Source organism: Mycobacterium neumannii (assembly GCF_048452905.1).
Taxonomy (GTDB): domain Bacteria; phylum Actinomycetota; class Actinomycetes; order Mycobacteriales; family Mycobacteriaceae; genus Mycobacterium; species Mycobacterium neumannii_B.
In genome coordinates this window covers 388,324-434,021 of the sequence record NZ_JBCGVF010000008.1, presented here as the reverse complement: position 1 = coordinate 434,021, position 45,698 = coordinate 388,324, and the positions used below count along the sequence as shown (strand labels likewise).

Annotated in this window: 44 protein-coding genes and 1 riboswitch (1 of these 45 running past the window's edge); of the genes, 27 read left to right on the top strand and 17 right to left on the bottom strand. The window is 68.0% G+C overall.

Annotation, left to right across the window (positions count from 1 at the left end):
• The first annotated feature begins 223 nt into the window (after positions 1–223).
• The 12 genes from AAHH99_RS24875 to gcvP all read left to right on the top strand — a co-directional run bounded on the left by AAHH99_RS24875 (position 224) and on the right by gcvP (position 12,725).
• On the top strand, positions 224–1,084 hold the full coding sequence (locus tag AAHH99_RS24875; RefSeq protein ID WP_418771098.1) for a GNAT family N-acetyltransferase: 861 nt from the start codon (positions 224–226) through the stop codon (positions 1,082–1,084).
• A 93-nt stretch (positions 1,085–1,177) separates the two neighbouring features.
• The gene (gene secA2, locus AAHH99_RS24870; RefSeq protein ID WP_418771097.1) at positions 1,178–3,502 is read left to right on the top strand and encodes an accessory Sec system translocase SecA2; all 2,325 of its coding nucleotides are present in this window, start codon (positions 1,178–1,180) and stop codon (positions 3,500–3,502) included.
• Between the two features lie 9 nt (positions 3,503–3,511).
• Positions 3,512–4,138 (top strand): CDP-alcohol phosphatidyltransferase family protein, encoded by a 627-nt coding sequence (locus tag AAHH99_RS24865; protein ID WP_418771096.1) that lies wholly within the window; start codon positions 3,512–3,514, stop codon positions 4,136–4,138.
• Positions 4,135–5,052, top strand: a complete 918-nt coding sequence (locus tag AAHH99_RS24860; RefSeq protein ID WP_418771095.1) for a DUF881 domain-containing protein — start codon at positions 4,135–4,137, stop codon at positions 5,050–5,052. Before AAHH99_RS24865 ends, AAHH99_RS24860 begins: the two co-directional genes overlap by 4 nt.
• Positions 5,053–5,073: 21 nt before the next feature.
• Positions 5,074–5,406: a small basic family protein gene (locus tag AAHH99_RS24855; protein ID WP_064401724.1), complete on the top strand. Its 333-nt coding sequence runs from the start codon at positions 5,074–5,076 to the stop codon at positions 5,404–5,406.
• A 15-nt stretch (positions 5,407–5,421) separates the two neighbouring features.
• Positions 5,422–6,273 carry a DUF881 domain-containing protein gene (locus AAHH99_RS24850; protein ID WP_418771094.1) on the top strand — a complete coding sequence of 284 codons (852 nt, stop codon included), beginning with the start codon at positions 5,422–5,424 and terminating at the stop codon, positions 6,271–6,273.
• 47 nt (positions 6,274–6,320) lie between these two features.
• Positions 6,321–6,716, top strand: coding sequence for a glycine cleavage system protein GcvH (gcvH, locus tag AAHH99_RS24845; protein WP_064393703.1), 396 nt, complete (start codon positions 6,321–6,323; stop codon positions 6,714–6,716).
• A gap of 132 nt (positions 6,717–6,848) precedes the next feature.
• Positions 6,849–7,328: a glycogen accumulation regulator GarA gene (gene garA / locus AAHH99_RS24840; protein ID WP_418771093.1), complete on the top strand. Its 480-nt coding sequence runs from the start codon at positions 6,849–6,851 to the stop codon at positions 7,326–7,328.
• 31 nt (positions 7,329–7,359) lie between these two features.
• Positions 7,360–8,109 (top strand): MerR family transcriptional regulator, encoded by a 750-nt coding sequence (locus AAHH99_RS24835; protein WP_418771092.1) that lies wholly within the window; start codon positions 7,360–7,362, stop codon positions 8,107–8,109.
• A gap of 60 nt (positions 8,110–8,169) precedes the next feature.
• A complete protein-coding gene (locus AAHH99_RS24830; protein ID WP_059098552.1) occupies positions 8,170–8,664 on the top strand; it encodes a bifunctional nuclease family protein in 495 nt (164 codons plus the stop codon).
• Between the two features lie 229 nt (positions 8,665–8,893).
• Entirely contained in the window at positions 8,894–9,529 is a 636-nt protein-coding gene (locus AAHH99_RS24825) for a MerR family transcriptional regulator (protein ID WP_064393706.1), read from the top strand.
• Positions 9,530–9,595: 66 nt separating this feature from the next.
• Positions 9,596–9,695, top strand: a riboswitch (glycine riboswitch).
• A gap of 183 nt (positions 9,696–9,878) precedes the next feature.
• On the top strand, positions 9,879–12,725 hold the full coding sequence (gene gcvP / locus AAHH99_RS24820; RefSeq protein WP_418771091.1) for an aminomethyl-transferring glycine dehydrogenase: 2,847 nt from the start codon (positions 9,879–9,881) through the stop codon (positions 12,723–12,725).
• Between the two features lie 114 nt (positions 12,726–12,839).
• On the opposite strand, the gene AAHH99_RS24815 is transcribed toward gcvP, so the two are convergent.
• The 9 genes from AAHH99_RS24815 to AAHH99_RS24775 all read right to left on the bottom strand — a co-directional run bounded on the left by AAHH99_RS24815 (position 12,840) and on the right by AAHH99_RS24775 (position 25,083).
• Positions 12,840–14,891, bottom strand: coding sequence for a substrate-binding domain-containing protein (locus AAHH99_RS24815; RefSeq protein WP_418771090.1), 2,052 nt, complete (start codon positions 14,889–14,891; stop codon positions 12,840–12,842).
• A gap of 37 nt (positions 14,892–14,928) precedes the next feature.
• Positions 14,929–17,136 carry a malate synthase G gene (locus AAHH99_RS24810; RefSeq protein ID WP_418771089.1) on the bottom strand — a complete coding sequence of 736 codons (2,208 nt, stop codon included), beginning with the start codon at positions 17,134–17,136 and terminating at the stop codon, positions 14,929–14,931.
• Between the two features lie 65 nt (positions 17,137–17,201).
• Positions 17,202–18,095 carry a 3-methyladenine DNA glycosylase gene (locus AAHH99_RS24805; protein WP_418771088.1) on the bottom strand — a complete coding sequence of 298 codons (894 nt, stop codon included), beginning with the start codon at positions 18,093–18,095 and terminating at the stop codon, positions 17,202–17,204.
• On the bottom strand, positions 18,088–19,140 hold the full coding sequence (locus AAHH99_RS24800; RefSeq protein ID WP_418771087.1) for a hemolysin family protein: 1,053 nt from the start codon (positions 19,138–19,140) through the stop codon (positions 18,088–18,090). The genes AAHH99_RS24805 and AAHH99_RS24800 overlap by 8 nt, the downstream gene beginning before the upstream one ends.
• Entirely contained in the window at positions 19,133–20,503 is a 1,371-nt protein-coding gene (locus AAHH99_RS24795) for a hemolysin family protein (protein ID WP_418771086.1), read from the bottom strand. The genes AAHH99_RS24800 and AAHH99_RS24795 overlap by 8 nt, the downstream gene beginning before the upstream one ends.
• A 196-nt stretch (positions 20,504–20,699) precedes the next feature.
• Positions 20,700–22,136, bottom strand: coding sequence for a GuaB1 family IMP dehydrogenase-related protein (locus AAHH99_RS24790; protein ID WP_418771085.1), 1,437 nt, complete (start codon positions 22,134–22,136; stop codon positions 20,700–20,702).
• Between the two features lie 52 nt (positions 22,137–22,188).
• Positions 22,189–23,655, bottom strand: coding sequence for an NADP-dependent phosphogluconate dehydrogenase (gene gndA / locus AAHH99_RS24785; RefSeq protein ID WP_418771084.1), 1,467 nt, complete (start codon positions 23,653–23,655; stop codon positions 22,189–22,191).
• Between the two features lie 55 nt (positions 23,656–23,710).
• Positions 23,711–24,652 (bottom strand): M56 family metallopeptidase, encoded by a 942-nt coding sequence (locus AAHH99_RS24780; protein WP_418771083.1) that lies wholly within the window; start codon positions 24,650–24,652, stop codon positions 23,711–23,713.
• Positions 24,653–24,666: 14 nt separating this feature from the next.
• Complete coding sequence (locus tag AAHH99_RS24775; RefSeq protein ID WP_418771082.1) at positions 24,667–25,083, bottom strand: BlaI/MecI/CopY family transcriptional regulator; 417 nt, start codon at positions 25,081–25,083, stop codon at positions 24,667–24,669.
• A gap of 219 nt (positions 25,084–25,302) precedes the next feature.
• On the opposite strand from AAHH99_RS24775, the gene AAHH99_RS24770 reads away from it, so the two are divergent.
• The gene (locus tag AAHH99_RS24770; protein WP_418771081.1) at positions 25,303–26,079 is read left to right on the top strand and encodes an iron reductase; all 777 of its coding nucleotides are present in this window, start codon (positions 25,303–25,305) and stop codon (positions 26,077–26,079) included.
• Between the two features lie 154 nt (positions 26,080–26,233).
• On the opposite strand, the gene AAHH99_RS24765 is transcribed toward AAHH99_RS24770, so the two are convergent.
• Positions 26,234–26,626, bottom strand: coding sequence for a rhodanese-like domain-containing protein (locus AAHH99_RS24765; protein ID WP_418771080.1), 393 nt, complete (start codon positions 26,624–26,626; stop codon positions 26,234–26,236).
• Between the two features lie 63 nt (positions 26,627–26,689).
• Here AAHH99_RS24765 and AAHH99_RS24760 point away from each other — a divergent pair, with 63 nt between their 5' ends.
• From AAHH99_RS24760 to AAHH99_RS24730, 7 genes are read left to right on the top strand one after another with little or no spacing between them, the layout of a single operon-like run.
• On the top strand, positions 26,690–27,094 hold the full coding sequence (locus tag AAHH99_RS24760) for a PaaI family thioesterase (RefSeq protein WP_418771079.1): 405 nt from the start codon (positions 26,690–26,692) through the stop codon (positions 27,092–27,094).
• 50 nt (positions 27,095–27,144) lie between these two features.
• Positions 27,145–27,447: an urease subunit gamma gene (locus tag AAHH99_RS24755; RefSeq protein WP_418771078.1), complete on the top strand. Its 303-nt coding sequence runs from the start codon at positions 27,145–27,147 to the stop codon at positions 27,445–27,447.
• Positions 27,448–27,455: 8 nt separating this feature from the next.
• Positions 27,456–27,770 (top strand): urease subunit beta, encoded by a 315-nt coding sequence (locus tag AAHH99_RS24750; protein WP_418771130.1) that lies wholly within the window; start codon positions 27,456–27,458, stop codon positions 27,768–27,770.
• Positions 27,771–27,798: 28 nt separating this feature from the next.
• A complete protein-coding gene (locus AAHH99_RS24745) occupies positions 27,799–29,532 on the top strand; it encodes an urease subunit alpha (RefSeq protein ID WP_418771077.1) in 1,734 nt (577 codons plus the stop codon).
• A 4-nt stretch (positions 29,533–29,536) separates the two neighbouring features.
• Positions 29,537–30,172, top strand: a complete 636-nt coding sequence (locus AAHH99_RS24740) for an urease accessory protein UreF (RefSeq protein ID WP_418771076.1) — start codon at positions 29,537–29,539, stop codon at positions 30,170–30,172.
• A 21-nt stretch (positions 30,173–30,193) separates the two neighbouring features.
• Positions 30,194–30,868 carry an urease accessory protein UreG gene (gene ureG / locus AAHH99_RS24735; RefSeq protein ID WP_418771075.1) on the top strand — a complete coding sequence of 225 codons (675 nt, stop codon included), beginning with the start codon at positions 30,194–30,196 and terminating at the stop codon, positions 30,866–30,868.
• A complete protein-coding gene (locus AAHH99_RS24730) occupies positions 30,868–31,494 on the top strand; it encodes an urease accessory protein UreD (RefSeq protein ID WP_418771074.1) in 627 nt (208 codons plus the stop codon). Before ureG ends, AAHH99_RS24730 begins: the two co-directional genes overlap by 1 nt.
• Here AAHH99_RS24730 and AAHH99_RS24725 read toward each other — a convergent pair.
• The 3 genes from AAHH99_RS24725 to AAHH99_RS24715 form a co-directional block, all read right to left on the bottom strand.
• Entirely contained in the window at positions 31,491–32,864 is a 1,374-nt protein-coding gene (locus AAHH99_RS24725; protein ID WP_418771073.1) for an NAD(P)/FAD-dependent oxidoreductase, read from the bottom strand. The two genes, AAHH99_RS24730 and AAHH99_RS24725, sit on opposite strands and share 4 nt — an antisense overlap.
• 112 nt (positions 32,865–32,976) lie before the next feature.
• Positions 32,977–33,906 carry an LLM class F420-dependent oxidoreductase gene (locus AAHH99_RS24720; RefSeq protein ID WP_418771072.1) on the bottom strand — a complete coding sequence of 310 codons (930 nt, stop codon included), beginning with the start codon at positions 33,904–33,906 and terminating at the stop codon, positions 32,977–32,979.
• 66 nt (positions 33,907–33,972) lie between these two features.
• On the bottom strand, positions 33,973–34,644 hold the full coding sequence (locus AAHH99_RS24715) for an SDR family oxidoreductase (RefSeq protein ID WP_418771071.1): 672 nt from the start codon (positions 34,642–34,644) through the stop codon (positions 33,973–33,975).
• A gap of 138 nt (positions 34,645–34,782) precedes the next feature.
• Between AAHH99_RS24715 and AAHH99_RS24710 the strand changes: the two genes are divergently transcribed.
• The 3 genes from AAHH99_RS24710 to AAHH99_RS24700 all read left to right on the top strand — a co-directional run bounded on the left by AAHH99_RS24710 (position 34,783) and on the right by AAHH99_RS24700 (position 37,937).
• Positions 34,783–35,586 carry an ABC transporter permease gene (locus AAHH99_RS24710; RefSeq protein WP_418771070.1) on the top strand — a complete coding sequence of 268 codons (804 nt, stop codon included), beginning with the start codon at positions 34,783–34,785 and terminating at the stop codon, positions 35,584–35,586.
• Positions 35,583–36,635, top strand: coding sequence for a sulfate/molybdate ABC transporter ATP-binding protein (locus tag AAHH99_RS24705; protein ID WP_418771069.1), 1,053 nt, complete (start codon positions 35,583–35,585; stop codon positions 36,633–36,635). Before AAHH99_RS24710 ends, AAHH99_RS24705 begins: the two co-directional genes overlap by 4 nt.
• Before the next feature lie 210 nt (positions 36,636–36,845).
• On the top strand, positions 36,846–37,937 hold the full coding sequence (locus AAHH99_RS24700) for an APA family fibronectin-binding glycoprotein (protein WP_418771068.1): 1,092 nt from the start codon (positions 36,846–36,848) through the stop codon (positions 37,935–37,937).
• A 484-nt stretch (positions 37,938–38,421) separates the two neighbouring features.
• On the opposite strand, the gene AAHH99_RS24695 is transcribed toward AAHH99_RS24700, so the two are convergent.
• Complete coding sequence (locus tag AAHH99_RS24695) at positions 38,422–38,676, bottom strand: CDGP domain-containing protein (RefSeq protein WP_418771067.1); 255 nt, start codon at positions 38,674–38,676, stop codon at positions 38,422–38,424.
• 197 nt (positions 38,677–38,873) lie between these two features.
• Between AAHH99_RS24695 and AAHH99_RS24690 the strand changes: the two genes are divergently transcribed.
• Positions 38,874–39,890, top strand: coding sequence for a zinc-binding alcohol dehydrogenase family protein (locus AAHH99_RS24690; RefSeq protein ID WP_418771066.1), 1,017 nt, complete (start codon positions 38,874–38,876; stop codon positions 39,888–39,890).
• Here AAHH99_RS24690 and AAHH99_RS24685 read toward each other — a convergent pair.
• Positions 39,887–40,240, bottom strand: a complete 354-nt coding sequence (locus AAHH99_RS24685; RefSeq protein WP_418771065.1) for a hypothetical protein — start codon at positions 40,238–40,240, stop codon at positions 39,887–39,889. The two genes, AAHH99_RS24690 and AAHH99_RS24685, sit on opposite strands and share 4 nt — an antisense overlap.
• 226 nt (positions 40,241–40,466) lie before the next feature.
• On the opposite strand from AAHH99_RS24685, the gene AAHH99_RS24680 reads away from it, so the two are divergent.
• Entirely contained in the window at positions 40,467–41,045 is a 579-nt protein-coding gene (locus AAHH99_RS24680; protein ID WP_418771064.1) for a CGNR zinc finger domain-containing protein, read from the top strand.
• Positions 41,046–41,047: 2 nt separating this feature from the next.
• Here the strand turns inward: AAHH99_RS24680 and AAHH99_RS24675 are convergent, their stop codons facing one another.
• Both AAHH99_RS24675 and AAHH99_RS24670 read right to left on the bottom strand, forming a co-directional pair.
• Complete coding sequence (locus AAHH99_RS24675; protein WP_418771063.1) at positions 41,048–41,809, bottom strand: lysostaphin resistance A-like protein; 762 nt, start codon at positions 41,807–41,809, stop codon at positions 41,048–41,050.
• Between the two features lie 11 nt (positions 41,810–41,820).
• Positions 41,821–44,238, bottom strand: a complete 2,418-nt coding sequence (locus AAHH99_RS24670) for a phosphoketolase (protein ID WP_418771062.1) — start codon at positions 44,236–44,238, stop codon at positions 41,821–41,823.
• An 84-nt stretch (positions 44,239–44,322) separates the two neighbouring features.
• On the opposite strand from AAHH99_RS24670, the gene AAHH99_RS24665 reads away from it, so the two are divergent.
• A complete protein-coding gene (locus AAHH99_RS24665; RefSeq protein WP_418771061.1) occupies positions 44,323–45,198 on the top strand; it encodes a TIGR03619 family F420-dependent LLM class oxidoreductase in 876 nt (291 codons plus the stop codon).
• Positions 45,195–45,698 carry the start of a CoA transferase gene (locus AAHH99_RS24660; RefSeq protein ID WP_418771060.1) on the top strand. Its footprint extends 1,803 nt past the window's final position, so the window shows 504 of its 2,307 coding nt (coding positions 1–504); its start codon is at positions 45,195–45,197; the stop codon falls past the right edge of the window. Before AAHH99_RS24665 ends, AAHH99_RS24660 begins: the two co-directional genes overlap by 4 nt.

The window sequence follows — 45,698 nt, the reverse complement described above, 5'->3', positions numbered from 1 at the left end:
GCCCTGATGAACTCGATTGAACGCAGTCGGGAAGAACCCGTTTGACGAACTACGTTGAGACCAGGACCCAGCGGGCCACCCCAACCACCCTTGACATCAACCAGTTACGAAGGTGTCTGCCCACGACGCGCCGCGGATTTTCGGCATTTTGCGCACCCTCACGCCGCAGCGAGCGCGACGAAAATCGCTCGAACCCGTTCGGCGTTCCGGCCATGCTGGACTCATGGAGGTGCGCATTCACGATTCCGCCGACGAGTTCCGCGCAATCGCCGGACCGGTGTACCGGCGCGACCCGGTCGCCAACACCGTCGAGTTGACGGTCCTTGCCGCCGCCGCGATGCCCGAAGACACACTGCTGATATCGGTGTGGCAGAACTCGGACGTCGTCGGCGTCGCACTGCAAACACCGTCATACCCGTTGGCGTGCAACGGTATTCCGATAGATTGCGCGGATGTCGTCGCCCGTGATCTCCTCGGGAGGCGACCCGATCTGACCGGGGTGCGCGGGCTCCGTCAGGTCGCCGTCGCAATCGCCGACGCCTGGCAGTCCCACGGCGGACATCCCGGCAGTGTCACGCTCGAAGAGCGACTCTACCGGCTGGGGACTTTGCAGCCGCCGACCGGCGCTGCAGGGGCGCCGCGACGGGCCGACGAGACCGATCGCGCCCTTCTGGCCGACTGGATTGAGCGCTTCTTCGGTGAGACGTTCGGGCACCCCCGCGACGACGCCGCAAGGGCTCGCTTCGTCGACGCCGCCGCCGTCCGGGGTGGCCGGTTCCTGATGTGGGACGTCGAGGGCACACCGGTCAGCACGGCCCTGCTGCATGCGCCGGTGGCGGGGGTGTCGCGCATCGGTCCGGTCTTCACGCCGGTGGAGCATCGGGCCCATGGCTACGGCTCGGCCGTCACCGCCGCGGCCTCACAGGCCTCGCTGGAGCGCGGCGATGCGGCGGTGGTGCTGTTCACCGATCGTGCCAATCCGATCTCGAACGCAATCTATCGAAAGATCGGCTTCGAGCCGGTGTGCGATTTCGCGCGCATCGACTTCCGCACGGTCGACCGGCCCTGTGGGCCCACCCCGTGAGTAGGGGAGGTGCGCAGACTGCTGCCAAATGCGGAGTGCCGCGAAGCGGACGCGCACACTCGCGGCCAGGAGCGCAGCGCGTACGGTAGCGGTGTGGCAAAGACGAAGACCCGCACTTCAGGTCGTGTCAGCAATAGGTTCTGGAAGCTGCTCGGCGCCAGCACCGACCGGAGCCAGGCGCAATCGATGGCGCAGGTGCGCAGCTCGGCGGACTTCGACGAGAAGGCCGCGGCCCTCGACGACGAGAAGTTGGCCAAGGCCGCCAAGTTGCTCAACCTCGACGACCTCGCCGAGTCGAGCGACATCCCGCAGTTTCTGGCCATCGCCCGCGAGGCCGCCGAACGCAAAACCTCGCTGCGGCCATTCGACGTTCAGCTTCTGGGTGCCCTGCGCATGCTCGCGGGCGACGTCGTCGAGATGGCGACCGGTGAAGGCAAGACGCTCTCGGGTGCGATCGCGGCGGCCGGTTACGCCCTTGGCGGGCGCAGCGTGCACGTCATCACCATCAACGACTACCTCGCGCGCCGCGACGCCGAATGGATGGGCCCGCTTCTGGAGGCGCTGGGCCTGACCGTCGGCTGGATCACCGAGAGTTCGACGGCCGACGAGCGCCGCGCGGCCTACCAGTGCGACGTCACCTACGCCTCGGTGAACGAGATCGGATTCGACGTGCTGCGCGACCAGTTGGTCACCGACGTCACCGATCTGGTCTCGCCGAACCCCGACGTCGCGCTGATCGACGAGGCCGACTCGGTGTTGGTCGACGAGGCGTTGGTCCCGCTGGTGCTGGCCGGCACCACTCACCGCGAGACCCCGAAGGTCGAGATCATCCGCATGGTCGGCGAACTCACCCCCGGCGTGGACTACGACACCGACACCGACAGCCGCAACGTCCATCTCACCGAGATCGGTGCCCAGAAGATGGAAGCCAAGCTCGGCGGCATCGACCTGTACTCCGAGGAGCACGTCTCCGGCACGCTGACCGAGATCAACGTGGCCCTGCACGCCCACGTCCTGCTGCAACGCGACGTGCACTACATCGTCCGCGACGACGCCGTGCACCTGATCAACGCTTCGCGCGGCCGCATCGCACAGCTGCAGCGCTGGCCCGACGGCCTACAGGCCGCGGTCGAGGCCAAGGAGGGCATCGAGACCACCGAAACCGGCGAGGTGCTCGACACCATCACGGTCCAGGCGCTGGTGAACCGGTACGCGACGGTGTGCGGTATGACCGGGACCGCGCTGGCGGCCGGCGAACAGCTGCGCCAGTTCTACAAGCTCGGCGTCTCGCCGATCGAACCGAACAAGCCGAACATCCGCGAAGACGAGCCCGACCGTGTGTACGTCACCGCGGCCGCCAAGAACGACGCGGTCGTCGAGCACATCAAGGAGGTTCACCAGACCCGGCAGCCAGTGCTCGTCGGCACCCGCGACGTCGCGGAATCCGAAGAGCTGCACGAGAAGCTCGTCAAGGCCGGTGTTCCCGCGGTCGTGCTGAACGCCAAAAACGACGCCGAGGAGGCCGCGGTGATCGCCGAGGCCGGCACGCTGGGCAGCGTCACGGTGTCCACGCAGATGGCCGGTAGGGGTACCGACATCCGGCTCGGCGGTTCCGACGAGGCCGACCACGATGAGGTCGCCGAGCTCGGCGGGCTGCACGTCATCGGCACCGGCCGCCACCACACCGAGCGGCTGGACAACCAGTTGCGCGGCCGCGCCGGGCGCCAAGGCGATCCTGGCTCGTCGGTGTTCTTCTCCAGCTGGGAAGACGACGTCGTCGTCGCGCATCTGGAACCCAACAAACTGCCGATGGAGACCGACGAGAGCGGCCGCGTCGTCAGCCCCAAGGCCGCCAGCCTGCTCGACCACGCACAGCGCGTCGCCGAAGGCCGGATGCTGGACGTCCACGCCACCAACTGGCGCTACAACCAGCTGATCGCCCAGCAGCGCGCGATCATCGTCGAACGACGAAACACGTTGTTGCGCACGCCCACAGCGCGTGAGGAGCTCGCCGAGCTGTCGCCGAAACGCTACGAGGAGGTCGTCGAACGGCTCGGCGAGGAGAAGCTGGAGACGATCTGTCGGCTGATCATGCTCTACCACCTCGACCGAGGCTGGGCCGACCACCTGGCGTACCTGGCCGACATCCGCGAGAGCATCCATCTGCGAGCGCTGGGCAACCAGACGCCGATCGACGAGTTCCACCGGATGGCCGTCGACGCGTTCGCGTCGTTGGCCGCCGACGCGATCGAAGCGGCCCAGCAAACATTCGAGACCGCGCCCTCGATCGAGGACGAGCCCGGCGTCGACCTGTCGAAGCTGGCCCGCCCGACCTCGACGTGGACGTACATGGTGCACGACAACCCACTGGCCGACGACTCGCTCTCGGCGCTGAGCCTGCCGGGCGTGTTCCGCTAGGTTTAGCCCATGACCGAGGCGCATGGCCAGGTGCCTTCGCCGCCGGAGGAGGCGGGTCCGTCCCGCGACCGGGTGCTCACCTTGCCCAACGTGCTCAGCGCGGTGCGACTGGTGTTGGTGCCGGTGTTCCTGTGGCTGCTGCTCGTGGTGCATGCCAACGCGTGGGCGGTGGCCGTGCTGATGTTCAGCGGGTTCTCCGACTGGGCCGACGGCAAGATCGCCCGGCTGGTCGACAACCAGTCGTCGCGGCTGGGGGAGCTGCTCGATCCCGCCGTAGACCGCATCTACATGCTGACGGTCCCGATCGCCATGGGGCTTCACGGGTCGCTGCCATGGTGGATTGTGCTCACCTTGATCGGGCGTGACGCCGTGCTGGCCGTGACACTGCCGCTGCTGCGCAGCCGTGGCCTGACCGCACTGCCGGTCACCTACATCGGCAAGGCCGCCACGTTCGCGTTGATGTCGGGTCTGCCGCTAATCCTGTTGGGGCAGTGGGACGCCACGTGGAGCCGGGTGGTGCTAGCCATTGGGTGGGGCTTTCTGATCTGGGGCCTGCTGATGTACCTGTGGTCAGGAGTGCTCTACCTGATCCAGGTGGGCATGGTGGTGCGCCGACTGCCGAAGGTGTCGCGATGACGCAGAGCTTCCGCAACACGCTCGGCGGCTATGACCCGGAGTCGGGCCGCAACGCCCACGAGGCGAACCGGCCGACAAAGATTCCGGTGCCGTCGCTGCTGCGGTCGCTGTTGACCGAGCACCTCGACCCGGGGTACGCGGCGGCCGCCGAGGCGAAAGCCGCCGGCCGCGAGCGGCCGAGATGGCAACAGTGGGCCTGGCAGCTGGCGGGTGCCTTGCTGCTGGTGGTGGTGTTCGCCGCCGCGGTGGCCCAGGCGCGCGCGACCGCACCCGGTGTCCAGGAGACGCAGCATGTGCTTGCGGGCAGCGTGCGGACGGCGCAGGCCGACACCACCGCAGCGGCCGAGCGCCGGGACACGCTGGCGGCCGAGGTCGACGACGAACGCCGCAGGCGCCTGGAGGGTGACGCGCGCGGCCAGCAGTTGCTCAGCCGCCTCGACGAGGCGAGCTTCGCCGCCGCGGCGACCCCTGTGATCGGGCCAGGGCTGACGATCACCGTCACCGACCCGGGCGCGTCGTCGGCCAACCTGAGCGACGTGTCCAAAGAACGGGTCCCGGGCAGCAGACAGGTGATTCTCGACCGCGACCTGCAACTGGTCGTCAACTCGCTGTGGGTCAGCGGTGCCGAAGCGCTGTCGGTCGGCGGTGTGCGGATCGGCCCCAATGTCACTATCCGGCAGGCGGGCGGCGGCATCCTGGTCGACAATCAACCGATCAGCAGCCCTTATGTCGTCCTTGCGATCGGACCGCCGCACGCAATGCAGGAGGTGTTCGACCGCAGCCCGGGCCTGCAGCGGCTGCGGCTGTTGGAGGCCTCCTACGGTGTCGGGGTGAGCGTGAGCACCGGCGACGGGCTGCAGCTGCCCGCAGGATCGGTCCGAGAATTGAACTTCGCCAAGCAGATTGGGCAATGACACGAACATGAAGTCAGACACATGATCGGAATCGCCGCACTGATCGTGGGCGTGGTGCTCGGCCTGGTGTTTCACCCCGACGTGCCCGAGTTCGTCCAGCCGTACCTGCCGATCGCGGTCGTCGCCGCGCTCGACGCGGTCTTCGGCGGGCTGCGTGCGTACCTGGAGCGCATCTTCGACTCGAAGGTGTTCGTGGTGTCGTTCGTGTTCAACGTGTTGGTCGCCGCGCTGATCGTCTACCTCGGCGACCAGCTGGGGGTCGGCACGCAGCTGTCGACGGCGATCATCGTCGTGCTCGGAATCCGGATCTTCGGCAACGCAGCCGCTTTGCGCCGAAGGTTGTTCGGCGCGTGATGACGAGGCACGCCCATGAGTGAGCACACACCGCAGCACTCCCTACCCGATGACTCCGACGACCGCCGCGCCGGCGGCGGCCGCCACGAACTGCCGCCCAACGAGCCGTCTCAGGAGATCGGCGACCTGCGCGCGGGCGGCATCGCCGGGGTGATGCGCCGTAGCCGCCCCCAGGTGGTGTTCGGGGCACTGGCCGTTGTGCTGTGCGTACTGCTCGGGGTGGCGATCGTGACCCAGGTTCGGCAGAACGAATCCGGCGACTCGCTCGAGACCGCCCGGCCCGCCGACCTGCTGGTGCTGCTGGATTCGCTGCAACAGCGGGAGGCGGCGCTGAACACTGAGGTGAGCGATCTGCAGCGCACTCTGGCGCAGTTGCAGGCGTCCGGCAGCAGCGACCAGGCCGCGAGCGAGAACGCCCAGGCCCGGCTCGCCGCGCTGTCCATCCTGATCGGGACCGTGCCCGCGACCGGCCCCGGTGTGACGTTGACCATCACCGACACCGCGCCCGGGGTGCCCGCCGAAACGCTGCTCGACGTGATCAACGAATTGCGCAATGCCGGCGCCGAGGCGATGGAGATCCGCGGTGGGGGAGCCGACGCGCAGGCCGCGGTGCGCGTCGGCGTCGACACCTGGATCGTCGGCAACCCGGGCGCCCTGGTGGTCGACGACGTCACCATGAGCCCCCCGTATTCGGTTCTGGCCATTGGCGATCCGCCCACCCTGGCCGCGGCCATGACCATTCCCGGCGGCGCCATGGACAGCGTCGAACGGGTCGGCGGCAGCATGGCTGTGCAGCAGTCCGACCGCGTCGACGTGACCGCCTTGCGGCAACCGAAACAGCGCCAATACGCTCAGCCAGTCAAATGAGGGTCAGTTGCCAAATCGGGCCGAACCGCTGAACAACGAGGAGCGCCGTGAGCGAAATCCCAGCCGACCTGCACTACACCGAGGAACACGAGTGGGTGTTGCGCACCGGCGACGACACCGTGCGCGTCGGTATCACCGATTACGCCCAGTCGGCGCTCGGTGACGTGGTGTTCGTCCAGCTGCCCGACGTCGGCGCCGAGGTGACCGCCGGCGAGTCGTTCGGCGAGGTCGAGTCCACCAAGTCGGTGTCGGACCTGTATGCACCCGTCACCGCGAAAGTCGTTGCGGTCAACGGTGATCTCGAGGGCAGCCCGCAGCTCGTGAACTCCGATCCCTACGGGGAGGGTTGGCTGGTCGAGCTGCAGGCCGACCCCGCCGCCCTGGAGCAGGGGCTGGGCACGCTGCTGGACGCCGACGGCTACCGCAGCACAGTGAGCGAGTGACGGGTTGTTAGGGTTTTGCAGACCGGACGCCAACTAGGGCGGATCCGGCGGTGGTGGGCACAATCGCGCTCGCCGCGCGGTACGGTCGACATCAGACGCGGTATCGCCACAGCAGCCAGTTAGGAGCAGCGGGTGACGGAAAACGACCAGAACTCTGGGACCGACCAGACGTCTGACGAAGTCACCGTGGAAACGACGTCCGTCTTCCGCGCCGACTTCCTCAACGAACTGGACGCCCCGGCCACGGCGGGGACCGAGGGCGCCGTTTCGGGCGTCGAAGGTCTGCCTGCCGGATCGGCGCTGCTGGTCGTCAAGCGCGGGCCGAACGCGGGATCGCGGTTTTTGCTCGACCAGCCCACCACGTCGGCCGGTCGGCATCCCGACAGCGACATCTTCCTCGACGACGTCACGGTGAGCCGCAGGCACGCCGAGTTCCGCCTCGAAAGCGGCGAATTCCAGGTGGTCGACGTCGGCAGCCTAAACGGCACCTACGTCAACCGCGAACCGGTGGACTCGGCGGTGCTGGCCAACGGCGACGAGGTACAGATCGGAAAGTTCCGCCTGGTGTTCCTCACCGGCCCGAGAAACGACGACAGCGGTCAGGCCGGCTAGTGGTCGACCAACGCATGCGCGAAGAGTAACGATGGGCGCACCCGACACTCCCGCGCTCACTGGGATGTCGATCGGAGCGGTCCTCGATCTGCTACGACCGGACTTCCCGGACGTGACCATTTCCAAGATCCGGTTCCTGGAGGCCGAAGGCCTGGTCACCCCCGAGCGCACCGCGTCGGGTTATCGGCGGTTCACCGCCTACGACTGCGCACGTCTGCGGTTCATCCTCACCGCCCAGCGCGACCAGTACCTGCCACTGAAGGTGATCAAGGCACAGCTCGACGCGCAGCCCGACGGCGAGTTGCCCCAGAACGGATCGGCATACGGCGTACCGCGTTTGGTTCCGGTGTCCCCAGAGGGCACTGACGGCGCCGACGCGCCCGCGGGTGCGGCGGCGGTGGCCCCGACGCAGGTGCGCTTGTCGCGGGAGAATTTGCTGGCCCGCTCGGGTGTCGGAGAGGAACTCCTGGGCGCGCTCGTCAAGGCCGGGATCATCACGCCAGGGCGCGGCGGATTCTTCGACGAGCATTCCGTGGTGATCGCCCAGTGTGCGCGCGCACTGGAGGACTACGGCGTCGAGCCCCGCCATCTGCGGGCGTTCCGGTCGGCGGCCGATCGGCAGTCCGATCTGATCGCCCAGATCGCCGGGCCGATCGTCAAGGCCAACAAGGCCGGCGCCCGCGACCGGGCCGATGACCTGGCACGTGAAGTGGCGGCCCTGGCGATCACATTGCACACATCGTTGATCAAGTCGGCTGTGCGCGACGTACTGGATCGCTGAGGATTAGACTCGAAGCGATGGCTATGAAGCTCGCTTCTTCGGTGCGGAGGGCAGACACAGATGGGTGAGGTTCGTGTGGTCGGCATTCGCGTGGAGCAGCCGCAGAACCAGCCGGTCCTGCTGCTGAGGGAGTCCAACGGTGACCGGTATCTGCCCATCTGGATCGGCCAGTCGGAGGCCGCCGCGATCGCGCTCGAACAGCAGGGCGTCGAGCCGGCCCGGCCGCTGACACACGATCTGATCCGAGATGTCATTGCCGCGCTTGGTCATTCGCTCAAAGAGGTGCGCATCGTCGACCTGCAGGAGGGCACCTTCTACGCCGACCTGATCTTCGACCGCGACATCAAGGTGTCGGCCCGCCCGTCGGATTCCGTGGCGATCGCGCTGCGGGTCGGGGTGCCGATCTACGTCGAGGAAGCGGTGCTGGCGGAGGCCGGGCTCATCATTCCCGACGAGAACGACGACGAAGCGGCGGGCGCGGTGCGCGAGGACGAGGTCGAGAAGTTCAAGGAGTTCCTCGACAGCGTCTCACCGGACGACTTCAAGGCCACCTAGCTCGAGGCCGGCCGAGGTCCTGCGGGTTTGTCACGGAAACGTCTCGTCGCTTCGACACGCGGCGCAGGGTTTCCCCATCGGCGAATCGGGCAGCCATACTTTGGGGGCCGGACCACTGATGGGCAGTCCGCGGACGGCGAGAAGCGTATGCTCGACACACTCGGGCTTGGCAAATGTGTGCCCCACGCAGGTCACAGAGGCGGGTTCGATCGGCGAGAGGAATCTAGAAGTGGGAGACACGCCACGTCAGGAGCAGCTGGACCTCACCGCTGCCAGCGGCCCCGCGGATTCGGAACTGACCACCACCCCGGAGCCCGCCGGAGAACCCGTCCAGGCGGGGCTGTTCCCTGACGACTCCGTTCCCGACGAGCTCGTCGGCTACCGCGGCCCCAGCGCCTGCCAGATCGCAGGCATCACCTACCGCCAGCTCGACTACTGGGCGCGGACGTCGCTGGTCGTACCGTCCATCCGCAGCGCGGCAGGCTCCGGCAGCCAGCGGCTGTACTCGTTCAAGGACATCCTGGTCCTCAAGATCGTCAAACGTCTGCTTGATACCGGCATCTCGCTGCACAACATCCGCGTCGCCGTCGACCACCTGCGCCAGCGCGGTGTTCGCGATCTGGCGAACATCACGCTGTTCTCCGACGGCACCACGGTCTACGAGTGCACGTCGGCCGAAGAGGTCGTGGACCTGCTCCAGGGCGGCCAAGGCGTGTTCGGCATCGCGGTTTCGGGCGCGATGCGGGAGTTGACCGGCGCGATCGCCGATTTCCCCGGTGAGCGCGCCGACGGGGGAGAGTCGATCGCAGCTCCCGAGGACGAGTTGGCCTCGCGGCGTAAGCACCGCGACCGCAAGATCGGCTGATATCCCGGGCCACGGACCCGCACGCTGTCGAGGTCAGCGCCTCTGACGGTAAACTCGTGAACGCATCGCGCTTGTGCGGGAGAGTTTTCGTGGCGGCCAGTCACGGACGCCGAAGGAGCAACACCTCTCCGTCAACCTCTCAGGCACCCAGGACCGCACGAGACCCCGATGCCTCTGGAAAGCGGTGAGCTCTCCGGTCGGGTCTCTCGGCCGCCACTCACCCGCCCATGGGGAAAGGCGTATCTCGCACCGTCGCGATCGCCGAATCTCTCAGGCGCCCGCTACGGGTCGACGACAGAGGGGGAGGAACCCAGCGGTCCTCTGCCTGCACGCGTCTGGAGTAGCCCGAGTGTTCGATCACCATCAGCCCAATTTCGCCGACCGCCACATCGGACCGGATGCGGACGCCGTCGCCATTATGCTCGAGACGATTGGCGTCTCCTCACTCGACGAACTCGCCGAGAAGGCGCTGCCGTCGCGCATCCTCGACCCGCTGTCGGCCGACGGCCTTGCCCCGGGGCTCGACCGGTTGCCCGCGGCCGCCTCCGAGGACGAGGCTCTGGCCGAACTGCGCGCGCTCGCGGACGTGAACACCGTGGCCGTGTCGATGATCGGGCAGGGCTACTACGACACGCTGACCCCACCGGTGTTGCGCCGCAACATCCTTGAAAACCCCGCCTGGTACACCGCCTACACCCCGTATCAGCCGGAGATCAGCCAGGGTCGTCTCGAGGCGCTGCTCAACTTCCAGACGATGGTGACCGATCTGACCGCCCTCGAGGTCGCCAACGCATCCATGCTCGACGAGGGCACGGCGGCCGCCGAGGCGATGACGCTGATGCACCGCGCCGTGCGCGGGCCGTCGAACCGGCTGGCCGTCGACGCCGACCTGTTCCGCCAGAGCGCCGCGGTGCTGGCCACCCGCGCCGAGCCGCTCGGCATCGAGATCGTCACCGCCGATCTGACCCGGGGGCTGCCCGACGGCGACTTCTTCGGCGTCATCGCGCAACTACCGGGGGCCAGCGGCGCCGTCGTGGACTGGAGCGAGCTCGTCGCCCAAGCCCATGCCCGCGGCGCTTTGGTCGCGATCGGTGCGGACCTGCTGGCCTTGACGCTGCTCACCCCGCCCGGTGAGGTCGGAGCCGATGTCGCGTTCGGAAGCACCCAAAGATTAGGTGTGCCAATGGGTTTCGGTGGCCCGCACGCGGGATATCTTGCCGTGCATGCCAAGCACGCGCGCCAGCTGCCGGGCCGCCTTGTCGGGGTGTCGCTCGACGCCGACGGCGCGCCGGCGTACCGGCTGGCGTTGCAGACCCGCGAACAGCACATCCGCCGCGACAAGGCCACCAGCAACATCTGCACCGCGCAGGTGCTGCTCGCGGTGATGGCCGCGATGTACGTCAGCTACCACGGCGCCGACGGCTTGACCGGGATCGCCCGCCGGGTGCACCAGCGGGCGCGTGCGGTGGCTGCCGGGTTGACGGCAGCAGGGGTCGAGGTCGTGCACCGCGCGTTCTTCGACACCGTTCTGGCCAAGGTGCCCGGCCGGGCGGCGGCGGTGCGCGAAGCCGCCAAGGCACGCGGCATCAACATCTGGCTTGTCGACGACGACCACGTCTCGGTGTCCTGTGACGAGGCGACCACCGCCGCACATGTCGAGGCGGTGCTGTCGGCCTTCTCGGCGACCCCGGTCGACTTGGAGTTCGACGGCCCTCGCATCGCGACGCGCACCTCGGAGTTCCTCACCCATCCGGCGTTCACGCGGTACCGCACCGAAACGGAGATGATGCGCTACCTGCGGTCGCTGGCCGACAAGGACATCGCCTTGGACCGCAGCATGATTCCGCTCGGATCGTGCACGATGAAGCTCAACGCGGCCGCCGAGATGGAGCCGATCACGTGGCCGGAGTTCGCGCGCCAGCATCCGTTCGCACCGGAGTCCGACACCCCTGGGCTGCGGAAGCTGATCGGCGACCTGGAGCAGTGGCTGATCGACATCACCGGATACGACGCGGTGTCGCTGCAGCCCAACGCGGGCTCGCAGGGCGAGTACGCCGGCCTGCTGGCGATCCAGGCGTATCACACCGAGCGCGGTGAACCCGACCGCAACGTCTGCCTCATCCCGTCCAGCGCGCACGGCACCAATGCGGCGTCGGCGGCGCTGGCGAGCATGCGCGTCGTGGTGGTGGCGTGCCGACCCAACGGTGATGTCGACCTCGACGACCTGCGCGCGAAGGTGAGCGAGCACGCGGATCGACTGTCGGCGTTGATGATCACCTACCCGTCGACGCACGGGGTGTACGAGCACGATATCGCCGACATCTGTGCGGCCGTCCATGACGCCGGCGGTCAGGTGTACGTCGACGGTGCCAACCTCAATGCGCTCGTCGGCCTGGCCCGGCCCGGCCGGTTCGGCGGCGACGTGAGCCACCTCAACCTGCACAAGACGTTCTGCATCCCGCACGGCGGCGGCGGCCCCGGCGTCGGCCCGGTCGCGGTGCGCGCGCACCTGGCGCCGTACCTGCCCGGCCATCCGCTCGCCGAGGAGCTACCGGACAAGTACACGGTGTCGGCGGCGCCGTACGGGTCGGCGTCGATCCTGCCGATCAGTTGGGCCTACATCCGGATGATGGGCGCAGGCGGATTGCGCGCCGCCTCGCTGACCGCCATCGCGTCGGCCAATTACATCGCGCGCCGCCTCGACGAGTACTACCCGGTGCTCTACACCGGCGAGAACGGCATGGTCGCCCACGAGTGCATCCTCGACCTGCGCACCATCACCAAGCAGACCGGCGTGACCGTCGATGACGTGGCAAAGCGGTTGGCGGACTACGGTTTCCACGCACCCACCATGAGTTTCCCGGTGGCGGGCACGCTGATGGTCGAGCCTACCGAGAGTGAAAGCCTCGCCGAGGTCGACGCGTTCTGCGAGGCGATGATCGCGATCCGCGCCGAGATCGACAAGGTCGGCGACGGCACCTGGCCCGCCGAGGACAACCCGTTGCGCAACGCACCACACACCGCGGAGTCCCTGCTGGTCGAGGACTGGAACCACGCCTACACCCGCGAGCAGGCGGCCTATCCGCTGGGCAAGAACTACCGCCCGAAGGTGTGGCCGCCGGTGCGTCGTATCGACGGTGCGTACGGCGACCGCAACCTGGTCTGCTCGTGCCCGCCCGTCGAGGCGTTCGCGTAACCACGCGTTTGCCCGCCGAACGCGGGTTACCCGCACGCCTAACACCGAAAAGTGTGCTGGTAACCCACGTTCGGGACTAGGGGTGCGGCGTGTGAGCGTGGTCGTCGCCGGGCTCTAACCGAGGAAGTTCGCGATCGCCGCCGTCAATTCGGGGGAGTCGGAGCTGGCGAGGTTCTGGTAGTTGCCGCCGCTGATCTCGGCAACGGCCTCCCACGTCGCGCGATCGGAGTCCGATCCGAAGTCGATGACGTTGACGGCCACCGGCTTTGCCTCGTCGAATGCGCCGCGGATGTACTGCTGCAGCCCTTCTCCGTTGAGGGTTTGGTCGGTGTGCGGCCCGGTGGTGATCACCAGGACCGAATTCTCTTGTCCCTCACGGAAGTTCGCCATCGCTTCGGTGTAGACCAACCGTAGCGTGGTGAACGACACCGCGCCCCCGCCGGAGGCGGACTGTTCGTCCAGTGCTGACGTCAACGCCGCCGACCGGGGCTGGCCGCCGACTTGGTCGCTCAGCTGTCCGGTACTCACCTCCGAACGGCCCGCGGTGCCGTCGAACGTCCACAGGCCCACTGCCGAGGAGGCCGGCAACGCCTGCAACCGGGCGTTGAGCGCGGCAACGACGTTCTGCAGCCGCGACCGTCCGCCTTCATCGGTAGGCATCGACTGGTCGAGCATGACCGTCACGGCCGGGTTGGCCGCCGGGGCGGTCAGCGCGTTGGCCAGCTGCGCGCGCGTTTGGTCATCGCCCACCGACAGTGGAGCAGGCAGCGGCCCGAAGTCCACGACGTCGCTGTCTGGCAGCGTTCCGCCTTCGGTGCGGAACCCGGCCTTGGCGAGCTCCGCGAGCTGTTCGGGTTTGCGCATGAACCGGGCGAATTCGCTGGCGGCGCTCTTCTGTTCCTGCGACAGCCAATCGCCCGACACCAACACGGTCGGGTAATCGGCGACCGGGGCGGGGCCGGGCGGCAGCCATCCCGAGACCACGCTGGCGGCATTGGGCAGACCGGCGCCGCGCTGAAACAGCTGTTGTTCGGTGATGGCGACCGCGTGCACGGGGGCCGCCGCCGGATCGGATGCGTTGACCAGCGCGCCGAACGCCGTCAAGGTCTTCTTGTCCGGCAGCTGCGGTTGACCCGCCACCACGGTGTTCACCGCGGCTATGCCGTCACTGGCTGGCGCACCGGCGGGCACCGACGCGGCCGCGATCGCCTCCGCGGCGAGATACGACGCATCGCTGTCGCCGCTCAGTGGCAGCGCCAGCCGCAGCGAGCCCCAGCCGGGCAGATTCAGCCCGTCCAATGACGACGGATTGCTCTGTAATGCCGGAATGGTCGACCAGTTCTGTTGCGCCAGAGCGTTCTTTAATTGTGGCCGAACGGCTAGCACCACCGGCGACGTGGCAAGTGACCGGCTGTCGATGATCGCCTGCGCGCCCGACGAGGCCTCGAGCCGCGCCGCCGATATCGAGCTGCCCGGGACCCACAGCGCAGGTCGCTCGCCCAACTCCTGAGGCCAGGCCTCGGTGAAACCGTTGACCACACGGTCGGATTCGGCCGGTTTGACGCCGACCTTCACGCATTTGTCGGCGACCGGGGCGGCGGTCTCGTTGTACCGGTTGGCCAGCGACTGGATCGGCTCGGCGATGTTCGGGTCGACCACCACCGCGACGGACAGCTCTCCGTCGACGCAACGCGCGGCGGCCTGATCCGTGCGGTCGGACAAGGCGTCACCGAAGAATCGCCACAGGATGACCGCGCCCACGAGCACCACGACCGCGACCAGGGCAGCGATGACGCCGACGCTGACACCACGCCTGCCCGGGGTGACGGCACGATGGCTACCGGTCCACTCGCCGCCCTCCCACTCACCGCTGTGCGCAGGTCCTGAGCGCGGCGGGGGAGTCGATCCGCCGTAGTCGGACTCTGAGTAGTCGGGCTCTGAGTAGTCGCGATCGTGGTCGGAGTAACCGGGGTCCTCCGGACCATCCGCATAGTCGGGACGGTCGACGTCGCCGTACCCGGAGCCGTAGCCCGCGTCATAGCTTCCGGGTCCCGGTTCCGGACGGTCGCCGAGATAGCCGAAGCGTTCGGTCTCCGACTCGCCGTGACGATCGCCGAAATCCCCGCCTGCCGAATCTTCGGGATCCGGTTTACTGTGCCTGCCCACTTTCGCCCTCTACTTGCGACGCCGACCGGTCACCGGATCACGCACCGCCGTGTTCGGCCTTGTACTCGCGGCGGCGGCGATGCAGGATCGGCTCGGTGTAGCCGTTGGGTTGTTCGGCGCCCGAGAGGATCAGCTCCTGTGCGGCCTGGAACGCGATGTTGTGGTCCGGATCCGTTGCCATCGGCTTGAATTCGGGGTCCTGCTCGTTCTGCTTGTCGACGATGGCTGCCATCCGCTTGAGGCTGGCCACCACATCGTCGGGCGTGATGACGCCATGGCGCAGCCAGTTCGCCAGCAGCTGACTCGAAATGCGCAGCGTCGCACGGTCTTCCATCAGCGCGACGTTGTGGATGTCGGGCACCTTCGAGCAGCCGACACCCGCGTCGATCCAGCGCACCACGTAGCCGAGGATCGACTGGCAGTTGTTGTCGACCTCTTCGCGGATCTCCTCGGGCGCCCACGCCAGCTCCTTGGCCAGCGGCACGGCCAGCAGCTGTTCGACGCTGGTGCGCTTCTCGCCTTCGAGATCCTTGTGCACCGCGTACACGTCGACCTCGTGGTAGTGCATGGCGTGCAGGGTGGCCGCGGTCGGCGACGGCACCCACGCGGTTGTGGCACCGGCCTTGGGCTGGCCGACCTTCTGTTCGACCATGTCGGCCATCAGGTCGGTCATCGCCCACATGCCCTTGCCGATCTGGGCCTTGCCGGAGAAGCCTGTCGCCAGCCCGATGTCGACGTTCTGGTCCTCATAGGCCTGGATCCACTGGGTGCTCTTCATCGCACCCTTGCGGATCATCGGGCCGGCTTCCATCGAGGTGTGGATCTCGTCGCCGGTGCGGTCGAGGAAGCCGGTGTTGATGAACACCACTCGGTCGGCGGCGGCCTTGATGCAGGCCTTCAGGTTGACGGTGGTGCGGCGCTCCTCGTCCATGATGCCGACCTTGAGGGTGTTGGCGGGCAACCCGAGCACATCCTCGACGCGGCCGAACAACTCGACGGTGTAAGCCACCTCCTCGGGGCCGTGCATCTTGGGCTTGACGATGTACACCGAGCCGGTGCGGCTGTTGACCAGCGGACCGTTGCCGTCGCCGGTCTTGAGGCCGTGGATCGCGATGAGGCTGGTGAACAGCGCGTCCTGGATGCCTTCGAAGACCTCGACCTCTTCGCCGTTGCCGTCCGTCCTGACGATCGCGTCGTTGGTCATCAGGTGTCCGACGTTGCGCACGAACAACAGGCTGCGGCCGGGCAGCGTCAGCTCGCCCTCGCCGTCCGGGGTGGTGTAGGTGCGGTCCTCGTTGAGCTTGCGGGTGAAGGTCTTACCGCCCTTGCTCACCTCTTCGGTGAGGTCACCGCGGTTGAGGCCCAGCCAGTTCCGGTACCCGAGCACCTTGTCCTCGGCGTCGACGGCAGCGACCGAGTCCTCGAAGTCCATGATCGTGGTGACTGCGGATTCCAGGACGACGTCCTTGATACCCGCGGCGTCGGTCGAACCGATGGGCGATTCCGGGTCGACGAGAATCTCGACGTGTAATCCGTTGTTGCGCAACAGCACTGACCACTGCGGCGCGCCGAGGTCGCCGGTGTAGCCGACGAACTGCTCGGGCGTGGCGAGCCCGACCGAGTTGCCGTCGCCCAGGTCGACGAGCAACTGACCGTCGTCGATGCGCAGGCCGGTGGCCTCACTCCAGTTGCCGGAGGCCAACGGCGCAGCGCCGTCGAGGAATCGGCGAGCGTATGCGATGACCTTGTCCCCGCGAACCTTGTTGTAGCTGGAACCCTTGTCTGCGCCGTCGTCCTCGGAGATCACGTCGGTGCCGTAGAGCGCGTCGTAGAGCGAACCCCAGCGGGCGTTCGCGGCGTTCAGCGCGAAGCGGGCGTTGAGGATCGGCACCACCAGCTGAGGTCCGGCGGTCGTGGTGATCTCGTCGTCGACGCCCGCGGTCGTGATCGTGAAGTCGTCGGGCTCGGGGAGCAGGTAGCCGATCTCGGTGAGGAACGCCTTGTACGCGTCATGGTCGAGCGGCTCGATGACCCGCTGCCGGTGCCATTTGTCGACGCGGGCCTGTAGATCGTCGCGTCTGGCCAGCAATTCTTCGTTCTTGGGCGTCAGATCGGCGACGACCTTGTCCACGCCGGACCAGAAGGTGTCGGGGTCGATGTCGGTGCCGGGCAACGCCTCGTTGTTGATGAAGTCGTACAGCACCCGGGCCACGCGCAGGTTTCCCACCGTCACGCGATCGGTCATCATTCCTCCTCGAACTGTCATCCCAGCTTACCCAGCGGTAACCCGGCTTATCCGCAACCGGCTGGTCAGCCGTCCCGGGCTGCTGCGGTAAGAAGCCGTTCGCACCGATCGGCGAGGGCCTCCCGCAGCGGCGCCGCCCGCTCCGCGATGGTCTGCTGGATCCGCACGTATTCGGCGCGACCGGCCGGTGTCTCGATCGCGATCGGCTCGAATCCGTATTCGCGGAGATCATAGGGGCTGGCCCGCATGTCGAGTTCGCGGGCTTCGGCAGCCAACTCGAGGCAGTCCATCACGAATTCCGAGTTCACCAGCGGGCCGAGCTTGAACGACCACTTGTACAGATCCATCGCGGCATGCAGACAGCCAGGTTGTTCGGTGGCCACCTGGCTCTGCCGGGTCAGCTGTTCGGCATTGCGTCCGGCGGCCGGTTGGGTGAAAAAGCGGAACGCGTCGAAGTGACTGCAGCGCAGAGGCATCGACTCGACGACCGCGTCGGTGCCCGCCGCGCCGAGCCGCAGCGGCACCCGGTCGTGGCGCACCGTCGACGACCGGTAGACCATCGCCCACTCGTGCAGCCCGAAACAGTTCAGCCGCGCCGGGCGCGCCGCTGTCGATCGCAACAGCCGGCCGACGAACCGCACGGTGTCGAGCCGCGCCGACAGGTACTCCGGGCTCACCACCACACCGTGGTGGTCATTCGCGTACCCCGTCCGGCCCAGGAAGCGCTGTGCGCCGCCGGCCAAAGCGACGCCGAAGCCGGGGTGCCACACCCGCAACTTGGCGGGCCGCAGGCTGTAGTAGGTGAACAGAAAGTCCCAAACCGGGTGCTTCTCGCCGCAACGGGCCCGGCGACGGTGCGGTGCGCAGAACGCGTCGGTGCGGCGCTGATGTGCCCGCTCGCGAATGCCCCAGTCCGACTCCTCGAGCACAAAAGCGGCGCGCACGGCGACGTCAGACACGATGGGTCCCGTCGCGCACGGTGCCCACCAGGTCCTCGACGAGATCCTCGAGCGCGACCATCGCCTCCACGCTGCCGTCGGGTGCGGTCACCAGCGCCAGGTGGCTGTTGGTCCGCCGCAACCGCGACAACGCGTCGGGCAACGGCAGCGACGACGGCACCACCGGCAGCGGGCGCACCATCGAAAGGTCCAGCACGGCCTCGGGGTCGTTGACGAACGCCAGCACGTCCTTGATGTGCAGGTATCCCAGGTACGTGCCGGACGCATCGGTGATCGGGAAGCGCGAGTAGCCCGTCTCGGCCAGCGCCTCCTCGACGGCGCCGACGGTCGGCCCCGCCCCCTCACGCGCCACCGACACCGTTCGAATGTCGCGCAGCGGGAATGCGACGTCCTTGACAGCGCGGTCGCGGATCTGCAGGGCGCGGGTGAGCCTGCTGTGTTCCTCGGGGTCGAGTAGCCCCTCGGACAGCGATTCGGCGATCATCTCCGACAGCTCCACTGTGGACACCGTGACGTCGAGTTCGTCCTTGGGCTCCACCCCGAACAGCCGCAGGGTCGCGTTGGCGCACCAGTTGTAGAACGCGATCAAGGGGCGGGCCATGCGGATCCACACGAGGTAGGTCGGTATCAGCAGCATGGCCGCCGATTCCGGGCCGGCGATCGCGATGTTTTTGGGCACCATCTCGCCGAGCAGCACGTGCAGGACGACCACGATGGCCAGTGCGACGACGAAGGACACCGAGTGCAGCACCGCATCGGGAACACCCACGGCGTCGAACGGCTTCTCCAGCAGATGCGCCACGGCGGGTTCGCCGACGCGACCGAGCAGGATCGAGCAGATCGTGATGCCCAGCTGAGCGCCCGCGAGCATCAGCGACAGGTGTTCACCGGCGCGGATCACGGTGACGGCGCTCTTCTTGCCCTGTTCGGCCAGCGCCTCGAGCCGATCGCGCCGCGCGGAGATCAACGCGAACTCCGAGGCGACGAAGAACGCGTTGACGGCCAGTAGCAGCACCGTCAGCAGCACACCGAAGAGGTCACCCATCGGTACTTCTCCCGTCGGCCTCGCCGCTGCGGCCCAGTTCGGTGAGCTCGAGCAGGTCGATGCGGCGACCGTCCATCCGCAGCACGGTGGCCAGCCAGCGGTTCGGATCCTCGAGCGGACCGTCCGGGTCGAACGCCTCGAGCTCGATCGACTCGCCTTCGTCGGGGATGTGCCCGAGCTTCTCGAGGACCAGGCCGCCGATGGTCTCGTAGTCACCCTCGGGGGCGCGGAACGCCGTGGCGCTTGCCACCTCGTCGATGCGCAGCAGGCCCGATATCTGCCAGCCGCGGCCCGCGGGGACCACATCGGGTGCCTCGTCGTCGTGCTCGTCGCGGACGTCGCCGACGATCTCCTCGATCAGGTCCTCCACGGTGACCATGCCCGCGGTGCCGCCGTATTCGTCGACCACCAGCGCGGTCTGCAGGCCGTTGGCGCGGATCTGGGTCATCACCGCGTCGCCATCCAGAGTCGATGGCACCTTGGCCACCGGCAGCGCCAGCGAGGCCAGCCGGGTGATCGCGCGCTTGTCGATCGGCACCTCGAACACCTGCTTGACGTGCGCGATCCCGATCGTCTCATCGAGGTCTCCGCGGATGATCGGGAAGCGCGAGTAGCCCGTCCTGATCGCGGCGGTGACCAGTTCGGCGACCGTCGCATCGGCGTCGAGGGCCTCGATCTTCTGCCGGGGGGTCATCAGCTCCTCGGCGGAGCGATCGCCGAACCGCAGCGAGCGGTCGACCAGCACCGCGGTGACGGGATCCAGTGCGCCGCTGCGGGCCGAACTGCGCACCAGCGACACCAGTTCCTGTGGGGAGCGCGCCGAGCGCAGCTCCTCGGCGGGCTCGATGCCGAGGCGCCGCAGGATCATGTTGGCCGTGCCGTTGGTCAGCCGGATCAGCGGGGTGAACAGCGCGGAGAACAGCAGTTGCGGTCCGGCCGACCAGCGCGCCGTCGGCGCGGGCAGGGCGACCGCGAGGTTCTTGGGCACCAGCTCGCCGAACACCATCGAGATTGAGGTGGCGATCGCGATCGCCAGCACCAGCGCCAATCCGCCGGTGAAGGCCGGGGGTATGCCGATCGCGTCCAGGCCGGGGTGGATCAACCGCGCGACGACGGGTTCGGCCAGGTAGCCGGTCGCCAGCGTGGTGATCGAGATGCCCACCTGGGCGCCGGACAGCTGGAACGACAGCGTGCGGTGCGCCCGCTGGACCATCTTGTCGCGCCGGTGGCCGCTGCGTGCGTTGGCGTCCACGGTGCTGCGCTCGAGCGCGGTCAGCGAGAACTCGGCGGCGACGAACACCGCGGTGCCCGCCGTCAGCAGCACGATCGCGAGCAGCGACAGCAACGTCGAAGCGACGCTCATCGGGGTGTCCTCGCGCAGATGCCGGACCTGTTGCCCGGCCGTCTAGAGGAAGGCTCGGCGTCGGGAGGCTCGGGCCGCTCGGCCCGGTGGGCCCCCTCTGCGACCCGGGCCTCGACGGGTGCCTGCGGCACGGGATCCCTTTCGCGTAGAGGACTGAAGGAAACCCATGGTAACGGGTGATCTTGCGGGGGAGGGATCACCAACCCGTGGGCAGCGGATGGCCCTCGGCGAAGCCCGCCGCCGACTGCACGCCGAGCACCGCCTTCTCGTGCAGTTCCGCCAGATTCGCGGCGCCGACATAGGTGCAGGTGCTGCGTACCCCAGACGTGATGTGGTCGAGCAGGTCCTCGACGCCTCCGCGGGACGGATCCAGGCCCATCCTCGACGTCGAGATGCCCTCCTCGAACAGCGCCTTGCGGGCCCGGTCGAACGCCCCGTCACCGGCGGTGCGGGCGGCTACCGCGCGTTTGGACGCCATCCCGTAGCTCTCCTTGAACGGCTGGTTGTCGCGGTCGCGCATCAGGTCGCCGGGGGACTCGTAGGTGCCCGCGAACCAGGAGCCGATCATCACGTTGGATGCGCCCGCGGCCAATGCCAGTGCGACATCGCGCGGATGCCGGATACCGCCGTCCGCCCACACGTGCGCGCCCAATTGCCGTGCCGCGGCGGCACATTCGACAACCGCGGAGAACTGGGGTCGCCCGACGCCGGTCATCATGCGCGTGGTGCACATCGCGCCCGGTCCGACACCGACCTTCACGATCGACGCGCCTGCGCTGAGCAGGTCCCTGGTGCCCTCGGCGGAGACGACGTTGCCCGCGGCCAGCGGCAGCCCGAGGTCCAACGACGAGACCGCCTTGATCGCCTCGAGCATCTTGACCTGGTGTCCGTGGGCGGTGTCGATCACCAGCAGATCCACCCCGACCTCCGCCAGGCTGCGTGCCTTGGCGCCGACATCGCCGTTGATCCCGACCGCGGCAGCGATCCGCAGTCGGCCCTTATCGTCTACCGCGGGTGTGTAGATGCCGGCCCGGACCGCGCCGGTGCGTGTCAGCACGCCTGCCAGCGTCCCGTCACTTTCGGTCAGCACCGCCACGTCGACCGGGGCGTGCTCGAGCAGGTCGAACACCTTGCGCGGCTCGGTGCCCACCGGTGCGGTGACGAAGTCGGAGACCGCGACGTCGCGCACCCGGGTGAACCGGTCGACGCCCTCGCAGTTCGCCTCGGTGACCAGGCCGATCGGCCTGCCCTCGAAGGCGACCACCGCGGCGCCGTGCGCACGTTTGTGGATCAGCGCTGTCGCATCGGACACCGAGTCGTCGGGGGAGAGCACCACGGGGGTGTCGACGACGAGGTCGCGGCTCTTGACGAAGTCGACGGTCTCCTTCACCGCGGAGATCGGCACGTCCTGCGGCAGCACGACGAGGCCGCCGCGACGGGCCACGGTCTCGGCCATTCGGCGCCCGGCGACGGCGGTCATGTTCGCGACTACAACCGGGATCGTGGTGCCCGAGCCGTCGGCGGTCGACAGGTCGACGTCCATCCGGGATTGAACATCCGAGCGTCCGGGGACGACGAAGACGTCGTTGTAGGTCAGGTCATAAGCGGGCCGGTGGCCCTCCAGAAATCGCATGTCGGTCCAAGTCTAGTGGCCCGACAGCGCCCGGTTTCCCGCCGAGGGAACGCTAGGCCTCGACTTCGCTGAGGTCCCCGCTCCACAGCGTGTGGAACCGCTTGGCGGGGTCGGTGTCGATGCGGCCGTAGGTGTGCGCGCCGAAATAGTCCCGCAGGCCCTGGGTGAGCGCGGCGGGCAGGCGCTCCTGGCGCAATCCGTCGTAGTAGGACAGTGCCGAGGAGAAGCCGGGGATCGGAATGCCCAGTTCGGTGGCGGTGACGACGACGCGACGCCAGCTGTCGATCGCCGCCTCGATCGCGCTGCGGAAGTAGGGCGCGACGATCAGCGTCGGCAGGTCGGGGTTCTCGTCGAACGCGTCCTTGATGCGGTTTAGGAACTTGGCCCGGATGATGCAGCCACCGCGCCAGATGGTGGCCATGTCGCCGGGGGTGATGCCCCAGTCGTACTCGGCGCTGCCGGCTTGGATCTGGTTGAAGCCCTGCGCGTAAGCGATGATCTTCGACGCGTACAGGGCTTGGCGGATGTCCTCGACGAACTTCGCCGCGTCAGACGGCTTGTCGCCGAGCGTTCCGGACGCCAGCCCGGTGGTGGCCTTGCGCTGGGTCACCGATCCGGACAGGGCGCGCGCGAACACGGCCTCGGCGATACCGGTCACCGGGACGCCGAGATCGAGCGCCGATTTCACCGTCCAACGTCCGGTGCCCTTCTGCTCGGCCTCGTCGAGGATGACGTCGACGAGCGGCTTGCCGGTCTTGGCGTCGGTCTGGCGCAACACCTTGGCGGTGATCTCGACCAGGAAGCTGTCCAGGTCGCCGGAGTTCCATTCGTCGAAGACGTCGGCGATCTCACCGGCCGACTTGCCCAGCCCGTCGCGCAGCAGCTGGTAGGCCTCGCCGATCAACTGCATGTCGGAGTACTCGATGCCGTTGTGCACCATCTTCACGAAGTGGCCCGCGCCGTCGGGGCCGATGTGGGTGCAGCAGGGGACACCGTCGACGTGCGCTGAGATCTCCTCGAGCAGCGGACCCAGCGATTTGTAGGACTCGGCCGGGCCACCGGGCATGATCGAAGGGCCGTTCAGCGCGCCCTCCTCGCCGCCGGAGATGCCGGCGCCGACGAAGTGCAGCCCGCGCTCGCGCATCGCCTTCTCGCGGCGGATCGTGTCGGTGTAAAGGGCGTTGCCGCCGTCGATGATGATGTCGCCTTCCTCCATCGCGTCGGCGAGTTCGTTGATCACCGCGTCGGTGGGGTCCCCGGCCTTGACCATGATCAGCACCCGTCGCGGCTTCTCCAGAGCGTCGAGGAATTCGGCGATGGTCTCGCTGCGCACGAACTTCCCCTCCGAGCCGTGCAGTTCGAGCAGCGCGTCGGTCTTGGCGATCGAGCGGTTGTGCAGCGCGACGGTGTACCCGTGCCGGGCGAAGTTACGCGCGATGTTGGATCCCATGACGGCAAGCCCGGTCACCCCGATCTGAGCGGTACCGGTGGTCGCGGAAGCGGATGCGTCAGAGCTCATGCGGGCAGCCTTTCGTTGTTTTGTTGTGTGAACGCCTCGTTCGCGCGGGTGGTCCCTAAGCGGTGAACAGCCGCTGTAGTTCGGTCAGCCACGGAAGCACCACCGCGAAGGTGGGCACCACGAGCACCGCGGCCGCGGCCGTGTACGCGCCTGCTGCCAGCACCCGGCTGTTGGGCCTGCCCCCGAGCCGACGTACCCGTAGCAGGGTGGTGGGTCCGCCCGCGGCCAGCGCACCCGACGGCGTACGACCGGCCGCGCACGCGACGAGTGCGCGGGCCAGGGGAGTGGGACCGGCGATGCGCACCGCCGCGTCGTCGGCCAGCATCTCGACCAGCAGTCGGACCGCGTCCAGCGCACTTCCGCTGCGGACGAAGCGCGGGAACGCCGCGTTCACCGCGGTGAACATCTCCAGCACCAGATCGTGCCGGGCGCGCAGGTGCGCGCGTTCGTGGGTGAGGATCGCCGCGATCTCGTTGTCCGCCAGCGTCGTCAGCGTGCCCTCGCTGACCACGACGCGGCTGCGCACGCCCGGCAGGCAGTACGCCAGCGGCTGGTCCACGTTCAGGATGCGCAACCCGTCACCGGCGTGGGCGTGGGCCCACTTCTGCGACTTGCCCACGAGGTCGACGACCATACGGTGATGGGCGCGACGGCGCCGCGTCGCGATGGCCACCTGCAACACCGCCGCGATCAGCCGCGCACCGATCACCAGCGTCAGCGCGAAGACCACGACGTAGGCGATCCACACCGGCCAGCCCATGACGGCGATCTCGCTGGTGATGGTGGCGGTAGGCCGACCGTCGGGACCCGGCGCGAAAAGCCTGCTCGCAATGGCGATTCCGGCCGAGAAGGCCGACAGGACGGCGGCCATCGCGATCGCCTGCCACAGCACAATGGCCGCTCGCGGTGCGCGGAACGGCCACGACGCGCGCGCCAGGACGGCGGGCACCGGTCCCGACAGGACCAGCGCCAGGACGGTGAAGGCCAGCGCAGACACGCCGTCAGTCTCTCTCAGCCGGTGCCCGAATTACCAGCGGGCGGCGCAACGCGAACCTTGCTCTCCAGTTCGGCCAGTGCGCGACGCAACGCCGCGGCTTCGTCGGCGCCGACGCGCTCGACAAAATGCACCAGCGCGGCTTCCCGGCTACCCGAGTCGGCGGCCTGGTCGAGCGCGTCGACCATCAGGCCCGCGACGAGTTCGTCGCGGCCGTGGGTCGGCGCGTAGCGGTGGGCGCGGTCATCGCGGTGCTGCACGACGAGGTTCTTCTTCGCCAGCCGCTGCAGCACGGTCATGATCGTGGTGTACGCCAAGTCGCGTTGGGCGGCGAGCGCCTCATGAACTTGGCGCACGGTTTGGGGTTCGCGGGAGGACCACAAATGATCCATCACCGCGCGTTCCAGTTCCCCCAGACGCGTCAACTTCGCCATGGTCCGTTCATCTCCTAGAGGCTATTGATCCAGCGTACTACGCCTTACTACGGTGCGTCGTATTTCGCCTGGTGGACAAGTTCCCACTGTCGCCCGGCTCGAACCTCCGCCCGTGGTCACCGCCCATTCGAAGGGTGGTGTGAAAGCAGTCACAGGGTCTGGTCGTCGTGACGCTCATAGCTATAGTAAGCCTTACCTAACTTGAATATGGGAGGCCCTATGACGGTATTGGTCGACGATCCACTCATCGCGAGCATGGCGATCCACAGGACGTTGCCGCTGCATGAGTCGAGTCGACGACTCCGGGAGCTCTATCCCGAGTGTCCGCGGGTCTACGGCGTCGCGGTGATGCGGGACCTGTCCCGGCGGCGGTGGTGGCCGCTGGCCGACGCGCTGAGCACGGACCGCCTGCAGACGATGTTCGATCTGGCCGCCGAGGAGACCGACAGCCGCGCCGCGGTGGCACACCAGTTGGTGGCCACCCTCGCCCACGTGGTCGTCGGCCGCGTCGTGCCGCTGGTCGTACTCGAAGGCCGCGCATGGGACACCGGCCTGGAGAACCTGTGGGTGCATGTGGATTCCGAAGGTGCGATCGATTGGGTCGGCGTCGTCGACCCGACGCTGCGGGCCCTTCCCGACGATCCGTACTTCGACCTCAGGTCCAACCGCGCCGGAGGCTCGACGCGCGACGGCATCGTGGCGCTGCCCAGCGAGGCGGCGTTGACGACATGGGTCGCGCACCGCAGCCACCGCGCGCTGGCGCCGCTGTTCGCCAAGCTGGTCGAGATCAGCGGGGGAGCGATGTCGGTCGCCTCGATGTGGCATGTCGTGGGCGGGGCGGTCGTCAGCGCCGCCACGCAGGTGCCGCTGCTCGCCGGCTCCAGCGAGTGGACGAGCATGCGCCGCGGGCAGGCCGTGCTCGATGCGCTCGTCGGCTTCGGGCTTCCGGTCCGGGGCACCTCCCGACCAAACACAGGCAAAGTCTTGCTTAATTAGGCAAGCCTTGCCTATGCTCTTGACCAGAGATCGATACGAACCACCGGACCGCGCCGGAGTCCTGAGGGCTGCAGAGACCCCCGGTCCACACGGAGGACGAGCCCCGCACCATTGGTGCGGGGCTCGTCCGCATGTGCCCTGAATACCGTGTGCGTCAGGTGTTTTGGTCGCCGGCTTTTTCGACGGCGCCACCGCTGTCGGCCCAGTCGCCGAAGGCACCGAGGTTGTACACGTCTTGATAACCGAGCTCTTTGAGCGCCTGCCCCGAGAGCGCCGAGCGCCCACCGGATGCGCAGTACACGATCACCGGTTTGTCCTTGGCGAAGTTCTGGTCGTGATACGGCGACTCGGGGTCGGCACGGAACTCGAGCATGCCGCGGGGGACATGCACGGCGCCCGCCACCTTGCCGCCCTTCTCCAGTTCGGGGGCATCGCGGACGTCGACTACCAACGCACCCTTGTCGATCATTTCCTTCGCCTCGGCGTGGGAGATCTTGGGCACCACAGCGTTGGCAGCTTCAACGAGGTCTTTCGCGGTCTTGGCCATGGCTGACCCTAACTCCGCGCACCCGGCGCGGTCATGGTGTTCGACAGCGTGTAGACACGATCCGTGACTTCCGACCTGCCTTCCGACCTGGGGAAGGGCTTCGACACCGAACTCGGCCTGACCTATCTCGAACTCGGTCCCGACGGCGGCCGCGCACAACTGATAGTCACGGACAAGCTGCTTCAGCCCTACGGCATCGTGCACGGCGGCGTGTACTGCTCGATCGTCGAAAGCCTGGCGAGCGTGTCCGCCGCGGTCTGGCTCGCCGACAACGGCGGCGGCAACGTCGTCGGCGTCAACAACAACACCGACTTCCTGCGTGCCATCTCCTCGGGGACCGTCACCGCGGTGTCCACCCCGATCCACCGGGGCCGACGTCAGCAGCTGTGGCAGATCACCATCAGCGCCGACGACGACAAGCTCGTCGCGCGCGGACAGGTGCGGCTGCAGAACATGCCCGCCGCGTAAGACATCGCGTGCGCTGCTGATCGCCGCGCTCCGTGGCAATATCGCCCACTATGCGTTTATCCCCGCATGAGCAGGACCGCCTGCTGATCTCCTACGCGGCCGAGCTCGCCCGGCGCCGACAGCACCGTGGCCTGAAGCTCAATCATCCCGAAGCGGTCGCGCTGATCACCGACCATCTCCTCGAGGGCGCCCGCGACGGCCGCACGGTGGCCGAGCTCATGGCCAGCGGCCGCGAGGTCCTGCGCCGCGACGACGTCATGGAGGGCGTTCCCGAGATGCTCGAGGACGTCCAGGTCGAGGCGACGTTCCCCGACGGCACCAAGCTCGTCACCGTCCACCACCCGATCCCGTGACCGGACCGATGGTGCCCGGCGAAATCCGGTACGGGGACGGCGACATCGAGATCAACGCGGGCGTCGAGCGGCTCGCGATGGAGATCGTCAACACCGGAGACCGACCGGTGCAGGTCGGCAGCCACGTCCACCTGCCGCAGGCCAACGCGGCGCTGTCCTTCGACCGCGCGGCCGCGCACGGCCACCGGCTCGACATCCCCGCGGGGACCGCGGTGCGGTTCGAACCCGGTGTGGCCCAAACCGTCTCGCTCGTAGCGCTCGGAGGCTCGCGCGAGGTGCACGGGTTGAACCTGGACCCGCCCGGTCGGTTGGACCCGCGATGAGCGCATCCGCCGAGAGCAGAGGAGTCCGATGACCCGGTTGCCACGCGCCAGGTACGGTGCCCTGTTCGGGCCGACCACCGGCGACCGGATCCGACTGGCCGACACGGACCTGTTCATCGAGATCACCGAGGACCGCAGCGGCGGGCCCGAACTCGCCGGAGACGAGGCCGTCTTCGGCGGGGGCAAGGTGTTGCGGGAGTCCATGGGGCAGGGACGTGCGACACGTGCCGACGGGGCTCCCGACACCGTCATCACCGGCGTGGTGATTCTCGACTACTGGGGAATCATCAAGGCGGACATCGGTATCCGTGATGGCCGCATCACCGCGATCGGCAAGGCGGGCAACCCCGACATCATGTCGGGCGTCCACCCCGACCTCGTGGTCGGGCCGTCGACGGAGATCATCGGGGGCAACGGCCGTATCGTCACCGCAGGCGGCATCGACTGCCATGTGCACCTGATCTGCCCGCAGACGATGGGTGAAGCGCTCGGCGGTGGCATCACCACGATGATCGGAGGCGGAACCGGCCCGGCGGAAGGCAGCAAGGCCACCACCGTCACCCCCGGCGCATGGCATCTGGCCCGCATGCTCGAGTCGCTGAACTCCTGGCCGATGAACATCGCGCTGCTTGGCAAGGGCAACACGGTCAGCGCCGAGGCCATGTGGGAGCAATTACGCGGCGGTGCTTCGGGTTTCAAACTTCACGAGGACTGGGGTAGCACCCCAGCCGCGATCGACGCCTGCCTCACCGTTGCCGACGCATCGGGCGTACAGGTCGCACTGCATTCGGACACCCTCAACGAGGCCGGCTTCGTGGAGGACACCGTCGGCGCGATCGCCGGCCGGTCGATCCACGCCTACCACACCGAGGGAGCCGGTGGTGGACACGCTCCCGACATCATCACCGTCGCCGCGCAACCGCACGTGCTGCCCAGCTCGACCAATCCGACACGCCCGCACACGGTCAACACACTCGACGAGCACCTCGACATGTTGATGGTCTGCCACCACCTCAACCCCAGCGTCCCCGAGGATCTCGCGTTCGCCGAGAGCCGCATCCGGCCGTCGACCATCGCCGCCGAGGACCTGCTGCACGACATCGGTGCGATCTCGATGATCGGCAGCGACGCCCAGGCGATGGGCCGCATCGGCGAGGTGGTCATCCGCACCTGGCAGACCGCGCACGTCATGAAACGCAGGCGCGGTGCGCTGGACGGCGACAGTTCGGGGGCGAGGGCCGCCGACAACCACCGCGCACGACGCTATGTCGCCAAGTACACGATCTGCCCGGCGATCGCGCACGGCCTCGACGCCGAGATCGGATCGGTCGAGGTGGGCAAGCTCGCCGATCTCGTGCTGTGGGAACCGGCGTTTTTCGGTGTGCGCCCGCACGCGGTGCTCAAGGGCGGCATGATCGCCTGGGCCGCAATGGGAGACGCCAACGCGTCGATCCCGACCCCGCAACCGGTGCTGCCGCGCCCCATGTTCGGTGCGGCGCCGTCGGCCGCCGCCGCCACGTCGGTGCACTTCGTCTCGCACCAGGCCGTCGACGACGGACTGGCCGACCGGATCGATGTGAAACGGCGCCTCGTACCGGTCAAGGACGTCCGCAGCGTAGGCAAGGCCGATATGCCGCTCAACGACGCGCTGCCACGCATCGAGGTCGATCCCGACACCTTCACCGTCCGCATCGACGGAGACGTCTGGCATGAACAGCCGGCGGCCGAACTGCCGATGGCACAGCGGTATTTCCTCTTCTGACCCGATGACGAACCTGACCACACTCCTCGCCCTGGCCGACTCGCGCTTGCCGACCGGCGGGCACGTGCACTCCGGCGGCATCGAGGAAGCGATCACCAGCGGGCTGGTCGCCGACGTGACCACGCTGCGCGCATACCTGCGCCGACGCATTCGAACCCAGGGCCTCGTGACCGCCTCGCTGGCTGCGGCCGTGCACACGGGAACACTCGAGCCCGCGCAGGCCGATCACGAAACCGACGCCCGCACACCGGCGCCCGCCGCCCGCCAGACATCGCGCGCACAGGGGCGGGGCCTCGTGCGGCTGGCCCGCCGGGTGTGGCCCGACGACGACTGGGGCGCGCTCGGTGCTACCCCGCACCTGTCGGTCGCGGCGGGATGGACCGGACGCGCGGCGGGGCTGACCGCTGAGCAGACCGCACTCTCGATGGTCTACACCACGATGACCGGTTCGGCGACCGCCGCGCAGCGCCTGCTCGCACTCGACCCCGCCGACGTCGCCGCGCTCACGTTCGAGCTGTCGGCGCTCTGCGACCAGACCGCGGTCTCGGCCGCAAAGGAACTGGCCGACCTGTCCGATCCGATGCTCGACGTGCTGGCCCAGCGCCACAGCAGGCGTGAGCGCCCCCTATTCGTCTCCTAGTCCGGCCCCGAAAGGATCGTCATGCCTCCGCATTTCATCGACGGCGAGCCACACCACCATCTCGAACGACCCAAGCGCGCGCGCCAGCCGGGGGAGCCCTTGCGCATCGGCGTCGGCGGTCCGGTGGGTTCGGGAAAGACCGCACTGGTCGCGGCGCTGTGCCGACAGCTGCGAGAACAGGTGTCGCTGGCCGTGCTGACCAATGACATCTACACCACCGAAGACGCGGATTTCCTTCGACGCCATGCCGTGCTGCCCGACGAGCGGATCGCCGCGGTGCAGACCGGCGGCTGCCCGCACACCGCGATCCGCGACGACATCACCGCCAACCTCGACGCGATCGACGACCTCACCGCCGCAAACGACCGGCTGGACCTCATTCTCGTCGAGTCCGGCGGAGACAATCTGACGGCGACGTTCTCCTCGGGGCTGGTCGATGTGCAGATCTTCGTCATCGATGTCGCCGGCGGCGACAAGGTTCCCCGCAAAGGCGGTCCCGGGGTGACCTACTCAGACCTGTTGGTGATCAACAAGACCGACCTCGCCCCATTGGTCGGAGCCGACCTCGAGGTGATGCGGCGCGATGCGACGGCCGTGCGCGGTGAGCGCCCGTTCGTGATGATCTCGCTGACCGAGGACCCCGCGGCCTCCGCGGTGCTGAGCTGGGTGCGCGCCCAACTCCGGGTGCCCGTCTAGTGCGATCCGAGGTGCTGATCGTCGCGCGGCGGGACCGCCGGCCGCGCCTCGAGTGCGCGGGCGGTCTTGCCGCCCGGCTCACCGGGCCCGACACCGTCCATCTGGTGTCGGCGGCGGCGACCCCGCTGGGTGGCGACGTCCTCCACTTCCGCGTCGTCGTCGAAGCGGACGCTCGGCTGCGGATACGCACCGCCGCCGCGACGGTGGCCCTCCCAGGGGCCAAAATCCTTGACTCTCACGCGATCTGGGAGCTCGACATCGCCGGAGAGCTGGACCTCGACCCCGAACCCACGATCGTGGCAGCCGACTCGCGTCACCACACCTCGGTCCGCCTGGATGTCGGCGCACACGGACGTGTCAGGCTCCGCGAGCGGGTGCAGATCGGCAGATCCGATGAGAACCACGGGTTCTGGTCAGGGTCGCTGCACGCCGACGTCGACGGCACTCCACTGCTGCGGCATCGCATCGAGTTGGGCAGGGGTTCGGTCACCGACGACGAGATCAGCGCACCGATGGCCGCGATCAGCGAACTGAGCTACCCGCGCGCCGACGTCGACACGGCGGGTGAACCGCTGGTGCTTGCCGCTGGCGGCTGCCTGGCGACCTGGCAGGGCCTGCGGCTTTAGCCTGCGACCTTCTCGGTGTCGCGCACGCCCGCGGCGATCTCCTGGAGCTCCTCTATCCGGGTGCGGGCGTAGGCCTGCTGCTCGGTGATCGTGAGGTTGCCGCGCTGCGTCGACAGGAACGTCACCGTCCACGACACCAGCGTGGTGAGCTTGCGGCGGAAGCCGACCAGATACACAAGGTGCAGCACCAACCAGGCCAGCCAGGCGATGAAGCCACCGAACTCCAGCGGGCCGATCTTGGCGACGGCGGAGAACCGCGACACCGTGGCCATCGAGCCCTTGTCGAAGTACTGGAACGGTTCGCGCTGTGTGGGATCGGCGCCCTTGAGCTCGGCCCGGATCGCGTTGGCGGCATACCGTCCGCCCTGAATGGCGCCCTGCGCCTGCCCGGGCACGCCCTCGACATGGGCCATATCGCCGACCACGAACACGTTCGGATGGCCGGGCAGCGTCAGGTCCGGGTTCACGAGCACGCGCCCGGCCCGGTCGACCTCACCCTCGGACTGCTCTGCGAGGTCCCGGCCCAGCGGGCTGGCCTGCACACCGGCCGACCACACCTTCGTCGCGGACTCGATACGCCGGATCGTGCCGTCGGAGTCCTTGACGGTGATGCCGTTGCGGTCAACATCGGTGACCATGGCGCCGAGCTGGATGTCCACGCCCATCTTCTCGAGCCGGTCCTGCGCCTTCTTGCCCAGCTTCTCGCCCATCGGGGGCAGGACGGCGGGTGCGGCGTCGAGCAGAATCACCCGGGCGGTGGTCGAATCGATATGGCGGAACGCACCTTTGAGGGTGTGATCGGCCAGTTCGGCGATCTGTCCGGCCATTTCGACGCCGGTCGGACCGGCGCCGACGACGGTGAACGTCAGCAGCTTTTCGCGGCGGGCAGGATCGCTGGACCGCTCCGCCTGCTCGAACGCGCTGAGAATGCGCGCCCGCAGCTCCAGCGCATCGTCGATGGACTTCATGCCCGGCGCCCACTCCGCGAAATGGTCGTTACCGAAGTAGGATTGGCCGGCGCCTGCGGCGACGATGAGCGAGTCGTACGGGGTGACGTAGGTGTGACCCAGCAGCTCGGACTTGACCGTCTGGTTGGCCAAGTCGATGTGGGTGACGTCGCCGAGGACCACCTGGCAGTTCTTCTGCTTGCGCAGGATCATCCGCGTCGGCGGCGCGATCTCGCCGGACGGGATGATCCCGGTCGCCACCTGGTACAGCAGCGGCTGGAACAGGTGGTGGGTGGTCTTGGCGATCAGCTTGACGTCGACGTCGGCTCTTTTCAGTCTTTTGGCAGCGGTCAGCCCGCCGAACCCTGACCCGATGATGACGACCTTGTGCCGATCAGATGCAGTGGCTCCGGGATGGCTCATATTGGGCTCCTCGACGGTGCTTCCACGTGCAGTTCACTACCCGTAACGGTAGTCGCCTGAACACCCGATCAGTGAACGGGTTCGTTGTGTTATATCCCACCCGGTGCCCGCATCACCCGCCGAGCAGCGGCCGGAGGGCTTCGCCCACGGCGGTGACCCGGCCGGGGTGGTACCCGTCGAGGCTCGTCACCGGGCTCAAGATCACCCCGTCGACACCGGCGTCGAGAACCTTGGTCTTGATCTGCTCGGCGATCTGATCGGCACTGCCGAACACCGCTTGCTGTTTGAAGTCGTCGGGGATGATGTCGCCGGTGACGTTCTCGTCGATGATCGCGACGACGAGCATGCTGGTCTCCAACGTCGCGGGGTCTCGGCCGATCTCCTCGCAGCGCTCCTTGACCACCTGCATCTTGCGCGGCAGCTCGTCGAAGCCTGCGATTATGTTGAGGTGGTCGAAATGCCTGGCCGCCAGCGGAATCGTCTTCTTCTCGCCGCTGCCGCCGATCATCAGCGGAATGTGGTCCCGGAACCGCGGTTCGGCCATCGCCTCTTTGGTGCGGTAGTACTTGCCGTCAAACGTCGGGCGCTCGCCGCGCAGCATCGGCAGGATGATCTCCAACGCCTCGCCGAGCTTGTTGAAGCGGTCGGTGAAGGTGCCGAACTCGTATCCGAGGCTGTCGTGTTCGAGCTCGTACCAACCGGTGCCGATGCCGAGGATGGCGCGTCCCTGGCTCATCACGTCCAACGTGGTGATCGCCTTGGCCAGCAGCGTCGGGTTGCGGTAGGTGTTGCCGGTCACCAGGGTGCCGAGCTGGACCCGCTCGGTGGCCGTGGCCAGACCGCCCAGCGCGGTGTACGCCTCGAGCATGGGCTGGTCCGGCGTGCCGAGCCCGGGCAGTTGATAGAAGTGGTCCATCACGAATACCGAGTCGAAACCGGCGGCCTCGGCCTCCTGCGCCTGTGCGATGACAGTAGGGAAGATTTCGGCGACGCCCGTGCCGTAGGAGAAGTTCGGGATCTGGAGTCCGAGTCTGATGGTCATGAGAGCACGAAACCACACCTAAGCGGAGCGGTCACCCCGTTTAGCTCCGGGCGAACAGCGGAATAGTCAGCCGAAGTTTGCGAGCGCGCCCTTGCTGACGTGCAGCACCTGGCCAGTGATGTGCCGCGCCGCCGGTGTGGTGAGGAAAAGGGCGAGGCGCGCGATCTCGTCGGCGACCGGCGGCGGCGTGCGCGACAGGCCTTCGTAGCCGGGCTCGGCGTTCCGTCCCGAGGCCACCGCGTTAACAGTGATGCCGCGAGTGCCGAAGTGCTCGGCCTGACCAGCGGTCCAGTCCGCGAGCGCGGCCTTGATCGCCGCGTCCGCGCTGCCGACGGCCGGGTTCTCGGCGACCACGTTGACGATCGAACCGCCCGAGCGCAGATGGTCACCGAGGATCTGCACCGTCAGCACGGCGGACACGACGGTCGAGTCCAGTGCCGCACGCCATGCCCTGGCCAGGTCGGACAGCGAATAGGTGCGGGGATCGCCGCCGTCCCACCCGGGGGCGGGCACATTGACGATCGTGTCGAGGTGATGCGGGAACTGCTGTCGCGCCGCTTCCAGGCTGTCTGGATCGGTGTTGTCGAGCACGATGGCGTCGATGTCGAGTTCCTTCGCGGCGACCTCGAGTTCGTCGCGGCGGGCGCCCACGATCACGACGCGGTGACCGGCGTCGCGGAAACCTTCGGCGACCGTGCGGCCCAGATCGGTGTCACCTGCGGTGACGAGCACCTCCATCGCGAGGACCTCCCTGTCGTGTTCGACGCTGCACGCAGCGACCCTCCGAAATGTTACTGGACAGTAGCTACGGCACGAAACCGGCGCGCAGGCGCGAGTCCCATAGGGTTTGGCCTGTGGAGTGCGAGGCGGGATGGGTTGAGTAATCCGGCTGGTCTGCCGCGCTGGCTGTATCTACCCGCCGCGGTCGGCGCGCTGTTCGTCGCGGTGCCGCTCGTGGCGATCGCGGCCAGGGTCGACTGGCCGAACATCGTGCACCTGATCAGCAGCGAGTCCTCGATCAACGCCCTGTTGCTGAGCCTGCGCACTGCGACCGCCAGTACGTTGCTATGCCTGCTAGTGGGCGTTCCGATGGCGCTGGTCCTCGCGCGCAGCGACAGCCGAGTGGTCCGAACCGCGCGGCCCCTCATCCTGCTTCCGCTCGTGCTGCCCCCCGTGGTCGGCGGAATCGCTTTGCTGTACGCATTCGGCCGGCTCGGCCTACTCGGCCAGTATCTGGAGGCCGCGGGTGTCCAGATCGCATTCACAACGACGGCGGTCGTGCTCGCGCAGACGTTCGTGTCGCTGCCGTTCCTGGTCATCGCGCTCGAAGGGGCCGCGCGTACGGCGGGAACCGGTTACGAAACGGTGGCCGCAACTCTGGGCGCCCGTCCGTCCCGGGTGTGGTGGCGCGTCACGCTTCCGCTGTTGACGCCCGGTCTGGTCTCGGGCGCAGTGCTGGCGTTCGCCCGGTCACTGGGCGAATTCGGTGCGACGCTCACGTTCGCGGGCTCGCGCGAGGGCGTCACTCGGACGCTGCCGCTGGAGATTTATCTGCAGCGGGAGAGCGACGCCGACGCCGCGGTGGCGTTGTCGCTGCTGCTCGTGGTGGTGGCAGCCGTGGTGGTGCTGGGGCTGGGGAGTCGACGGTTGCGCGGTGACAGTGCGTGGAGCGCGGCGTGACCGGTATCAGCCTGCGCGCGGTCGTCGGGCAGCGCGGTGTCGACGTCGCGTTCGACGTCGCCGGTGGTGAGGTGCTGGCCGTGCTGGGCCCCAACGGCGCGGGTAAGTCGACGATTCTGCACGTCATCGCGGGACTGGTCCGACCCGACGACGGCGTCGTACGGGCGGGCCCGCGGGTGCTGACCGACACCGCATCGGGCGTGCATACGGCGACCCACGACCGCCGCGTCGGGCTTCTGATGCAGGATCCGCTGCTGTTTCCGCATCTCGACGTGGCCGCCAACGTGGCTTTTCCGCCCGGCAGCACGCGCCCCGAGCATTGGCTGGCGCAGGTCGACGCGGACGGACTGGCCGACCGCAGGCCGCGTCAGCTGTCCGGGGGGCAGGCGCAACGGGTCGCACTGGCGCGTGCGTTGGCGGCCGAACCCGACGTGCTGCTGCTCGACGAGCCGTTGGCCGGGCTCGACGTCGCGGCCGCCGCTGCGATGCGCAAGGTGCTGCGCGACGTGCTCACACGCGACGGGCGGTCCGCTGTGTTGGTGACCCACGACGTGCTCGACGTGGTCGCGCTCGCCGATCGGGTGCTGGTGCTCGAATCCGGCAGCATCGTTGAAATAGGTTCTGCTGCAACGGTGTTGGCGGCCCCGCGGAGCGACTTCGGCGCCCGGCTGGCCGGGGTGAACCTGGTTCGCGGGACGGCGGACGGTCACGGCGTCCTGACCACCCGGTGGGGCTCGGCCTGGCACGGTAGCCCGGCGTCGGAAATCGGGACCGCGGGGCCGGCGGTCGCCCTGTTTCATCCCGCGGCGGTCGCGGTGTACCGCGACCGGCCGCACGGCAGCCCCCGTAACACCGTCGAAGTCACCGTCACCGAACTCGATGGCCGCGGACCCGCGATCCGGGTGCGGGCCGGGCAGCAGCCCGACGGCAGTCCGGGGCTCGCCGCCGACATCACCGCCGACTCCGCCACCGAACTGAGGCTTGCCCCCGGCGAGCGGGTGTTTTTCGCGGTGAAAGCACAGGAGGTCACGCTGCATCCGGCCCAGTAACGGTTACCGGAGCGGGCGCGAAAAGCAAGCGAGTTCCCTGGCATCGACAGCGGTTCGCCCACCCCGCGCCACGCGCGGGTACTGTGCCGTGTCAGCAAATCATAGCGTTACTGCTATCAGTGCTTATCGTCTTCTCAGCTATGAATTATTTATCCTCATTTTGAGCAATTCACACTTGCGTCACGGCGGTAACACGGTAGTTTCTTCCCCATGGATCAGCCGGACGCGATTTCAGCCCCGCGCAGGGGGCTCTCGAGGACATTGGCGGTCGCGGCGGTGACCGGGGCAACCGCCATAGCGCTTGCGCTCCCGACGGTGGCCCAGGCGCAGCCTGAACCCACGCCTGCGCCGCCCCCGCCGCCGCCGACGGGGAACACCTTCCTGCAAGGTCCTCCGCCGCCTCCGGCACCAGGGGCGCCCGCACCCCCTCCGGCACCAGGAGCGCCCGCTCCGGCTCCCGCGCCCGGCGCGCCACCTCCCGCACCCGGCGCACCGCCGCCACCTCCGGCGCCGGGGGCACCGGCACCAGCACCCGCCGATCCGAACGCGCCGGCCCCGGCGCCCGGCGATCCTGGCCGCGTCGACTCGGCCGCGGGTGGCCTCAGCTACGTCGTGCCTGCCGGATGGAAAGTGGCGGATTCGACGCAGCTCTCCTACGGCCAGGCGTTGCTGACCAAGGACGCCCCCGAAGGTGCCGAACCGCCCAACGACACCAGCATTCTGCTCGGCCGGCTCGACCTGAAGCTCTTCGCGGGCGCCGAGACGGACAACACGAAGGCCGCGCAGCGGTTGGCCTCCGACATGGGCGAGTTCTTCATGCCGTTCCCCGGGACCCGGGTCAACCAGGAGACCGTCGAGCTCAATGCCGATGGCATGCCGGGCGTCGCGTCGTACTACGAGGTTAAGTTCACCGACACGAACAAGCCCAACGGCCAGATCTGGGCCGGCGTGGTGGGCAACCCGGTCGAACCGGGTACGCCGCGCGGTCAGCGCACCCCCGAGCGGTGGTTCGTGGTCTGGCTCGGCACCGCGAACAACCCTGTGCCGAAGGAAGAAGCGGTGACGCTGGCCAACTCGATCCGGCCGTACACCCCGCCCGCGGCGCCTGAGGCCCCGCCCGCCGATCCGAACGCACCGGCGCCACCGCCGGCCGATCCCAACGCGCCGCCTCCTCCGCCTGCGGATCCCAACGCGCCGCCGCCCCCGCCGGCCGATCCCAACGCGCCTGCCCCGCGTCCCGCGGTCGGCGTGCCGGTTCCGGTCGCGCCGGAGAACGCGCCCGGGATGGCGCCCCCGGCCTGACGTTCAGCTCGGGTCCGCGGCCTCACGGTCCTCGAAGGTCGAAGAGAGCGGTGTCCTATCCGCGCGGGGCGTTCCTTGGTCCTCGCGCTCGGATCTACAAGCTCGCTAAACGCTCGCGCAAACTGACGGCGCGAACGGAACCGGAATAGGCACGCATACCCCAACCGAGAAGTAGGGCGTGACATCCCCGTTCCAAGCCGGCGGCGGAGGTGGCGCCGGTGGAGCCGGCGGCAAAGGAGCCACGATGCACGAATTCGAAAGGGCGTCGTACACGGTTCCCGGCCCGCACTCCGCGGCCGTCGCGATCCCGGGCGCCGATACCGCTGTCGCCAATGGGATGACTACGATTGAGACTCTGGCTGCCCACCGATGAATGATGCCTCGCATGCGGGCTCTCCCCTCGGATCGTTACCCCGACCCTTATCTATGGGAGTCTAGAACTGCCGCATTCTCGAAACCAGGGGAATTGACGCGATGGTCAGCTTCAGGGCCCAACCCACGGTGGTTGCCCATTGAGGTTGTTGACGTTCGCCGTGATGCAGGGGAGATTGCCGCCGAAGCCCAGGACACCTACCGTCTGGCATCGCTGAAAACTCCCGTCCGGTGCGATTGGACCGTCGCAAATTTGGCCGCCGCCCCATGGTGTCCATCCCGATTGGCAGCCCGCATCGGCCGGGGCGGCTAAAGCGATACCGCCCGTCACCATTGCCCCGATTGCCAGTGCCACAACTGTTTTCATTCCCCACCTCTCTTGGCAGCGCCGGCGGCCCGGCATTATTTCTGCGACACGCTTAGCTGATCTATCGATTCACCCTATTTCTTTGTTATTGCAACGTGTTGAGATCTTCCTCACGTTCCGTTGAACGGCCCCTCGTGGTGGCGCCGTCCGCGACCGTGAGGGTGGTGCCCCGATCACTGCGGGGCGACCATGTGGTGATGAGCGTCTCAACCATGACCGCCTGGCAGGTTCGACGGCCGGGACCGATGGTTACGCGGCCCATGGAACGCGTGCGGGTCGAAGTTCCGCGTCCGGGACCCGGCGAACTTGCGGTGGCGGTGCGCGCATGTGGCGTGTGCCGCACCGATCTTCACGTCGCCGAAGGCGATCTGCCCGTGCATCGGCCCCGGGTCGTGCCGGGCCACGAGGTGGTCGGCGAGGTCGTCGAGGTGGGGGAGAGCGCGGGCGCGGAGTTCTCCGTCGGCGACCGCGTCGGCATCGCGTGGCTGCGACATACATGTGGGCGATGTCGGTACTGCGTCAGGGGCGACGAGAACCTGTGCCCACAATCGTGTTACACGGGTTGGGACGCCGACGGCGGATACGCCGAATTCGCGACGGTGCCAGCGGCATACGCGCATCCGTTACCCGCGGGCTACTCCGACACCGAACTGGCGCCGCTGTTGTGCGCCGGGATCATCGGCTATCGCGCGCTGCTGCGCGCAGACCTGCCGCCGGGTGGCCGGTTGGGCATATACGGATTCGGCGGTAGCGCGCACCTGACCACCCAGGTGGCCGTCGCGCAGGGCGCCGAAGTACACGTGATGACGCGTGGGGAGGTCGCGCGTGAGCTCGCAGTGAGCCTGGGGGCGGCGTCCGCCCAGGGCGCCGATGAGCGTCCGCCCGTCGACCTCGATGCCGCGATCCTGTTCGCGCCCGTCGGTGAGCTCGTCCTGCCGGCACTCGAAGCGCTCGATCGCGGTGGCACGCTTGCGATCGCGGGTATTCACCTCTCCGAGATCCCGGCGTTGGACTACCAGCGGCACCTCTTCCAAGAGCGTCAGGTCAGGTCGGTCACCGCCAACACTCGCGCCGACGCACGGGCCTTCCTCGCATTCGCCGGTGAACACCACATCGAGGTGACCAGCCCGCCATACCCGCTCGACCGGGCTGACGCCGCGCTGAGCGATCTGGCCTCCGGCCGGGTCTCCGGGGCCGCCGTGCTGGTCGTTTAGAGCTCGGCCAACGCGGCGCGGAGTCGGCCCACGAGATCTCCACGGCCGTACCGGTAAACGGGTCCGGTGCCGTCGGCCAGCAGGACGCGTAGCCGCGCCATGCCCCGCGCCCCGACCATCCGGGGAGAGTGCAGCCGCAGCGTTATCTCGTCGATCACGTCCTCGGCGGCGGCGATGTTCGGTACGTGCAACGGCACCCGCGAGGACATCAACGGGCCGCGCCCGCGAGCATCCCGGACGATCCGTCGCAGTGCCCTGGCCACCGCCTCGCGCTCGGCGGTCGACGTCAGCCGGGCGCAGTGCGCGGCGTATGCATCGCTGTCGGGTGCGACGCCGCCGACGGCCGCCATGCGGTCGAACTTGTTGGCCCTCAGCCGCGCCACCACCCGCGCGCGGAGAGACGGGGCAGTTGCCCCGCTCGCTGCCGCCGCAAACGACGACACAAGGGTTGATGGATTCGAATTGTCCGACATATCGATCCTCGTTAGCGCGGGTGTGTGACCACTGACGACTTTATAACGGTCATGCATGACCGGTCAAATTGAATTACCAGTCATACAAAGCTAGGCTTGCTATATGACTCGCACGCGGTGGCTGGGGGACCAGGAGACGAAACCGGCACCGCCGCGTCTCGCCCTGGTTCAGAGCCTGGTCAACACGGCAGAGTTGCCGTCCGGCCCCGACCGTTTGGCCGATCCGGATGTCGCGCAACCGTGGCTGCACGACAAGGGGTTGCTGGGCCCCGGGGACGGCATCGACGAGGCCGACCTCCAGTTGCTGCGTGGTGTGCGCGAGGCCCTGCGCGCGATGCTGGTCCACAACGCCGGTGGCCCGCGGCCGACAGCGGCAGCGCTGGCGCCTCTGCGGGCCGCCGCCGGTGGCGCCGCACGGGCCGAGGTCGAAGACTCGGGGCGGATTCGGCTGTCGGCGCTGGGCACCTCGCTGCACGACCGCCTCACCGAACTGCTACTGGCGATCCACGATGCACAGCGCGACGGCTCCTGGTCGCTGTTGAAGGCGTGTGCCAACGAGGAGTGCCAGTGGGCGTTCTACGACCGCTCACGCAACCACGGCGGCACCTGGTGCAGCATGGCGACCTGCGGTAACAAGCTCAAGAACCGCGAGTTCCGCGCCCGCAAGCGCGCCTCGCACTGACGTCAGGTCAGGTGCCACACGAACGCGGCTGCCAGCGCGCCGAGCCCGTTCAGCGACCAGTGCAGCGCGATCGGCGCGATCAGGCTGCCGCTGCGGCGGCGCAACCAGGTGAAGACGAAGCCCGCGATGCCGGTGGCGACCACCGCCAACGTCACGCCGGCGACGGTGCCGATCACACCTCCGCCGAAGATCCGGGTGAAGCCGACGTTGCTACTGGTCAGGCCCAGCGAGGTGGCGATGTGCCAGAGTCCGAACAACAGCGAACCGGCCGCGGCGACACCACGCCAGCCCCAGGCGCGGTCGAGCGCTCCGTGCAGCACCCCGCGGAACGCCAGTTCCTCGGGGATCACGGTCTGCAGGGGGATGATGACCATCGACGCGATGAGCGCGCCCGAGATCGTGGCGTAGTTGTTGTTCATGAACATCGGCCGCGTCCACGGCAGCAGCGCACCGATCGCGATGACCGACAACACCAGCGCGACGGCGCCCAGCGCGTAGCCGGTTCCGGACTTCAAGTGTTCGCGGCTCAGGCCGAGTTCGGCCCACCCGAGGCCGCGGGAGCGAACCAGCGCCACCAGAAGCAGCGCCGCCGCCGGCACCGTTGCCACGCTGGCCCACGGCGTGGTGAAGTGCGCGATCAGATTCGTCAGCGCCAACACCACCACGACCACCGCGATGTCGACGTAGGTGCGGAAGTGGTGCAACGCGGAGAGCTGTTCGACCAGCGGATGCGGGCGCTCGGCGAGGGCGGCTTGGTCGGACACGAAAATCCAGTCTAGCGGTCGTGTTCGCTGAGGGTGTCCTGCGACAGCGAAGGCGCTTGGTAATCCGGGTCCCACGTCCACCCCGAGATCGCCGGATCGTCCTCGCCGTGTTCCCGGGTGTAGCGCCGGGCCGCCAGGCGCGCGTCAGCCATCTCCTGGCGCAACCCGGCCACGCTGCTGCCCAGACTGTCGACGCGGTCGATCACGTCCATGACCAGATGGAACCGGTCGAGGTCGTTGAGCATCACCATGTCGAACGGGGTCGTCGTGGTGCCGCGTTCCTTGAAGCCGCGCACGTGCAACTGGGCATGGTTGGCGTGCCGGTAGGTCAGCCGGTGAATCAGCCAGGGATAGCCGTGATAGGCGAAGATGATCGGCTTGTCCGTGGTGAAGATCGAGTCGAATTCGCGATCGGACAGGCCGTGCGGGTGCTCGGACTCCGGTTGCAGTCGCATGATGTCGACGACGTTGACCACCCGCACCTTAAGCTCGGGCAGCCGCCGACGCAGGATGTCGGCGGCCGCCACCGTTTCCAGGGTCGGGATGTCTCCGGCGCACGCGAGCACCACATCCGGCTCCCCGGTCGTGTTGCTCGCCCACTCCCAGATCCCGAGACCGCGTGTGCAGTGCGCGATCGCCGAATCCATGTCCAGGTAGTTCAGCGCCGGTTGCTTGCCGGCGACGATCACGTTGACGTAGTGGCGGCTGCGCAGGCAGTGGTCGGCCACCGACAGCAAGGTGTTGGCGTCCGGCGGCAGGTACACGCGCACGACCTCGGGTCGCTTGTTGGCGACGTGGTCGATGAAGCCGGGATCCTGGTGCGACGCGCCGTTGTGGTCCTGGCGCCAGACATGCGATGTCAAGAGGTAATTCAGCGATGCGATCGGCGCCCGCCAGGGCATCTCCCGACTGCTGTTGAGCCACTTGGCGTGCTGGTTGAGCATGGAGTCGATGATGTGGATGAACGCCTCGTAGCAGTTGAACAGCCCGTGTCTGCCCGTCAGCAGGTATCCCTCGAGCCAGCCCTGGCAGAGGTGTTCGGACAGCACCTCCATCACCCGGCCCTCCGGACCGAGGTTCTCGTCGTCGGGAGTGACCTCGGCCAGCCAGGCCTTGTCGGTCGCCTCGAGGGTCGCCGACAGCCGGTTGGACGCGGTCTCGTCGGGTCCCATCAACCGGAATCGGTCGGCGTTACGCGCGATGACGTCGCGCAGAAACGTCCCGAGCACCCGGGTCGCCTCCGTCGATTCGGAGGCGGGGTCGTCAACCGGCACCGCGTAATCGGTGAAGCGCGGCAGATCCAGATCCTTGAGCAGGAGACCGCCATTGGCGTGCGGGTTGGCGCTCATCCGCCGCTGTCCGCGCGGGGCGAACGCGCGTAATTCGGGCAATAGCGCGCCGTCCTCGTCGAACAGTTCTTCGGGCCGATAGCTGCGCATCCACTCCTCGAGCTGAGCGCGGTGTTCGGGATTGGTGTGGGTGCCCGACAACGGAACCTGATGGGACCGCCACGTGCCCTCGACCTTCTTGCCGTCGACCTTCTGCGGGCCCGTCCAGCCCTTCGGTGTCCTCAACACGAGCATCGGCCACAGCGGCCGGCCCTGTTCACCGTCGAGGCGAGCGGCGCGCTGGATCGCGGCGATCTGGTCGAAGGCCTCGTCGAGCGCCGTCGCCAGCTGCTGATGCACGTTGGCCGGATCGTCGCCGGCCACGGTGATGGGCCGGTAACCGTAGCCGAACATCAGCGACTCGAGTTCCTCCTGCGGAATGCGCGCGAGGACCGTGGGGTTGGCGATCTTGTAGCTGTTGAGGTGCAGGATGGGCAGCACCGCACCGTCGGTGACCGGGTTGAGGAATTTGTTCGAATGCCAACTGGCCGCTAGCGGGCCGGTCTCGGCTTCGCCGTCACCGATGACACAGGCGACCACCAGGTCGGGGTTGTCGAACGCCGCGCCATAGGCGTGCACCAGCGCGTAGCCCAACTCCCCGCCCTCGTGGATGGACCCGGGGGTCTCCGCGGCGACGTGGCTGGGGATCCCACCGGGGAAAGAGAACTGGCGGAACAGCTTTCGCATTCCCTCGGTGTCTTCGGAGATACCCGAGTACACCTCGCTGTAGGTGCCTTCGAGATACGCGTTGGCCACCAGGCCGGGGCCGCCGTGTCCCGGGCCGGTGATGTAGATGACGTTGACGTCGCGGTCGCAGATGACGCGGTTCAGGTGCGCGTAGATGAGATTGAGGCCCGGTGTCGTGCCCCAGTGGCCGAGCAGCCGGGGCTTGACGTGCTCGGGCGCCAGCGGCTCGCGCAGCAGTGGATTGTCCAGCAGATAAATCTGGCCGACGGACAGATAGTTGGCGGCGCGCCAGTAGGCGTCGATCAGGTCGAGTTCATCGGTGGACAGCGTGGGGGACAGGGCCTCGGCAGTCATCTGACTCATCATCGTCGAAACGGGTGAACGGGTGTGTCACTCCTGTACCCGATGCGCGTGAAGCTACCCATTAGCCTGTCTGGCGTGTTGGGATTCGCAGTGCCGCAGTTCGGGGTATCGGCCCAGGCGGACCTCGCGCGCTTCGCGGCCAGCGCCGAAAGCCTCGGTGCGGACAGCCTCTGGGTGGGCGACCGCTTGTTGACCGCGGTGCACCCCAGCGTCGGCTACGCGGGTCAAGACACCATTCCCGAACAGTTCCGCGCCGGCCTGGACCCGTTCATCGCGTTGGCGGTGGTGGCCGCCGCGACGTCGCGCGTCCGGTTGGGTAGCAGCGTGTTCGTCGCACCGTGGTACCCGCCGGTGCAGCTGGGCCGCCAGCTGACCGCCATCGATGTGGTCAGCGGGGGCAGGCTCGTTCCCGGTTTCGGGATCGGGTGGTCGCCGGAGGAGTTCTTTGCCGCCGGCGCCCCGTTCCGCGCCCGCGGCGCCCAACTGGACGAGGTTCTCGATGCCCTCGAGCAGCTGTGGACGACGAATCCGGTGGAACACGAAGGCAAGCGGTGGTCGATCCCGTTGTCGTGGGTGGACCTCAAACCGGTCCAGCAACCGCGTCCGCCGATCTATCTCGGCGGGTTCACTCCGGCGAGCCTGCGGCGCATCGGGACGCGCGGCGACGGGTGGCTCCCGGCCGTGCTGGTGCCCGGAGGTGTCATGCCCGAGTTCCTTGCGACGCAGCGCCGCACCATCGACGACGCCGCCCGCGAGGCCGGTCGGGATCCGTCGGCCATACACACCTGTGTGCGCATCAACGTCGCCGGCGGCACACCGATCGATGCGGTCGCCGAGGCGGTGCGGACGCTGACCGACGCCGGTTATCCGGACGTCTTCGTCGACCTGATGTACGTGGCCAACGACACCGACGACCATCTGCGGTGGGTCGAAGGTCTCCTGGCGGCATGAGCGAATTACTGCTGGCATCCGTGCGGGTGCTCGACCTCGGCGGCGCCGAATCCGACGGGGTGAGCCGGCTGTACGCCGACCTCGGAGCCGATGTCCTGAAGATCGAACCGCCCGGTGGGCGGGCCGACCGGCAGGCGCTGCCGACCGTGGCCGGAGCGAGCATTCCGTTCCGCTTGCACAACGCGAACAAGCGGTGTGCGGTTCTGGACCCCGCCAGCCCCGACGGCCGCCGGGCGCTGCGGGATTTGGCGGGCACCGCCGATATCGTCGTCGATGGCGGAAGGCCCGGCGGGGCAGGCCGATTCGGAACATCGTGCGCCGCCCTGGCTCAACAGTTCGGCCACCTCGTCGTGTTATCGGTCACGGACTTCGGCACCGACGGGCCGTTTGCCTCGTGGCGGGCCACCGACCCCGTGTTGTACGCGTTGTCGACGGCACTGTCGCGTACCGGGCCGACGGCCGGCACCCCGGTGCTACCCCCGATCGGACTGGCATCGGGA

Coding starts and splice junctions, on each gene's coding strand:
- AAHH99_RS24775 (WP_418771082.1), bottom strand. CDS start 25,083: ATGGCGAAGTTGACGCGTCTGGGGGAACTGGAACGCGCGGTGATGGAT.
- AAHH99_RS24860 (WP_418771095.1), top strand. CDS start 4,135: ATGACGCAGAGCTTCCGCAACACGCTCGGCGGCTATGACCCGGAGTCG.
- AAHH99_RS24720 (WP_418771072.1), bottom strand. CDS start 33,906: ATGACCATCAGACTCGGACTCCAGATCCCGAACTTCTCCTACGGCACG.
- AAHH99_RS24865 (WP_418771096.1), top strand. CDS start 3,512: ATGACCGAGGCGCATGGCCAGGTGCCTTCGCCGCCGGAGGAGGCGGGT.
- AAHH99_RS24715 (WP_418771071.1), bottom strand. CDS start 34,644: ATGGAGGTGCTCGTCACCGCAGGTGACACCGATCTGGGCCGCACGGTC.
- AAHH99_RS24855 (WP_064401724.1), top strand. CDS start 5,074: ATGATCGGAATCGCCGCACTGATCGTGGGCGTGGTGCTCGGCCTGGTG.
- AAHH99_RS24810 (WP_418771089.1), bottom strand. CDS start 17,136: ATGACCGATCGCGTGACGGTGGGAAACCTGCGCGTGGCCCGGGTGCTG.
- gndA (WP_418771084.1), bottom strand. CDS start 23,655: ATGAGCTCTGACGCATCCGCTTCCGCGACCACCGGTACCGCTCAGATC.
- AAHH99_RS24700 (WP_418771068.1), top strand. CDS start 36,846: ATGGATCAGCCGGACGCGATTTCAGCCCCGCGCAGGGGGCTCTCGAGG.
- AAHH99_RS24740 (WP_418771076.1), top strand. CDS start 29,537: ATGACGAACCTGACCACACTCCTCGCCCTGGCCGACTCGCGCTTGCCG.
- AAHH99_RS24670 (WP_418771062.1), bottom strand. CDS start 44,238: ATGACTGCCGAGGCCCTGTCCCCCACGCTGTCCACCGATGAACTCGAC.
- AAHH99_RS24685 (WP_418771065.1), bottom strand. CDS start 40,240: ATGGCGGCCGTCGGCGGCGTCGCACCCGACAGCGATGCATACGCCGCG.
- AAHH99_RS24830 (WP_059098552.1), top strand. CDS start 8,170: ATGGGTGAGGTTCGTGTGGTCGGCATTCGCGTGGAGCAGCCGCAGAAC.
- AAHH99_RS24680 (WP_418771064.1), top strand. CDS start 40,467: ATGACTCGCACGCGGTGGCTGGGGGACCAGGAGACGAAACCGGCACCG.
- AAHH99_RS24750 (WP_418771130.1), top strand. CDS start 27,456: ATGGTGCCCGGCGAAATCCGGTACGGGGACGGCGACATCGAGATCAAC.
- AAHH99_RS24790 (WP_418771085.1), bottom strand. CDS start 22,136: ATGCGATTTCTGGAGGGCCACCGGCCCGCTTATGACCTGACCTACAAC.
- AAHH99_RS24800 (WP_418771087.1), bottom strand. CDS start 19,140: ATGGGTGACCTCTTCGGTGTGCTGCTGACGGTGCTGCTACTGGCCGTC.
- AAHH99_RS24690 (WP_418771066.1), top strand. CDS start 38,874: ATGAGCGTCTCAACCATGACCGCCTGGCAGGTTCGACGGCCGGGACCG.
- ureG (WP_418771075.1), top strand. CDS start 30,194: ATGCCTCCGCATTTCATCGACGGCGAGCCACACCACCATCTCGAACGA.
- AAHH99_RS24795 (WP_418771086.1), bottom strand. CDS start 20,503: ATGAGCGTCGCTTCGACGTTGCTGTCGCTGCTCGCGATCGTGCTGCTG.
- AAHH99_RS24770 (WP_418771081.1), top strand. CDS start 25,303: ATGACGGTATTGGTCGACGATCCACTCATCGCGAGCATGGCGATCCAC.
- AAHH99_RS24875 (WP_418771098.1), top strand. CDS start 224: ATGGAGGTGCGCATTCACGATTCCGCCGACGAGTTCCGCGCAATCGCC.
- AAHH99_RS24755 (WP_418771078.1), top strand. CDS start 27,145: ATGCGTTTATCCCCGCATGAGCAGGACCGCCTGCTGATCTCCTACGCG.
- AAHH99_RS24835 (WP_418771092.1), top strand. CDS start 7,360: ATGGGCGCACCCGACACTCCCGCGCTCACTGGGATGTCGATCGGAGCG.
- AAHH99_RS24725 (WP_418771073.1), bottom strand. CDS start 32,864: ATGAGCCATCCCGGAGCCACTGCATCTGATCGGCACAAGGTCGTCATC.
- AAHH99_RS24765 (WP_418771080.1), bottom strand. CDS start 26,626: ATGGCCAAGACCGCGAAAGACCTCGTTGAAGCTGCCAACGCTGTGGTG.
- AAHH99_RS24695 (WP_418771067.1), bottom strand. CDS start 38,676: ATGAAAACAGTTGTGGCACTGGCAATCGGGGCAATGGTGACGGGCGGT.
- AAHH99_RS24745 (WP_418771077.1), top strand. CDS start 27,799: ATGACCCGGTTGCCACGCGCCAGGTACGGTGCCCTGTTCGGGCCGACC.
- AAHH99_RS24850 (WP_418771094.1), top strand. CDS start 5,422: ATGAGTGAGCACACACCGCAGCACTCCCTACCCGATGACTCCGACGAC.